A 53711-nucleotide genomic window follows, 5' to 3' on the forward strand; every position below is an offset into this window, starting at 1 on the left:
ACCGCCGCCGCCCTGGTGCTGATCGCCAATCCGCTGGCAGCCTGGGTGCTTGGGCCCGAGACGAGGCCACTCGCGGTTGCCCTGCGCCAGGACCTGGCCGCCGACTGGGCGCTGCTGACCTGCGCCATCGGCCTGATGCTCGCCATCGCCCAGGTGGTTCAGCTGCTCGGCAGGTCACGGCCGCTTGCGGAGACGGCGTGGCTGACCAGCGTGATCGTCCCCCTGCGTGGCCGCCAGTCGCGGCTGGCCGTCGGCGAGATCGACTGGATTGAGACACAGGGCAACTACCTGGCCCTGCATGTCGGCGCGGCAATCCACCTGATCCGCGAGACCTCCGGGAGCTTCGAGGCGCGGCTCGAGCCAGCCCGCTTCATCCGCATTCACCGCCGGACCATCGTCGCGGCCGACCGTATGCGCAGCCTGACCCTGCTCGATGGCGGCGACGCCGAACTCGAGCTCGAAGGCGGCGCGGTCCTGCGGGTGAGCCGCAGCTATCGCCGCCAGGTTCAGGACCGGTTGAAGGCCGGCTGACGCCCTAGCTTCCCTGCTGGATGAAGGGGACCTTTTCGAACAGCTTCCGCTCCTCGCCGCGCGGGTCATCGGCCAGCTTCGGCTCGACGTTCCAGACCATCGTCTGGCGGCGTTCCAGGGCGTAGGGCTCCCATTTCGGCAGGTCGCCACCGTTCGGATCGCCGCTACGAGCGAAGCGGATGAAGGCGTCCATCATCAGTCTGCTGACCTGTTTGGCATCGTCGCCTGTGCCCGTGATGACCCCCGGCGCGTCGAGCGTGCCGAACACCAGGGGGATATCCAGGGTGTGGGGCGCGCCCCACATGCCGCCGTCCTTGGGCGACCTCCAGTCGAGCTGATAGGCGAAGACCGGCGATCCCTGTCTGGCCCGCAGCTCGGCTTCGATAATCGCCGCCCGCCAGGAGCGCGAGGCGGTGGTGGCGGCGAAGAAGACATCGCTCGGCGAATAGGCCGGGTAGAGCTCGCGGTAGCGGCGGATGACCAGGGCCGGATCGATGTCGACCCGCATGTTGGGGACCAGCTTCCCGGGCAGCTCCTCCCAGGTCAGGGCGTACATGGCCGGGTCGCTGAAAAAGCCGCGCGTCTCGTCGCGGGTGTTGCCGATCATCATCGGGATGCCGGCGCTCTGCGGCGGGGCGTCCGGGTAGAAGGGATGGCGGGTCAGGCTGCGCTCGTCGAGAACCGGGCCGAAGTAGAGGCCGCCGGAGCCGATCACCGGGTCGGTGGCGCCGAGCGCCTCGACGATCTGCGCGAACGGCGCCGCCGCCAGCGCCTCGGGACCGACCTTCAGGGCGTCGAGCAGGGCCTGGGTCCGGCGGGTGGCGTTGCCGGGACCCGATGCGGTCAGCTGCTGGCCGCTCATGGTGGCGGCGCGATGGAACAGCCCCTTCGCCGCCGGCATGGCCATCAGGGTGGCGATCTTGGCCCCGCCGCCGGACTGGCCGAACAGCATCACCTTCCCCGGGTCGCCTCCGAAGGCGGCGATGTTGTCCCGCACCCACTGCAGGGCCAGGACTAGGTCGAGCATGCCGGCGTTGCCGCCGTCCTCGAAGCCGGGGACCAGGCGGTTCAGGTAGGCGTAGCCGAACGGGCCGAGGCGGTGGTTGACGGTCACGACCACGACGTCGCCCCGGGTTGCGAGGCGGGTCCCGTCGGTCCACGGGCTGGAGCCCGAACCGGTCATGTAGGCGCCGCCGTGGATGTAGAGCATCACCGGCCGGCGGGCCGCGTCGGCGCCGGGGGTCCAGACATTGAGGAACAGGCAGTCTTCCGACTGGTCCTCCTCCTTGCCGCGCTGGGGCGAGGCGTGGCCGTAGGACGTGCAGGGCAGGGGCGTCTTCCAGGGCGTCGGGGCGACGGGCGACTGGAAGCGGCGCGGGGCGGTGTCGGCGCCGTAGCGGACACCCTTGAAGACCAGCAGGCCGTTCTCGCGAAGACCGCTCACCGGCCCGGGCCGCGTCGCCACGACCGGATCGCCCCGCCGGGCGACCGCGGGCCCTGCGACTCCGAGCGCTACGGAGCCCGCCAGCACGGACCGACGACTGGGAAAAGCGGTCTTCATTGCCAAATGATACCGGTTACCTGCCTGCCGACAATGCCGCCTGAATTTCCTCCGGGTAAAATTCAAAGCGCCCGTTTGGCGGTTGGCGGGGCCTGTCGCAGGGCGTAGCCCGCCGCTCCCTCTTTCCGACCTACATCCCCCGCGCGCTGGCCACGCGCCGACCTACGCTCCGGCCCACATCCGCAAACCCCCGACCCACAGGAAAGGCACATGAATTCAATCGATTGTCCTCATCGCGCCGTCTCGCTCGCCGACGCCTCTGTTATAATGGTGGTCGCTTCGATAACCGCGCCTTCCCCGCGCCGCCCCGCCTGGTGTATCCCCGCCCCATGAGCACGCCCCCCAGCACGCAAGACACCTGGACCGTCGCCGGCCGCACCTTCAGCTCCCGCCTGATCGTCGGCACCGGCAAGTACAAGGACTACCAGACCAACGCCGACGCCGCCCGCGCGGCGGGGGCCGAGATCGTCACCGTGGCCGTGCGCCGGGTGAACCTCACGGACCGCTCGCAGCCGCTGCTGATGGATTTCGTCAAGCCGGACGAGTTCACCTACCTGCCCAACACAGCCGGCTGTTTCACCGGCGAAGAGGCGGTGCGCACCCTGCGCCTGGCCCGCGAGGCGGGCGACTGGAGCCTGGTCAAGCTGGAGGTGCTGTCGGACCCGAAGACCCTTTATCCGGACATGGAAGAGACCCTGCGGGCGCTGAAGCTGCTCGTTGCCGAGGGCTTTGACGTCATGGTCTACTGCACCGACGACCTCGTCTATTGCCGCAAGCTGGAGGAGGCCGGGGCGGCCGCCATCATGCCGCTGGGCGCGCCGATCGGTTCGGGGCTGGGCATCCAGAACAAGGTCAACCTGCGGCTCATCGTCGAGCAGGCAAAGGTGCCGGTGCTGGTCGACGCCGGCGTGGGGACGGCCAGCGACGCGACCATCGGCATGGAACTGGGCTGCGACGGCATCCTGATGAACACCGCCATCGCCGAGGCGAAGGATCCGATCCTGATGGCCAGCGCCATGAAACATGCGGTCATCGCCGGCCGCGAAGCCTATCTGGCCGGCCGCATGCCGCGCCGGATGTACGCCGATCCCTCGTCGCCGCTTGCCGGGCTCATCTAGGCTCGCCAAACCGCCGTAATGGTCTAGCGTGAGGGAGTCTGGGAGGACCATCATGAAGACCGCGTGGCTGCTGGGTGTGAGCCTGGCCATCCTGATTCCGACCAGCCAGGCGGCGGTGTCGGCCCAGGCCTATCGGCCGATGGCCGTCTCGCCCATGTGCATCACGGCCGAGACCGAGGCGACCGGCGGGGCGGCGGCCAAGCCGCCCAAACCGCCGCCGATGTCCGACGCCTTCGGGAACGGTTCCTTCAGGACCGGCGGCAATGCCGAGGGCCAGCGCTGGTTCGACTACGGCCTGCAGCTGGCCTGGGCCTTCAACCATGAGGAAGGCACGGCCGCCTTTGCCGAGGCCGTGCGGCTGGATCCGCAGTGCGGCCTGTGCGCCTGGGGCTATGCCTGGTCGTTGGGGCCGACGATCAACTACCCGCTGGAGCCCGATCAGCTGGTCAAGGCGCGGGAAGCGGCGTTGAAGGCCCAGACCCTGCTGGCCAACGGGTCGGAGCGCGACCGCGAGATGGCCGCGGCGCTGGTCGCCCGCTACGCCGGAAAGGGCGACGACAAGGCCTTCGCAAAGGCCATGGACGCCCTGGCCAGCAAGTATCCCAACGACGATACGATCTGGACCTGGGCCGGCGACGCCTGGATGATCGCAGGGCAGCCGGCCCGGTCGATGCCGATCCTGGAGACGGTGCTGGCCCGCAGCCCAAGCAGCGCCGGGGCCATTCACTTCTACATCCACGCCAGTGAATGGGTCGGTTCGCCCGGCAAGGCCGAGGTCTATGCCGACAGGCTGCAGGGGGTGGCGCCGGGGGCCAGCCACCTGATCCACATGCCGTCGCACACCTACTACCAGATCGGCCGATACAAGGACGCGGCGCGGGCCAACCTCGAGGCCATGGAGGTCGATGCGGCCTGGGTGAAGCGCACGGAGGGGCCCGAGGACATCTTCAAGCTCTGGTACTACGGGCACAACGTCAGCTTTGCGATGGGCGGGGCGATGATGGCCGGCGACGCCAGGGCGGCGTTGAAGATCGGTGGGGTGTTCCGGGCGCGGACGCTGGAAAAGGACGATGCCTGGGCGCAGTACAGCGCCGGGCGGGGCTGGTTCGCCTATGGGCGGTTCGGCGACATCGGAGAACTGATGGCGACGGCCCGGCCGGCCGATCCGATGAACCGGGCCCTGTGGCGCTATGCGCGCGGCGAGGCGCTGAGCCGCAAGGGCGATGCGGCCGGGGTGCGGGCCGAGGCGGCGCTGCTGCTGGCCGCGCGGCCGTCGATCATGGCCGGGGATTCCAGGGATTTCGTGGTCATGGCCGACATCGCCCATGAGGTGCTGCTCGGCCGGGCCGCCATGCTGGAGAACAATCCGCGTGAGGCGGCGCGGCACTACTACAAGGCCGCTCTGATGCAGGAGCGGGAACTGGGCGAGTCCCGCGATCCGCCGGCCTGGTGGTATCCGGTGCGGCGGTCCTATGCGGCGGCGTTGCTGGCCTCGGGCCAGACCGACAAGGCGCTGAAGGAGACCGGCAAGGTGCTGGAGCGCTGGCCGCACGACCCGCTGACCCTGCTGGTCGCCAGCCGGGCCGAAGCCGGCAAGGGCAGGGCGGACGCCGCCGGCGAACGGATGAAGCAGGCGGGCCGTGAGTGGGTGGGGCCGAGGCTCGATACGGTCGCGGCGGGGCAGATCTAGGCTATTTGCCGCGCTTGGCCTTGGCGATGGCGGCTTTCAGGACTTCGGTCTGGGCGCCGCTGATGTAGTCGTCCTCGACGAAGAAGGCGGGGGTGCCGTTGAAGCCCATGTCCTTGGCCAGCTGGCGCTGGTCAGCCAGATACTGTTGCTGGGCCGGGGTCTGGTCCAGCGCGCGGACCGAGGCCGGGGTGACGCCGTTGCGGGTCAGCAGGTCGTCGACCTGCTCGTCGGTCAGCGGCCGGTGCTCCATCATCTCGAAGTGGGCGTCGGCGAACAGGCCCTTCTCGTTCAGCTTCCTGGCGGCGGCGGCGGCGTACTCCGACGTCGGGCCGAAATTGCCCAGGGTGTAGTCCTTGAAGACGAACCGCACGTCGGGGTTCTCGCGGGCCAGCTTGGCCACCTCCGGCGCAATGACTTTGCAGAAGGTGCAGTTGTAGTCGAAGAACTGCACCACCGTGACCTTGCCGTTCGGGTTGATCACGAAGTCCCGCTTGTCGCGCTGCAGCTGCAGCCTGTGGCTGCCGAAGTTCTTTTCGACCTTGGCCTCTTCCTCGGCGATGGCCTTCATCTGCAGGGCCTGCTGGGCCTCGATCAGGATTTCCGGGTGCTGCAGGATGTAGGCCCGCACCTTGTCGCCGAATTCCTTGTCGACCTTGACGTCCTGGGCCGCCTCGATGGAGGCCGGATCGACGTCGGTGATCGACTTGTCCTTCTTCTCGCAGGCGGTCAGCCCGACCGTGGCGGCCAGGGTGATGACAAGCGGGATCGTCGAGCGGCGCATGATGGTCTCGTGGTCTTTCAGGGAGCGGAGCCGACCTTACGGGCGGCTGATGGCGCCTTCCTTGGCGAGGTCCTGCAGGTCCTCGCGGCTGGGATTGGCGGTCAGGACGATGTCGGTGGCCCGGCGCCAGCCGACGCTGTTCTTGTCGAGCAGGTCGCGGGCCCGCATGGCAAAGCCGCGCGCCTCGTTCATGCCGCCGAGAGCGTAGTAGTATTCGGCCGTCGACAGCCTCGCGAGGCCCTCCTCGCCCTTGGCGTCGTAGGCCTGGGCCAGCAGGCGCCAGGCGTCCGGGATGTCTTCGTGCAGCAGCGAGCGCTTGAGCATTTCGATGCCCTCGTCGCGCTTCACCGGATCGTCGAGGTTGATCAGGGTCTGGCCGAGGTTGATGCGCAGCAGGGGGGCGTCGGGCTTGTACTTCACCGACTGGCGCTGCGGGTATTCCGCCTCCTTGGCGCGGGCGAACTCGAACAGCATCTGGCCCTTGAGTTCCCACAGGTAGGCGTTCTCGGGCTGTTCGGTCAGCAGGACATCGACCATGCCAATGGCGCGGTTGACGTCCTTCAGCCGGTAGTAGGCGATGGCCCGGGCGTAGCGGGCCGGATAGCTCTTGTCGGTCTCGCTGTACCGCATCAGCGCGACCTGGGGCTGGGTGAAGGCGACGATCTTGGCCTTCATGATCTCGTGCTGTTCCATGTCGGCGGGCGAGTCGACCACGTTGTAGTGCGACTGTTGCTCGACGCGCGAGCGCAGCATCTCGATCCGCTCCGACGACAGCGGGTGGCTGCGGAAATAGGGGAAGCGGCGGGCTTCCTGGAAGACTTCCTGGTAGCGGAACTTGTCGAAGAACTCGACGAGGCCGCGGCTGGACTGGCCGGTCTTCTCGAGGAAGCCGACGGCGGCCTGGTCAGCGCGGCCTTCCTGCTCGCGGCTGAAGCCCAGCGCGCCGAGGGCGCCGAAATACTGTGAGTTGCCGATCAGCATGGCGCCGGCGTCCGGCGCTCCGGCCAGCATGGCCAGCACGCCCAGACCCATGGTCAGCAGCATCGGACGCAGGCCGGCGTTCTGCATGTCGCCCGAGCGCAGCGGGTGAGCGCCGGCCAGGTGGCCGATCTCGTGGGCGATGACGCCCTTGAGCTGGTTGGGGTTTTCGGTCTCGAGGATCAGGCCGGCGTTGAAGCCCATTACCTGGCCCTGGGTGGCGAAGGCGTTGAGCGACTTGTCGCCGACCAGCAGGATGGTGACATCCTTGGGGACCAGGCCCGCCGCGGCGATCAGCGGATCGGCCTCGGCGTGCAGAATCGCCTCGATCTCGGTGTCGCGCAAAAGCGAGACCCGGTCCTCCTGGGCAACGGCCGGCAGGCCGGTGGACAGCAACAGGCTGGCCGCCGTCAGGCCGCAGATTGCCGCGCGAAGCGGCCGCCAGGAAGAGAAAGCGCGGGAGCTCATCGGTTCAGGTTACTCCGTTTGCGCCCCCGCGCAGACTCAAGACTAGTGCGGGTTGATCACCGGCGCCACCAACCCTTTTTGGGTTTTTCCGGCGGCGCGGTGATTTCGTTGGGATCGGGCTCGGCCGGCTTGGCCGGTTCCAGGGCCTTTTCAACAACGGGGGCAGGCTCCGGCGCGGCGGCGGCGACAGGCTCGGGCGCCGCTTCGGCGACCGGTTCCGGCGCCGTTTCCATGACCGGTTCGGGCGCGGCCTCGACGGCTTCCACCGCCTCTTCGGCCTTCTTCGGCTTGGCGCGGCTCTTGCGGGCCTTCTTCACCGGCTCATCGGCGGGCAGTTCGACCCAGACCTCGTCGGTGAAGGGCTCGCCGGCGGCCAGAACCGGGGCGTCGAGCGTCGAGATCGGCGGATCGATCATCGCTTCGACCGGCGCGGACTCTTCGGCCGGCAGGGCCGCTTCGACGACATCAGCGGCGACGTCGTCACGCGGCTCGCGCGGGCCCCGATCACGATCGCGGCCCCGGCGGCGGCTACGGCCACCCCGTTCACCGCGTTCACGTTCGCCACGCTCGCGGCCGCCGCGCTCTTCACGCACCGGACCTTCGTCGCCCTCGACCAGCACCGGGCGGGCCGGGGTGTTTTCGGGATCGCGGACGCTCAGCATGCCGCCGCCCTCGAGGGTGGCCGGGTCATGCCACTGGAAGGGATCGTCGCCGAACGGCACGCGCGGGCGGGCCCAGGCGAAGCCGTCCTTGGGACGATCTTCCTCGCGGCTGCGGCGACCGCCGCGACGGCCGCGACGCCGGCGGCGTCCGTCCTTGTCGTACTCGTCGTCGCCCCCGGCGTCGGCATCGCCTTCGCCATCGACGTCGTCGACTTCACCGGCGACGACGGCCGGGCGGTCTTCGCCCTCCTCGTCGCGGCGACCGCCACGGCGGCGGCGACGGCGGCGGCCATCGCGGCTGTCATCATCGCGACGCGGGTCGCGTTCGGCGCCTTCGCGGCGAGCCGGACGGGCATCCGCCTCGTCCTCGTCGCCGTCGATGATTTCCTCGTCGTCCTCGTCGTCCTCGGGCGGCACGAAATCGTCGTCGTCATCGATCAGCGAGGGGATCGAGGCCAGGGCGGTGACGTCCAGGGCGTGCAGGCTGTGCTCGCCAAGGGCGGTGCGCTCCAGCTCGTGTTCGGCGTGGGCCAGGCCCTCGTCGATCTGGATGGTGACGTACAGGTGGTGGACGGCGTGGATGCGGGCCAGGTGGGCGCGCTTCTCATTGAGGATGTAGAGGCCGACGGCCCCCGGCACCTTCAGGGTCAGCTCGCCGCCGCCGCGCAGGGCTTCCATCTCCACGGCGCGCAGGGCCGACAGGGCGCTCGACTCGACCGAGCGCACGCGGCCGACGCCTTCACAGTGGGGGCAGACGTGGGTGGTGCCTTCCAGCACGCCGGTGCGGCGGCGCTGGCGGCTGATTTCCATCAGGCCGAAGGAAGAAATGCGGCCCATCTGAACGCGGGCGCGGTCGTCTTTCAGATTGTCCTTGAGGACCTTCTCGACGGCGCGGTTGTTCTTCGACTCCTCCATATCGATGAAGTCGATGACGATCAGGCCGGCCAGGTCGCGCAGACGCAGCTGGCGGCAGGCCTCCTCGGCCGCCTCCATGTTGGTCTTCAGCGCGGTCGCCTCGATGTTGCGCTCGCGCGTCGCCTTGCCGGAGTTGACGTCGATGGCGACGAGCGCCTCGGTCTGGTTGATCACCAGATAGCCGCCCGAACGCAGCGGCACGACCGGCGTGTAGATCTGGCTGAGCTGGTTCTCGATGCGGTGGGCGACGAACAGCGGCGTCGGCTCACGGTAGGCCACGACCTTCTTGGCCTGGGCCGGCATGATCATCCGCATGAAGTCGCGGGCTTCCTTGTAGCCGGCTTCACCCTCGACCTGGACGCTGTCGATGTCCTTGTCGAAAAGGTCGCGGATGGCCCGCTTCACCAGGTCCTCTTCCTCGTAGATGAGGGCGGGGGCCACGGAGTTCAGGGTGGTGTCGCGGATGTTTTCCCACAGCCGCATCAGGTACTCGTAGTCGCGCTTGATCTCGGCCTTGGTGCGCTTGGCGCCGGCCGTGCGGACGATGAGGCCGAGGCCCTTGGGAACGCCCAGGCCCTGGACGACGGTCTTCAGGCGCTTGCGGTCGGTCGCCGAGACGATCTTGCGGCTGATGCCGCCGCCCCGGTCGGTGTTGGGCATCAGCACGCCATAGCGGCCGGCCAGCGACAGGTAGGTGGTCAGGGCCGCGCCCTTGTTGCCGCGCTCTTCCTTGACGACCTGCACCAGCATGATCTGCCGGCGGCGGATGACGTCCTGGATTTTGTACTTGCGCATCAGGCGGCGGCGACGGCGCTCAACCTCTTCTTCCATGTCGTCGTCATCGTCGTCCGAGGCGGACGAGGAACTGACGGTCTCGGCGTGATCGTGATCGTCGCCGTTGCCATCGTCCTGCCCGTCGTCATGCGACTCGGCGCCGTTGTCTTCCGAAGCTTCCGCCTCTTCGCCGTCCTCGGAGGCCTCGATCGACGGGTCAGCCTCGCGGGCGGCCGGCTTGGCGCGGCCACGACCGCGGCCGCGGTCGCGCTTCGGCGGCGGCGGCTCGTCATCGTCTTCGGCCAGCTCGCGGGTCAACGCTTCACGGTCGGCCAGCGGGATCTGGTAGTAGTCGGGGTGGATTTCGTTGAATGCCAGGAACCCGTGCCGGTTGCCGCCGTACTCGATGAAGGCGGCCTGCAGGCTGGGTTCGACCCGGGTCACCTTGGCGAGATAGATGTTCCCGCGCAGTTGCTTCCGGCTCTGGCTTTCGAAGTCGAATTCCTCAATCCGGCTTCCATCCATGACGACGACACGCGTTTCTTCGGCGTGTGCGGCGTCGATGAGCATCTTTTTTGTCATCGAAGGTCTCTTTTCGGTCGGGGGCGCGCTCTTGGCGCAGCCGCCCTGTTGTTACGGCGCGCAGCACGTCGCCAAGCCCGGCCCCGAGGGGGGCGGCTCTAAGCGGACAATGTTGGGGAGCGTGCGCGCGGCCCATGAAAGTCTCTGTTGTTCCTGGGTGCGCCAGTGCGGCGCTCAGGATGCGGATCGGTTCGGCGTCCTCTTATCGGAGCTTGCTCCAACCAGGCCGGACGCCAGCCTGTGCGTTGCGCGGAGCGAACCCGTCGGTTGCGGGGTGCGGCGCGCAGACGCGACATTAGCCTGATGTGGGTCGGAAAGGAAAGGCGGCAATGACCGCTGCCTTCTGAAGGCTATCCTAGGGCCAGTCGTCCGCGCCGGCCTCGTCGTCCGGCGGCGGGTCGTCCATCGGTCGTAGATCGCCCTCCTGGGGCTCGCCCCGGCGGTCGTAGAATCGAGGCTCATTATCGCGACCATAGTCGGGTTCAGCCCGGTCCTCCGGGCCCCGCGAGGGTTCCCGATAGCCGGGCGGAGGCGGGCCCATGGGCTCGTCGTCCATCGGCGGGCCGTCGGGCGGGACGATGGGCAGGCCGTTTTCGTCGACGCCGTAAAGCACCTCGTCCGGCAGGGCGCTGTCGTCCAGCTGCGCCACATCGAAGTCGACCAGCGGCTGGTCGATGACCTCCGTGGCGCGCGGGAAGTCGGGGCGGCGCATGGCGTAGCCCATGAAGTCCCGCCATATCTGGGCCGGGATATTGCCGCCGGTGACGCCCTTCATCGGGGTGTTGTCGTCGTTGCCGACCCAGACTCCGACCACCAGGTCGCCGGCGAAGCCGACGAACCAGGCGTCGCGATAGTCCTGGCTGGTGCCAGTCTTGCCGTAGACGCCGGGGTTGATGTTGGCCGCCGTGCCGGTACCGTGCTCGATGACGCCGCGCATCAGCTGCAGCATGGCCGTGCGGTCGCCGCGCGACAGCCGCCGTTCAGGCGGGCTCGCCGCCTGCGCAAGCAGGCCGTGGGGCTTCACCGGCGATTGGCCGGCGGCGATGGAAGCATAGGCGCTGGTCAGCTCAATCAGGGTCATCTCGCCGGTGCCCAGCGCGATGGAGGCGTCGTTGGGGAGTTTGGATGTCACCCCCATGTCGCGGGCGGCGCGGATCACCCGCGAAGGCCCGACCTCCTGCACCAGCCGGGCCGAGGCGACGTTGGAGGACTTGGCGAAGGCCTCCGCCAGGCTGATCTCGCCGCCCGCGTAGCTGCCCTCATAGTTCTGCGGGCTCCAGTTGCCGATCTTGACGGGGGCGTCGAGGATGGCGCTGCCGGGGGTTCGTCCCGACCGGATCGCCGCCAGATAGACGAACGGTTTGAACGCCGAGCCGGGCTGGCGCATGGCCTGGGTGGCGCGGTCGAACTGGCTCTTGTCGTAGTCGGCGCCTCCGACCAGGGCCACGACCCGGCCGTCGGTGCGCATGGCGACCAGAGCCGCCTGGCTGACCCGCCGGCCCTTGCCGCCCTTGAGGCCATTGCGCACGGCGCGCTGGGCCTGGATCTGCATCTGGCTGTCCAGCGTGGTCCAGACGGTGACCTCGCCGAAGCCGCGCCGGAACGTCTGGCGCACCTGCGGTCCGATCCAGTCGGCGAAGTAGGAGCCGTCCGGCAGCTTGGACCGCGCGCCCTTCAGCTTGACTGTTTTCAGGGATTTGGCCGCCTCATCCTCGCTGATCAGCCGTGTGTCGACCATCTCGGCCAGCACCACGGCGGCCCGGGCCCTGGCGGCCTTGAAGTCCTCGGTGGGGGCCAGGCGGGTGGGGGCCTTGACGACGCCGGCCAGCATGGCGGCCTCGGCGGGGGTCAGGTCCTCCGGCTTCTTGTCGAAGTAGTTCCGGGCGGCGGCCCGCAGGCCATAGACGCCGTCGCCGAAGTAGACGCTCGACATGTAGCGCGAGAGGATCTCGTTCTTGGACAGCCTGGCTTCCAGATAGATGGCGATGATCGCCTCCTGGCCCTTGCGGCGCAGGCTGCGCTCGTTGCTGAGGAAGGCGTTCTTGGCCAACTGCTGGGTGATCGTCGAGCCGCCCTGGCGCACGCGGCCGCCCTTGGCGTTGGCCATGACCGCCCGACCGACGGCGATGGGGTCGACGCCCCAGTGGGAATAGAAGCGGCGATCCTCGATGGCCACGAAGGCGCCCGACACATGGCGGGGCAGGGCCTTCGCGTCGACCGGCGCCTCCTTGTAGAAGCCGCGCCGGGCGAACGGCTTGCCGTCGGCGGTGACCAACACCAGGGTCGGGGTCTCGAACGGCTCCAGCGCCCGGCCCAGCGGCAGCGACCAGCTGAGGTAGGCGACAAACAGGATGCCCAGGCACAGCGCGATGACCGCATAGGGCGCCCAACGACTGCGCGCCGCCTGGCCGAGGCCAGCGCGCAGTTCGGTCTGAATGGCCTGCCATCGGTCGCGCGGCGGCGTGGGTGGGACAGGCATTCCGGCGGGGTGGTCAGTCATGCGTCAGCAGCTCTCGGAAGTGTCCCGGGGCTGGTAACGCGGGGGAGTCTGGTTGGTTCGGCCGCCGCTATTTCAGGATGCGGAAGGAGTTCAGGACCCGGTCGACCTCGTCCTGCTTCACCTGGCCGAACTGCACGGTCATGACGGTGTAGACCATGCCTGGGGTGCTGACGACGATGAACCAGGTGGTCACCTCGGTCGAACCGCTCTTGCCCATGTATTTGACCTTGCGGGCCGGGTAGCCCTGGACGGTGATCGCCGTGTCGGAGGTGACGGTTCCATTGTTGGCCGCCACCGCTCCCGCCACGCCCTTGTCGAGGTTGTAGACCATGCCCTCCTTCAGAGGGATGACCGAGCCGCCGTAAGAGCGCCAGTCATTGCTGACGGCGAAGTTCAGGACGGAGACCGTTTCAGTCGGAATTTCGCTCTCTACCGGCGTGCCCGGCAGGCTCATCGAGAAGCCGTATTCGGCGTTGGTGTAGGTGGACCACTGGTCGGCCGCCGCGGCCGGCGTGACCAGCAGCAGGAAACCAAAGGCGGCGGCAAACAGCGCTCTCATGGTGAAACTCCCCCTCTGAACAGACTCAAATCCTAACTCGCTTTAACCCCTTCTCCACCTCCGTGCGCCCATAACGTGTCTGATCGCCGGAAGGGCGGGCGAGTGGGGCGTTAGAATGCGCTGGGTTGCGGGTAGCGTCGGCAAGCGTTGGACGGCGGCGATGATCGCCGGCGGCCTGCTCGTCGTCGGCCTTGGCGCGGGCGCCTTCGCCCAGGCCTCCGGCATGGCGGCCGGCATTCTCAAGGTGCGGCTGGGCGGCGATACGTCCGAGACCCGCCTGGTCATCGATCTCGACCGATCGGTCTCCGGCAAGCTGATTTCCGACGGCGCGACCGACAACACCGTCATCGTCGCCTTTCCGAAGGTCGGGGTGAACGGCGACCTGCGCGGCGGCGGCCAGGGCGTTGTGCGCCGCTGGACCGTCAACTCGACCACTGGCTCGGCCCGGCTCAACATCGAATTGGCTCAGAAGGCCCAGGTCGCCCGTCGCTTCCTGCTGCCGCCGGGCGATGGCGTCGATCACTACCGCTATGTCATCGACCTGCGCGCCACCGGGCCGGCGAACCCGCGTGACGCCCGGGCCCTCGGCCCCGCCCAGTCGTTGCCCGTCGATCAAGGCGCGCGCCGGCCGCTGACCGTGATCAAGGCGGACCGTCCCTCGGGCCGCAAGGTGATCGTCATCGACGCCGGCCATGGCGGCCATGATCCGGGCGCCATCGGGGCCAATGTCCACGAAAAGCAGGTGACGCTGGCTGCCGCCAAGGCCCTGAAGGCCCGGCTGGAAAAGTCCGGCCGGTACACGGTCATCCTGACCCGCGACACCGACCGCTATGTGACGCTGGAGGGCCGGGTGGCGATCGCCCGCCGCGCCGACGCCGACCTGTTCATCTCGCTGCATGCCGACGCCGGTCCCGAATCGACCAGCGGGGCCAGCGTCTACACGCTCTCTGAGAAGGGCGAGGGCAGGGTTGGCAAGGTTCTGGGCAAGGACGACTGGCTGATGAACACCAGCCTGACCGGCGGTGATCGCGGTGTCAGCCAGATCCTGCTCGACCTGTCGCAACGGGCGACCAAGAACCGCTCGGCGGTCTTCGCCGAGATGCTGGTCAGCGAGATCTCCGACGTTACCCCGATGCTGCGCCGCAGCCATCGGGACGGCAATCTGGTGGTCCTGCTGGCCCCGGACGTGCCGGCCGTGCTGCTGGAAATGGGCTTCATCACCAGCCCCAGCGACGAGGCCCGGCTCACCACCTCCGCCAGCCGCAACCGCCTGGTGAACAGCATCGCCGACGCCATCGACCGGTGGTTTTCGCGCGATATGAAGATCGCGTCCCGTTAGAACGAGGGCCGCCGCAAGTCCGACGGCCCCCGATCCTCTTCCTCTACTCTTGCTTGGCCGCTGCGTCAGCGGCGGCGTCGGCCTTGCGCTCGACCTTCGCGGCGCCTTCGGCCGTGGCGTCGGCGGCTTTGTCCACCGCGACAGCGGTGCTGTCCGCGGCCGCTTCGGTGTTGGCGGCGGCGTCGGCGCCGGCGGACGCAGCGGCCTCTCCGGTCGCCTCAGCCGCGGTGGCGGCCTTGTCTTCGGTCTTTTGCGAGCAGGCGGTCAGCGCCAGGGCGCCGACGGCCAGCGCGGCCAAAACAGTCATTCTCATGGACGTTCCCTTCGATGTTTATCGTTCGTGGTCATCGTCCGCCGTGGATTGAGCGCCGACGACGGGTGAGCCTTGCACGCCTCGCCCCCACAGGGAAGGCGCGCGTCAGCGAACGGCCGCATTGGCGCCGTCCCTCTGGCGCGCTAGAGGGAATCCCATGTCGGACAAGAAATCCCGGGGCGTGTGGCCGGTGTTCAACCCACCGGAGCGGTGGGTCGCCGTTTTGGGCATTGGCGTGCTCAGCGTCATCGCCGTGGCCGGCTTCGCCATCGCCATCTATGCGGCCGTCCTGTTCCACGACATGCCGGACGCCGGCGACCTGGTGGATTACCGTCCGCCGACGGCGACGCGGGTCTACGGCTGGGACGGCACCCTGATCGGCGAGTTCTCGAAGGAACGCCGCATCTTCGTGCCTTATGACCAGATGCCGCCGCGCCTCGTCCAGGCCTTCATGGCGGCCGAGGACCGCAACTTCTTCCACCACAGCGGCGTCGACGTGCAGGGGCTTGGCCGCGCCATGCTGCGCAACGTCGTCAACGTGGTCCGAGGGCGAAGGCTGGAAGGCGGCTCGACGATCACCCAGCAGGTCGCCAAGAACGTCCTGCTGACCAGCGACGCCACTCTGGGCCGCAAGCTGAAGGAAGCCATCCTGGCCCGGCGTCTGGAGCAGACGCTGACCAAGGACCACATCCTCGAGCTCTATCTGAACGAAATCTGGCTGGGTTATCGCAGCTACGGCGTCGCCGCCGCCGCCTACAATTATTTCGGCAAGTCGCTGGACAACCTGACTCTTGCCGAGATGGCCTATCTGGCCGCGGTGCCTAAGGGGCCGGACAACTACCATCCGATCCGCAACAAGGCGAACGCCATCGCCCGCCGCAACTGGATCCTCAGCCAGATGGCCGAACTCAAATGGGTCAGCCAGGCCGAGGCCGACGCGGCGATGAAGGAAGACCTGATCGTCCAGGCCGCCCCGACCCGCGCCAAGTACAAGGACGCCGACTACTTCGTCGAGGAAGTTCGCCGCCGGGGCCTGGGCACCATGGGCGAGCGCCTGACCGAGGGCGGCTACTACATGCGTACGACGCTGGACTCCAATCTCCAGACGGCCGCACGGATCGCCCTGATGAACGGGCTGGAAGCCTATGACCGCCGGCACGGTTGGCGCGGGGCCTGGGGCACGACCAACGGCGCGGTCGGCTGGGAAGCGGCGGCCGTCAAGAAGTCGCCGCCATCGGAGCGCCGCGACTGGCGCGCCGCCGTCGTCGAAAGCGTTGAGGGCGGGGTGCGGGTGCGCCCGGCCAAGGACTATGGCCCTGGCAATCTGGCTGCCGAGGACGTCGCCTGGGCCCGGGCCGGCAAGGGTCTCAGCCCCGGCGACCTGGTTTTCGTGGAGCCGGACAAGGAGAAGGGCGGCTACCGCCTGAAGCAGGTGCCGCTGGTCAACGGGGCCCTCGTGGCCATCGAGCCGAACAGTGGCCGGGTGCTGGCCATGGTCGGCGGCTATTCCTTCTCGCTGTCGAACTTCAACCGGGCGACCCAAGCGATGCGCCAGCCGGGCTCGGCCATCAAGCCGTTCGTCTATGCGGCCGCCCTGGAGGGCGACTTTACCCCGGCCAGCATGGTCACCGACGCCCAGATCACCCTCAAAGGGGCGGTTAACGGCGAGGACTGGACGCCGGAGAACTACAACAAGAAGTACTATGGCTCGATGCCCCTGCGGCGCGGCCTCGAGCTGTCGCGCAACGCCATGACCGTGCGCCTGGCGCAGGGCGTCGGCATGCGCAAGGTCAGCGATCTCGCCGTCAAGATGGGCGTCGCCGACAACATGGCCCCGGTGCTGGCCATGGCCCTGGGGGCAGGGGAAACAACGCCGCTCAAGATCACCGGCGCCTATGCCGCCTTCGCCAACGGGGGGCGGCGGATCGATCCGCACCTGATCGAGATGATCGAGGACCGAGAGGGCAAGGTGCTGTTCCGGGCCGACAAGCGTGACTGCCCGCGCTGCAACAATGGCTTCAATGGCGACGAGAGCCCGCGCATCGCTCCCGGAGGCCAGCAGGTCATCGACCCGGTCACGGCCTATCAGATCACCTCGATGCTGGAAGGTGTCGTCCAGCGCGGCACGGCCACGCAGGCGCGGGTGCTGGGCCGGCCGGTGGCGGGCAAGACGGGTACGACCAATGAATACCGCTCGGCCTGGTTCGTCGGCTACACGCCGCAGATCGTGGTCGGGGTGTTCGTCGGCTTTGACGACAACCGCAGCCTCGGCGAGGGGGAAGTCGGCGGCTCGGCGTCCCTGCCGATCTTCATCGACTTCATGAAGACGGCGCTGAAGGACGTGCCGCCCACGGAGTTTAAACCGCCGAAGACGGCCAAGTTCGCCATGGTTGGTGGTGTGCGCGAGGCCTTCCGGCCGGGCACCGAGCCGCGCGGCAACGTCGGCCTGCCGACCGGTCCCAAGCCCGACGGCCCGATTCCCTACGACGGCGCCTTCACCCCGCCCGTGGCCGCCCCGCCGCCGGAACAGAAGGCCCCGCCCAAGCCCAAGGTGCCGGACGACCTAAGCGGATTGTATTGAGGCGCGAGCCCCCTTACATCGGCCCCTCCACGCGGTGACGCCGTGTGCACTGAACACTGGAGTTTTCCATGAGACCGGATGTCGAGGCCGCCAAGGCCGACATCGAGCAGGCGATCAGCCTGCTCAGGAGGCGACTTTGACTGGGATCCGGCTCTAAGACGCCTGGATGAACTGGACGCCCGTTCGGAGGATCCCACCCTCTGGGACAAGCCGTCCGAGGCCCAGGCCCTGATGCGCGAGCGCCAGGCGCTGGCGGCCAAGATCGCCACCGTCCGCGCGCTCGAGACCGAGCTGGCCGACGCCGTCGACTACGCCGAACTGGCCGACATGGAATCGGACGAGGGCGCCCTCGAAGAGGCCCGCGCCCAGCTGAAGGCCTTGCGCGAGCGGTCCGACCGCGCCCAGCTGGAGGCGCTGTTGTCCGGCGAGGCTGACGGCAACGACGCCTATGTCGAGATCAACTCCGGCGCCGGCGGCACCGAGTCCTGCGACTGGGCCAACATGCTGCTGCGCATGTACAGCCGCTGGGCGACCCAGCATGGCTACAAGGTCGATCTGATCGAAGAGACCTCCGGTGAAAGCGTCGGCATCAAGTCGGCCACCCTCCAGGTCACCGGCCCCAACGCTTACGGCTGGCTGAAGACCGAGGCAGGCGTCCACCGCCTGGTGCGGATTTCGCCTTATGACGCGGCCGCCAAGCGCCACACCTCGTTTGCCTCGGCCTGGGTCTATCCGGTGGTCGACGACACCATCGAGATCGAGATCAATCCGGCCGACGTGCGCACCGACACCTACCGCGCCAGCGGGGCCGGCGGTCAGCACATCAACAAGACCGACTCGGCCGTGCGCCTGACCCACATCCCCACGGGGATCGCAGTGGCCTGCCAGGCCGGACGATCGCAGCACCAGAACCGCGACGAGGCCTGGAAGATGCTGCGGGCCCGTCTGTACGAACTGGAACTGCAGAAGCGGGAAGCCGCCGCCCAGGCCCTGGAAGACCAGAAGACCGACATCGGCTGGGGCCACCAGATCCGCAGTTACGTCCTGCAGCCGTACCAGATGGTCAAGGACCTGCGCACGAACGTCGAAACCAGCGACACCGACGGCGTGCTGGATGGCGACCTCGACCAGTTCATGGCCGCGTCACTGGCTCAGCGGGTCGGGGCGACGCGGGACGCTTGAGGTGACTGTCCCGCGGCGCGGGACAGTCACCAGGCCTTACGGCTTCTTGCGGACGATCGTATCCACGCTCCACACCCCGCCGCCGACGCAGGCGAGATAGAGGAACAGGAAGCAGAACAGCAGGGCGGCCTCGCCCTTGTTGACCGGCGGGAAGAATTCCGGGGCCGGGGGCAGGGCAAACTTCCAGTGGGCGATGCAGTAGGCGACGGCCATCATGCCCGACAGGACGAAGGCCACCGGGCGGGTGAACAGTCCGAGGGCCAGGAGCCCGCCGCCGACGATTTCTAGCCAGCCTGCGACCAGCAGCATGGTCGGCAGTTCGCCCTCCATCTGGGCGACCGGAAAGTGGAAGATTTTCATAAGCCCGTGCGTCATGAACGACAGGGCGGCGACGATACGCAGGATGCTGAGCACCCGGCTCGACTGTGGCGCCAGAAAGTCCATTGGTTAGCCCCCTTTGGTCAGGCTGCTTTCGCCTGAGCATCCGCCATGCGCTGGATAGCGACATAGTCGGTCTTGCCGGTGCCAAGCACCGGAATCTCCGGAACCTTGAGGATCTTGCGCGGCACGGCCAGTTCGGGCGCGCCGATGGATTGGGCGTGGTGCAACAGAGCGTCGACGGCCGCGTCGCGGCGGTCGGTGACCAGGATCAGCCGCTCGCCCTTCTTGGGGTCGGGCATGGCGATCACCGCATGGCGCTCGTTGGGCCAGACGGCGGCGGCCAGATCCTCGGCGGCGGTCAGGCTGACCATTTCGCCGCCGATCTTGGCGAAGCGCTTCACCCGGCCCTTGATGGTGATCCAGACGCCGTTGTCGTCGATCTCCACCACGTCGCCGGTGTCGTGCCAGCCGCCGGGCGGGGCGTCGACGCCGCCGTCCTCGCGCAGGTAGCCGGCCATGATGTTCGGCCCCCGGATCAGCAGCTTGCCGCCGCCCGGAATGCCGTCGACCTTCTCGACCCGGTACTCCATGCCCGGCAGCAGGCCGCCGACGGTGCCCCGGCGATTGTCGTCCGGCTTGTTGACCGCCACCACGGGCGCCGCCTCGGTGGCGCCGTAGCCCTCCAGAACGGGCACCCCGCCGAAGCGCTCGGCGATCAGGTTGTGGGTCTCGTCGCGCACCTTCTCGGCGCCGCAGACGATGAACTCCAGGCCCGACAGTTCGCCCGGCTCGGCCGAGCGCGCGTACTGGTTCACGAAGGTGTCGGTGGCCAGCAGGATCGAGGCCCCGCAGTCCTTGATCAGCGGCGGGATCTGTTTGGTGTGCAAGGGCGAGGGGTACTGGAAGGCCTTCATGCCAGTGAGAATCGGCAGGATAACGCCGCCGGTCAGGCCGAAGCAGTGGAAGGTCGGCAGGGGGTTGAACATCACCCAGTGGGGCTGCAGATCGATGTGGGCCGCTACCTGCACAGCGTTGGCGATCAGGTTGGCCTGGGTCAGCACCACGCCGCGCGGGGCGCCGAAGCTGCCGGAGGTGAAGAGGATGACGCCCGGATCGCTGGGCTTGGTCTTGGCTGCGAACAGCTTGGGGGCCAGGCTGGCGGCCAGGGCGAACATCTTGTCCGGCAGGCCGATCTGTTGGCGGACATCTTCGAGGTAAACGATCTTGGCGTTTGTCTCGAGGGCGTCGATCAGGTCGTGCAGCTTGCCCTGTTCGATAAAGGCATGGGCCGTCAGCACCGTCTTCACGCCCGCCAGCTTGCAGGCGGCCCGCAGGTTCCGCAGGCCCGAGGTGAAGTTCAGCATGGTCGGGATGCGGCCGAAGGCGTGCAGCCCGAAGAAGGTCACGACGACTCCAGCGCTCGACGGCAGCAGCAGGCCGACCTTTTCGCCCGGCTCGGTGATCTGCGCGATCTTGCGGCCAAGCGCAAAGCTCGCCCGGATCAGCTCGGTATAGCTGAGGGGCGTGCGGTTCTGGTCTTCCAGAATGGCTTTCTTGGCGCCGTGGGCGTCCCGGGCGTCGACAAGGGCCTCAAAAAGCGACCGTTCGACTTCCCGCGCATCAAAGGCACGCGGCATAGGGGCTCCGAGCTGTTTCCCACCGTTATTGGGCCTGAGCGTATAGAGCGCATCACGCCTTGAAAAGGTCCGTTACAGCCCGTGACCTGGGGCAAGGCCTTGCGCGGCAAGGCGCGCGCTGCGCTCACGCGCGACAATTCCGTCCACGGAGGTCATCCAGGCGGTGCGCACCGAATCGCTTTCGAGGTGCAGGTATGGACCCTTGGCGCCGGGCGGCGCGGGCTGCGCCACGCAGGTCTTCGAACAGGCGGCGGTGAGCGGGGCCGGGGCGCCTATCATCAGAACCGGCGAGGTCAGAGCGGGCAGGGCGGCCCTGGCCTCGTCCCAGCCCTTGGCCAGCGCCAGCCGGCCCCCAAGGCTGGGCGCGCCCATCCGCAGGTCCGGGTTCACCTTCTGCCAGAGCTGCTCGACGCCGGCCCGGTTAGGGTCGCTGCTGGGAATCCGGGAATCGCGGATCCATCCGGCCGCCCAGGGCTCGCGCAGGCCGCCCAGGCCGACCTGGCTGAACAGGGCGTCGTGCGGACCGGCCCCGGCCGGCTTCCAGGGGGCCAGCAGGACCTGGGCGTCGCCGCCGTAGCCTTCGCGTGCGGCGAGGACGGCGACCACCGCGCCCGAACGCTCGCCGATCAGGATGACGGGCTTGCCGTCCTCGGGGATGACCATCCGCAGCAGGGCCTTCACGCCCATCAGGTCGGGCTGCATGTCCGGAATGTGGCCGATATCGCGCCCGCCGGTGAACCGGCCGGAGCCGCCCTGGCCGGCCCCTTCCAGCACCCAGACGGTGTAGCTTTTCGCGTTGAAGTTGGCCGCCGTCTCGAACCAGGCTTCGGCGCTTTCTCCATAGCCCGGCAGGATGACGATGTGGGCGAGGGGGCCGGTGGAGGGCGACGACACCCCGTAACGCTGGGCCGGATAGCTACCCGCCTGCACCAGGCCCCAAGCCCAGCCCTCCGGCGGCAGGAACCGCGCGGAGATCACCGGCGGGGTGCGGCTTTCGGTGAACGGCTCGCGCCCGCCGTCCTGGCCGCAGGCCGACAGCAGCAACGCCAGGCAAAGGTACAGGCCGCGGTTCATCGGCGCGACTGTGGGGGGTGAAAGCGGGCGCCCGCAAGGGTCTGCGCGCCACAGGCTAAGGCAGTCCTTGATGTCACCCTTGATCATGGGCCCCAGAAAGCCGATTTAGGCCCCATGGTCACCGTGATCGACACCTTGAAGGCCCGCCCTCGCCACCCCGAGAAGCAGGCCCGCCCGGACTCGCCCGTGCTGCGCAAGCCCGAATGGCTGCGCGTCCGCGCCCCCGGCAGCGCCGGCTACAACGAAACCCGCGACATCGTCCGCCAGCACGGCCTGACCACCGTCTGCGAAGAGGCGGCCTGCCCGAACATCGGCGAGTGCTGGACCCAGAAGCACGCCACCATGATGATCATGGGCGAGATCTGCACCCGCGCCTGCGCCTTCTGCAATGTCGCGACCGGCAAGCCCGCGCCCCTCGACCCGACCGAGCCGGCCCGCGTCGCCGAGGCCGTGGCCAAAATGGGCCTCAACCACGTCGTCATCACCTCGGTCGACCGCGACGACCTCGCCGACGGCGGGGCCCAGCATTTCGCCGATGTGATCCATGCCATCCGCGCCGCCGCGCCCAAGACGACCATCGAAATTCTCACGCCCGACTTCCTGCGCAAGGATCGGGCCGAGGACGTCGTCATCGACGCCGCGCCGGACGTCTTCAATCACAACCTCGAAACCGTGCCGCGCCTCTACCTCTCGATCCGGCCCGGCGCTCGCTACTACAACTCCCTGCGCCTGCTGGAGCGGGTCAAGGAGCGTGACCCGACCCGATTCACCAAGTCCGGCCTGATGGTCGGCCTCGGCGAAACCAAGGAAGAGGTCATGCAGGTGATGGACGATATGCGCTCGGCCGGCATCGACTTCCTGACCATCGGCCAGTACCTGCAGCCGACCCGCAAGCACGCTCCCGTCGACCGTTTCGTGACGCCGGACGAGTTCGCCTCCTATGAACAGATCGCCCGCGCCAAGGGCTTCCTGATGGTCTCGGCCAGCCCGCTGACCCGTTCGTCGCACCATGCGGGCGAGGACTTCGAACGCCTCAAGGCCGCCCGGTTGGCCAAAGAAGCGGCCGCCTGAGTTGCGTCACGCGCTGACGCGCATCCTCCCATACGAGCCCGACCTGCTGTTCCAGCTGGTCGGCGATGTCGAGCAGTATCCGAAGTTCGTGCCCTGGGTGACCGGCATGCGGGTCTGGAACCGGCGCGAGCCGGAACCCGGCCTGGTGACGCTTGACGCCGAGGCCGCCGTCGCCTTCACCTTCCTGCGCGAGAAGTTCGCCACCCGCGTCCGTCAGGACGCCAGTGGGCGGGTCATCGAGGTCAACCTGCTCTACGGACCGTTCCGCCGGCTGTGGAACCGCTGGCGATTCGTCCCGCATGCCGACGGCTGCGAGGTCAGCTTCGAGATCGAGTTCGAGTTCAAGGTGCCGATGCTCGACCGCATCCTGGCGGCGAACTTCGACCAGGCAGTCGCGAAATTGATGAAATGTTTCGAGGACAGGGCGGCGGCGCTGAGCCGCGCGCCCTGATCGCCCCTACTGCCGGTCGCCCGGGCGGCTGCCCGGCAGGCCTTCGCCGTCGTCGCGCGGCAGCATGCCGCCGTTGCCGACGTTGCCCAGAAGCTGTTCGAGAATAGTGATCTCGCGGCCGCGGGTCGGGGTCTTGCGACCGTTGAACGACACCACCTTGCCGTCTTCCAGCTTGTAGGTGTTGACCGCCAGCACCGCCTCGCTGGCCGGGTCGAAGGACACGGCGACGACGTCGCGCTTGGCGACTCGGGGCTTGTAGAAGGCCACCCGGTCGCTGACCTGGGTCATGTAGAACCACAGATTGGAATCGCGGGCCGAGACGATCTTGATTTCCTGCCCCGGCTGCGCGCCGTTGCTTTCGGTCAGCGAGGTGGCCGAGGGCGAGCCCAGCTTGGTCATCACCGTCGACTTGGTGTCTTCGCCGACCTTGACGTCGGCCGGGTTCGACTCGACGACCTGGAAGCCGTTGTAGCTGGTCATCGGCGTACAGGCGCCGGTAGCGAGAACGGCGGCGCCGACGAACAGCGCGATAGCGGACTTGCGGATCAAAGCATCGAACTCCGGAGTGTTACCTTTGACCTATCGCCCGCGCGGGCTTAGTTCAATGCCCCGCTTTAGCCAGAAGGCGGGGCGAAATCGAGGCGGATATGTTCTTCAAGCGGTTCAGGAAGGTGAGACCGGCGGTCGTCGCCGGGGAAGCCCTCTATGCGTCCGCCGTCGCCCAGGCCCGCCGGCCGGGCCTCTACACCACCCTTGGCGCGCCTGACACGCGGGAAGGGCGGTTCGAGCTCTACAGCCTGCACATCATCCTGCTGCTCGACCGCCTCAAGGGCGGCGACGAATTCAGCGGTGAAACAAAGCAGGCCCTGATCGACCGGTTCACCAAGGGGCTGGACGACGCCTTCCGTGAGCTGGGCGTCGGCGACACGGCCGTTCCCAAGCGGATCAAGAAGCTGGGCGAGGCGTTCTACGGCCGCGCCCGTTCGGCCGACCAGGCCTTCGCCACCCTGCCGGACGTGCGGCCGCTGCAGGCCCTGCTGGCCCGCACCCTCTATGAGGGCGACGATGGCAAGGCCGCCGCGATGGCCGACTATGTCGTGCGGGCGCGGGACGAGCTGGCCGCCCAGCCGACCGAAGCGCTGTTGGCGGGCGAGGCCAAGTGGCTGGAGGTCTGATGGATACGCCATTGTGGAGCCACAGCGTCACCCTGGCCGACATCGGCCGGGGCCTGAAGCCCGTCGAGCTGACCGCCGACGCCGCCACGCGCGTGGCCATCGCCCGCGAACTGGGCCTGGAACGCCTCGATTCCCTGACCGCCCGCGTTGGCGCCAGGCCTTGGCTGGACGGGGCGGAGATTCGCGGGGTCCTGTCGGCCGACGTCACCCAGATCTGCAGCCTGACCGGCGAGCCCTTCGAGCAAACCCTGACCAGCGATTTCACGGTCCGCGCCGTGCCCGCGGGCAGCGACGCCGCCCCGAAGTCCGAATCGCTGGAGATCGACATCGACCCGGAGGGCGAGGATCCGCCGGATGTTCTGCCGGCCGAGAAGGTCGATCTGGCGGCCTACGTCGTGGAACATCTGGCCCTGGAGGTCGATCCCTTCCCCCGCAAGCCCGGCGCGGTTTATGAACCGCCTGTGGAAGACAACGTCCTCTCGCCCTTCGCGGCCCTGAGCAAGCTGAAGCCTCGCGCGGAATGAGCCTGCACTTGCATCCCGCCCGCCCGGCGCTATCGTCCGGCCGCTTCGCCCACCGGCCCTGTCTGGCCGGTCCCTCCAAGGCGTCTCCGGGAGCCATAGGCCCGTCTTGTCACAACCGCTGACCCTCTCCGTCGACGCCATGGGCGGCGACCACGGCCCGTCCGTGGTGATCCCCGCCATCGGCATCGCCTCGCGCCAGATGGGCCCGGGGGTGCGCTTCCTGATTCACGGCGACGAGGCGAGGATCGGTCCCGAACTGGCCAAACTCCCGGCCCTGGCGGCGCAGGTCGAGGTCCGCCACACCGACAAGTTCATCGCCATGGACGCCAAGCCGGCCCAGGCCATGCGCCGGGGCAAGGGCTCCAGCCTGTGGAACGCGGTCCAGGCGGTGAAGGACGGCGAGGCAATCGCCGCTGTTTCAGCCGGCAACACAGGCGCCCTGATGGCCGTGTCCATGCTGATCCTGCGGCTCGGCCCCGAGATCAACCGACCGGCCCTGACCGCCAGCTGGCCGACGGCCGGCGGAATCACCACGGTGCTGGACGTCGGCGCAAACGTCAGCGCCGATGCCGAACAGCTGGTCGAGTTCGCCATCATGGGCGCGGCATTTCACCACGCCATCCAGGGGGGTGGTAAGCCGACGGTCGGTCTGCTCAATGTCGGCTCGGAAGACCAGAAGGGCCACGAAGAGGTCCGCGAGGCCCACGCCCTGCTGCGCGCAACGCCCTTCGAGTTTGACTACCACGGCTTCGTCGAGGGCGATGACATCGCCAAGGGCACGGTCAATGTCGTGGTCACCGACGGCTTCACCGGCAACATCCTGCTGAAGACCGCCGAGGGCGTGGTCCGCTTCATCGCCAACGAGCTGCGCTCGGCCCTGAAGTCCAGCCCGATCAACATGCTGGGCGCGGCCATCGCCACCGGCGGCCTCAACAGCCTGAAGTTCAAGCTCGACCCGGGCGCCGTCAACGGCGCGCCGCTGCTGGGCCTGAACGGCATCGTCATCAAGAGCCACGGCTCGGCCGATCCCAAGTCCTACGCCGCCGCCGTCGTCGTCGCCGCCGACCTTGCCCGCAGCAATTTCGCGGCCGAGATCGAGCGGAGTGTGAAGAAGCTGTCGGCCGCCCTGGCCAAGCCGACCCCGGAGCCTGAAGTACAGTGACCCAAGTGCTGCGTAGCGCGATCACCGGCGTCGGCGCCTATCTGCCGCCCGACATCGTCACCAACGAGGCTCTGTCCAAGATCGTCGACACCACCGACGAATGGATTCGCGAGCGCACCGGCATTCGGCAGCGCCACCGGGCCAGCGACGACCAGGCCGTCTCCGACCTCGCCGTCGAGTCGGCGAAGAAGGCCCTGGCAGCGGCCGGCAAGACGCCCGCCGACATCGACCTGATCGTGGTGGCCACCACCACCGCCGACCTGACCTTCCCGGCCACCGCCGCCATCGTTCAGCGCAAGCTGGGTTGCCCGGTCGGCATTGCCTTCGACGTTCAGGCGGTGTGTTCGGGCTTCGTCTACGCCCTGACGGTCGCTGATGGTTTCGTGGCGCGGGGCAATTCCAAATGCTGCCTGGTCATCGGCGCGGAGACCATGACCCGCCTGATGGACTGGACCGACCGGGGCACCTGCGTGCTGTTCGGCGATGGGGCCGGCGCCGTGGTGCTGGAGCCCGTCGAAGGGCAGGGGACCAACACCGACAAGGGCCTGATCAGCTGGGCCCTGCGCTGCGACGGCACCAAGGAAGAATTGCTCTACGTTGACGGCGGGCCTTCGACGACAGGTACTGTTGGAAAGTTGCGCATGGCCGGCAACCAGGTCTTCAAGCACGCGGTCATCAACATCTCCGAATCGATCGAGGCGGCTCTGGAGAAGGCGGACCTGACCATCGCCGACGTCGACTGGTTCATCCCTCACCAGGCCAACGAGCGTATCCTGCACGGGGTGGCCAAGCGCCTGGGCCTCGACGAACACAAGGTCATCCAGACCGTCGGCGACCACGCCAACACCTCGGCCGCCTCCATCCCGCTGGCCCTGTCGACGGCCATCGACGACGGCCGCATCAAGCCCGGCGACCTGCTGCTGATGGAAGCCATGGGCGGTGGCCTGACCTGGGGCGCCTGCCTGGTTCGGCTGTAAGCCGACCCAACCTCTGCAAACCTGCGCGGAACCCTTTGACGCCATGACGTTTTCGCGTCATGACAGCCATTAACGTTTGTCTGGGAGGGGTCCCATGAAGGGCGCGACGCTTACGCGCGCGGAACTGTGCGAAGCGGTCCACGAGGAAGTGGGCCTGACTCGGCAGGACTGCTCCGAACTGGTCGAACGCACGCTCGACCTGATGGCAGAAGCGCTGGAGCGCGACGAGCAGGTCAAGCTCAGCGGCTTTGGCGTCTTCCAGGTCCGGGCCAAGCGGGCCCGCATGGGCCGCAATCCCAAGACCGGCGAGCCGGCCGAGATCGAACCCCGTCGGGTCATCGGTTTCCGCGCCAGCCAGGTGATGAAGGCGCGAATCGACCGCGCTCTGGAAGGGTAGGGACGTTTGGCGAAGGGCCCCAACGCCTTCCGCACCATCTCGGAAGCGGCCGACGAGCTCGGCGCGCCCCAGCACGTCCTGCGTTTCTGGGAAACCAAGTTCACCTTCATCAGCCCGATGAAGCGGGCCGGCGGCCGCCGGTTCTACCGCCCGCAGGACATCGAGGTCCTGCGCGCCGTCCAGACGCTGCTGCACAGCGAGGGCTACACCATCAAGGGCGTGCAGAAGCTGCACAAGGACGGCGGCGTCAAACGCATCCTGGCCGTCGCCCGCGGCGAAGAGGGCCCGTCCCAGACCGACTCCGGCGACCTCGACCCGCCCAGCGGAGAGATGAGCGACGAGTCGCGCCTGCGCCTGACCGACACCCTCAGCGAACTGGAGGCCATCAAGGCCCGGCTGGACGGGTTGTTGAAGCGCTAGATCGGGCGGTTTCGCGAGGTTCGCAAAATGAGAAACTTTGCCCGTTGCCCGCGCGGGACCTCATCCCTATAAGGGCGCTCCTCCCTGTTTCGGAGCGTGGCGCAGCTTGGTAGCGCACTTGACTGGGGGTCAAGGGGTCGCAGGTTCAAATCCTGTCGCTCCGACCAGGGAGGCTTCCTTACATTTGCATCCGCCGCCGGCCCGTCAGGGCTGGGCGGCCTTGGCCCTGGCGGTGTCGAAGTCTTCGGCCAGCAGGTCCTTGGGCAGTTCGATGCGGATCACCCGCCAGCTGAACAGGCCGCAGCGGGCCATGACCAGTTTCAGCGAGCCCTTTTCCGTCTCGCGCTCGGCGACGAACCGGTCCAGCTTGCGGTAGCCAAGACGAAATTCCGTCGGCGCCTTGTACGGCTTCTGGCCCGTCGGCTTGGCGGACCCGTCCTTGTCGCCCAGCCGGCCTTCCTCGATGATCTTGCCCAGGCCCTCCGGCGTCACCGCCTTGTCGACGCCGGCGTTGACGATGCCGGGGATCATCACCGCGCCCAGGGCGGCGAACGGGTTGCTCTTCATCTCGGGATCGGCGTTGAACTTGGCCAGCAGGATGGCGTTGAGGTCGGTCTTCAGCCCCTCCCGCACATCGGCGAAATCAACCAGCCGTTCGAGCCTGGCCGCGTCCCGTTCGACGACGCCTTCGCGAAGCGCGTTGAAGGCCATGTAGGGCGAGCCGAAGTACAGCCCGGCCAGCAGGGCGATCGCCAGTACGACAAGGCCAATCCAACGTCCGCGCTTCATGAGGCCCCCCGGCTGCGGTTGAAGGACCGAACAAAGCACGGCGCCCGGCGCCGCGCGAGGGCCAATCTCAGGTGCGGGGGCCGCCCGGCTCCTTGTTCATCCAGGCCAGCAGCGGGAACAGCGGCAGGCCCCAGGCCACGCCGGCGACCGCGAAGAACACCAGTTCCAGCAGGAAGTTCCTGGGCAACATGTTGTGCAGGCTGACCGCGCCCATTGCGTAGAGCGCCAGGAAGACCAGGATCAGGACGGTCCCGATCATCTTCTTCAGTTTCGGATTCAACGCAAAACTCCCGCCGCTGCGACCAGCGACGGGAGCCTTAGCCGTTTGTGAGGGCCCGCTCTAGCGCTTGCGGAAAATCAGGCCCCAGATGAACAGCACGATCACCGCGCCGACGATGGCGGCGATGATGCTGGGGATCCAGCCCCCGGCGCCGGTGCCGATATGCAGCAGATCGACGATCAGCCACTTGCCGACCAGGGCGCCGATAATGCCGGCGGCCAGGTTCATGAGAAGTCCGTCGTTGCGCCGCAGGATCTTCTCGGCCACCCAGCCGGCGAAAATCCCGATGATGATTGCGGCAATCCAGCCAACACCTTGCATAGTCGTAGCTCCCTCCAGATGAGTTCCTGGCTTTAACTCCAGGTTGGAAAGGAGGTTCCTCTCCGCGAAGGCTTTGGTCAACGGCGCGGCAGTAGAGACGCCAGACCTGTCAAAGCCAGAGCCGAGACGGCCGCCGCGGCCAGCACCATCCAGAAGCTGGTCACCGGCCAGCCGGCCTGGGCCCACAGCCAGGGCGCCGCGAGGCCGCCGACCAGCGCCGCCGCCGTTCCGGTCAGGGCCGACCGCCGACGGCCCGTCGCCAGCGCCGCCAGGGCGCCACAGACGAAGCTGATCAGGACGAGGCCGAAGAGGCCGGGCAGGGGCATGGGGGGATGATGGCTCAGGTGACGCTGTTCGTCATCCCAACGCGCGTCCAAAGGTTTCGCCTCTGGTCTCCCTTCTCCCCTCGCGGGAGAAGGTGGCCCCGAAGGGGTCGGATGAGGGGGCTCCGGAAAGAGCGAGCTGCGATGGGGCGGTTGCGACCGGCTGTATCGAAGGCCGGTGAGCCCCCTCATCCGGCGCTTCGCGCCACCTTCTCCCGCGAGGGGAGAAGGACGCCCAGAGGCGAACTCGCAATCCTTTGGAGGACGTTCTGGACCGCCAGCCCGCTCAGGCCTACATCCCGCTCATGACGTCGTTCCTGCGTTCCGATCGCTCGACCGCCGTGGCCGTCTGGCTCGGGGTCGTGGCGCTGTTCATCCTGGCCATGGTGGTGGTTGGCGGGGCTACCCGGCTGACCGGTTCGGGCCTGTCGATCACCGAGTGGCAGCCGATCATGGGGGCCCTGCCGCCTATGGGCGATGCGGCCTGGAACGAGGCCTTCCACAAGTACCAGCAAATTCCCCAATACAGGTTGGTCAACGCCGGCATGACCCTGACCGAGTTCAAAGGGATCTTCTGGTGGGAGTGGGGCCACCGGCTGCTCGGCCGGCTGATCGGCCTGATCTTCGCCATTCCTTTCGTCGTCTTCCTCATTCGCCGACAGATTCCCCGGCGCCTGATCTGGCGCTGCGTCGGCCTGCTGCTGCTGGGCGGCCTGCAGGGCCTGGCCGGCTGGTGGATGGTGGCCAGCGGCCTTTCCGAGCGGGTCTCGGTGGCCCCCGAGCGCCTGACGCTGCACCTGGGCCTTGCCCTCATTCTGTTCGTCGCCGTCGTCTGGACGGCCCTGGACGCCTATGCCGGCAAGCCGCGCCAGGCCAGTGTCACCCGTTGGCGGGGCGGAGCCCTGGTCTTCCTGGGCGCGGTCTTCCTGCAGTGCCTGCTGGGCGCCCTGGTGGCCGGCACGGACGCGGGCTTCGTCTACAACGACTGGCCGCTGATGAATGGCCATGTCTGGCCGCAGGACTACGCCGGCAGCAGCTTCTGGCAGACCCTGGCCCACAACCAGGCCTCGGTGCAGCTGCACCACCGACTTGGAGCCTACGCCATCGCCCTGGCGACGGTCTTCATCGTCGTTCTTGCCCGTCGCAGCCGCAGCCTCGGCCCGGAGTCGAAACAGGCCGCCTTCATCCTCGGCGGCGTCGTGCTGCTGCAGGTCCTGCTCGGCGTCGCCGCCCTGATGCTGGTCGTTCCCCTGTGGCTGGGCATCCTGCACCAGGCGGGCGCCGTCCTGTTGCTGGCCGCCGCCACGCTGTTGGCCTGGCGGGTGCGGCGGCTGTAAGCCGGTATCGAAGCGGCCATTATAGCAGGCTTCGGGCAACGGCGGAAAAAATAACTGTATAATTACAGATGGATAGCGCCTACCCGGAGCCTACTTTCAGGCGGCCTGGAGGGCCGATATCGCCCACCGGCAAGGTCCGAATGACCACCCGAAAACCTCCCCGGGAACGCGCGTGACGGCAGGCGTCGCGAAGCGGGCTTCGCAGGTCGAATAATTTCGCCCGGGTAGAATTCTAGAGACCGACCCCGCCAACCGGCTCGGTCTCGAAGTAGGGGCCCATGTCCTTGATCAACGGCCGGCCCCTGGCGATGGCGGCCTGGACAGACGGCAGTTTCAACGACCCCTGGTGATCGGCCTGGCTCTTCCAGACCTCGGTCACCCACAGGGCGTCCGGTTCCTTGGCGTCGCGGGCGACGATGTAGCTGAGGCAGCCGGGCATGCCGCCGGTCTCGGCCGTGAGGATGGCGATCAGGGCGTCGCGCTGGCCGGGGTGGGCGGTCATCTTGCCGATCAGGCCGTACATGCGGGTCTCCTCGGCCACGGCGCCGCCCGCCAGCGCAAGGGCGCTGGCCGATCCGGCGACGAAAGCGCGTCGATTGGGGCTCATGGGGCCAGACTAGGCGTCAAATGCCGGGCAGGGGAGGTGGAAATGTCGCGGTATTATAATACCGTATCGTGAAAAATGAATGTTTTCAGTATCTTCAGCCCGGTTGGGCGTCGCCACAGTGGTTGACATCGGCCCGTTCGACCCGTACTAGCGCGCCCTCACGTCGGGGGCGGTCGCGCTTCCGCCTACTATTGGATCGAAACCCATGATGAAGACCACGGCTTCGCTGAAGCCCGCCGAGGTCGAGAAGAAGTGGATCGTGATCGATGCCGAGAACGCCGTCGTTGGCCGTCTCGCCTCGTTCATCGCTATGCGTCTTCGCGGCAAGCATCGTCCCGACTACACCCCGCACGTCGATTGCGGCGACTTCGTTGTCGTCCTCAACGCCGACAAGGTGAAGTTCACCGGCCGCAAGCTGGACCAGAAGATCTACTACCGCCACACCGGTCACCCGGGCGGCATCAAGCAGATCACCGCCGGCAAGCAGCTGAACGGCCGCTTCCCCGAGCGCGTCCTGGAAAAGGCCGTCGAGCGCATGCTGCCCAAGGAAAGCCCCCTGGCCCGCGCCCAGATGACCCACCTGCGCATCTACAACGGCGGCGAACACCCGCACGAAGCGCAGAACCCCCAACCCATCGCGTTCGCTGAACTGAACGCCAAGAACGTGCGGAGCGCCTGATGGCCGAAGGTCTCGAAGCCCTGCAAGCCCTGTCGTCGTCGCCTGAAGCGGCCCCGGCTGAGCCCAAGATCGACAAGTTCGGCCGCGCCTATGCGACCGGCAAGCGCAAGAACGCCATCGCCCGCGTGTGGATCAAGCCCGGCAAGGGCTCGATCACCATCAACGGTCGCGACCAGGAGATCTACTTCGCTCGCCCGGTGCTGCGCATGATGCTGGCCCAGCCGTTCGAAGTCTGCGACCGCGTCGGCCAGTTCGACGTCGTCGTCACCGTTGAAGGCTCGGGCCTCAGCGGCCAGGCCGGCGCGGTGCGTCACGGCCTGTCCAAGGCCCTGACCTACTACGAGCCCGGTCTGCGCACCCTCCTGAAGCCGCACGGCTTCCTGACCCGCGACAGCCGCGTCGTCGAGCGCAAGAAGTACGGCAAGGCCAAGGCCCGCCGTAGCTTCCAGTTCTCGAAGCGCTAGCCGCGCGAGGGTTCATACCTTTGCGAAAGGGCGCTTCGGGCAACCGAGGCGCCCTTTTTCTTTGCCCGGACCATTTCCTTCGGAAAATGGTCCTACTCGAATGTTAGAGCCCGTCCGGGCGGCGGAACCGGAAGCCACTTCCGCCTGACGGGCTCTGTATGGAGGCGAGCATGACCGCTCCGAAGATCTTCATCGATGGCGAAGCCGGCACCACCGGCCTGCAGATCCGCGACCGGCTGGAAGGCCGCCGCGACATCCAGCTTGTCTCGATCGATCCGGCCCGCCGCAAGGACGCCGAGGCCCGCGCCGAGCTGCTCAACGGGGCCGACGTGGTCATCCTCTGCCTGCCGGACGACGCCGCCCGCGAGGCCGTCAGCTTGGTCACCAGCAACTCGGTGAAGATTATCGACGCCTCGACCGCCCACCGGGTCGCCGACGGCTGGACCTACGGCGTCGCCGAACTGCCCGGCCAGCGCCCGGCCATCGCCGCCTCCATGCGCGTCAGCAACCCCGGCTGCTATCCGACCGGGGCCATCGCCCTGATCCGGCCGCTGGTCGACGCCGGCCTCCTGCCCGCCGACTACCCGGTCACCGTCAACGCCGTCAGCGGCTACACCGGCGGCGGCAAGTCGATGATCGCCGAGTTCAAGGGCGAGAACCCCGAGGCCTTCCGCATCTACGGCCTGACCCAGCAACACAAGCACGTGCCCGAGCTGCAGAAGAATACCGGCCTGACCGTCCGGCCGTTCTTCGCGCCGAGCGTTGGCCGCTACGCCCAGGGCATGATCGTCGAGGTCCCGCTGTTCCTGGACCGGCTGAACGGTAGCCCGACCTTGGCCGACCTCGAGGCCTGCCTGAAGGCCGCCTACGCCGGTGAACCCTTCGTCACCGTCGAGGACACGGCCGGGATCACCGGCCTCGATCCCGAGGCCCTGAACAACACCAACCGCATGCAGCTGTTCGTCTTCGGTGGACAGGGCCAGGCTCGCCTGGTCGCCCGCCTCGACAACCTGGGCAAGGGCGCTTCGGGGGCGGCGGTGCAGAACATGAACCTGATGCTCGGCCTGCCCGAAGGCGCGGGACTGTGATGCTGCGCCGGGCCGTCATCGCCGACGCCCCGGCCATCGCGGCCGTCTACCGCCTGAGCGCCTGGCACCCCCATATCCACACGCCGGAGGAGGACGTCGCCTTCTTCTCCGGTCGCATGCTGCCCGAGCAGGCGGTCTGGGTGATCGAGGACGGGCAGGGCGGGGTCGTCGCCTATGGCGCGGGCGTGGACGGCTGGCTGAATCATCTGTTCGTCCATCCGGACGCTCAGGGACAGGGGCACGGGACCCGGCTGCTGGAGGTGTTCCGCGAGGGCGGGGCGCTGCAGCTGTGGACCTTCCAGGGCAACGTCAAGGCGCGGGCCTTCTACGAGCGCAAGGGGTTTGCGGCGGTGGAATTCACTGACGGCGCGTGCAACGACGAGAAGCTGCCGGACGTCCGCTACGCGTGGCGGCGTTGACAGGGCGCCGTCCCTCCCCGAATTGGGGAGGGCAGGCGGGCGAAGCCCGCCGGGTGGGGAAGTGGCAAGCGCCTTTGCGGCCGGACATTCCCAGGCGCAAATCCAGCCCACTCACTGCCGTTCAAACCGACTTCCCCACCCGACGCGCGCACCGCGCGTCTGCCCTCCCCAATTCGGGGAGGGACGGGGCTAGCGACCGGCCAGCCAAGCCTGTTCGGCGGACAACATGGCCGCGATCAGGTCCGGCCTGTCAATCCCCGCCAGGTCGGCGCGGGGCGTCTTGCCGCCTTCTTCCAGCAGGTAGGAGAGGAACCGCAGGCTTGGCCGGTAGCCGGCCAGGCGGGCGGGAGCCAGCGGGGGAGTCTCGCCGGGGATGCGGGCCCGGATTTCGTCTTCGAAGTACACCGCCCCCAGCCGCAGGATCTTCCACGCCCCGTCCCGCCGCTCGACCCGCGCATGCATCCGGGCGTGGCTGGTGACCATCACCTCGACACCGCCGATGCGGCCGCCCAGCAGGATCGCCGCGCCGCTCTCGGCCAGGGCCCGGTCGCCGTTCAGGGTGACCAGGGTCGGGGCCATCTGGTGCAGGTGGCGCATGCCGCCCGCGAAGGCTTTCTCGGAGGCGGCGACGAAGTCGGCGCCGCTGGTCTCGATCCAGCTGATGCTGACTACGCTGTCGGGGTGGAAGCAGGCCGCCATGCGCGCCCATTGGCCCTGGTCACGGGCCGCCCGTTCGGCCTGGACGACTTCGGCGACGGCGAGCTTGTCGAGGTCGTACATGACGGTCACCCTGTCTTCCTTCCTCCACCTTAGCCCAGATTCCCATGACCGACCTGCCCGACGAGCATGACACCGAGGACGCCGCCACCCTGGCCTTCTACGAGCGCGAGGCCGTCGCCTACGCGGCCCGGCGCGAGCCCGGCGGCCATCCCCATCTGGACCGCTTCATCGAGCGCCTGGGTCCCGGCGCCGTGGTGCTGGAGCTTGGCTGCGGCGGCGGTCACGAGGCCCAGGCAATGTTGGAGGCTGGCCTGCGGGTCATCGCCACCGACGGCTCGCCCGCCCTGGCGGCTCAGGCCAGCGCGCGCCTCGGCCGGCCGGTCAAGGTGATGACCTTCGTCCAGCTGAAGGACGAGCAACGCTACGATGGCGTCTGGGCCAACGCCTGCCTCCTGCACGCCCCCGCCGACGCCCTGCACGACATCTTCGGACGCATCTGGCGGGCGCTGAAACCGGGCGGTCTGTTCTTCGCGAGCTTCAAGGCCGGGGACGGCCCAGGCCGTGACTCGCTGGGCCGCTACTACAACTTCCCAAGCCGCGAGGGCCTTGAGGCGACACTTCGGTGGTCCGCGCCCTGGTCCGAGCTGACCATCGAGACGGGAACCGGCGGCGGCTACGACGGCGTCGAGCGCACCTGGCTGGCCGCCTGGGCCGTCGCCGGCCCGGCCGAGCCGCACAATCACGAACACCTATAGAAAAAGCCCGGCAGCGGACCACCGGGCTTCTTCAGGTCAGGTTGTCCGCGCGATCAGACGATCGGCTTGGGCATGTCGAGGCCAGCCGGCGCCGGGTTGGACACCGGCTGCGGGGCCGGAACCGGCGCGGGAGCGGCCGGGCGCTGGAACTTCAGGCTGCGGCCCTGGAAGAAGGCGCCGGTTTCCATGGCCAGCTGCTCATGGGTGATGTCGCCGTCGATGTAGCTGGTGCCGTAGAGGCGGACCTGCTTGGCGGTCACCGAGCCGACGATGCGGCCACGGACCTCGGCGGCCTCGGCATAGACGCTGCCCTCGATGTGACCGGTCTCGCCGACGGTCAGGCGGCCGACGCGGACGTCGCCGCGGACAACGCCGTCGATCTGCAGTTCGCCGTCACCGGTGACGCCGCCCTCGATGGTGATGCCGCTGGAGATCAGCGAGGCCACCTTGGGCTTGGGCTTGGGCGCATCCAGGGCCGAAGCGGCGGTGGCCGGGGCCGCGACGGGCTCCGGGGTCGCCGACTTCACGGGCGTGGCGGCAGGCTTGTTAGCGGGCTTGCTGAACATATTCACCGGCTTTCAGATAACGGTTGGGATTCTGGGGACGCCCCGCGACCCAGATTTCGTAGTGCAGATGCGGCCCCGTCGAACGACCGGTGGAGCCCATGGCCCCGATCCGCTGTCCGACGCCGACGCGCTGGCCCACCGACACCGCAATGCCTTGCAGGTGGGCGTAACGCGTCTTGAAGCCGCCGCCATGGTCTATCTCGATGGTGTTGCCATAGCCTGAACGAACGCCGGTAAACGAGACGACCCCCGGGGCCGTGGCGTAGATCGGCGTGAAGAAGCCGCCCGGGAAGTCGAGCCCCGAGTGGAAAGCCGGGCGACGGGTGAACGGATCAAGGCGCACGCCGTAGCTGGAAGACACCGAAGGGGCGCCCGTGGGGCGGAAGAACGGCAGCGATTGGGCGGCGGTGGTCAGGCCGCGCATGTCGCTCATGTTGGTGCTGGCCCGCTGGATGCGGCGGGCGAAGTCTTCATCGACATCCAGAACGGCGGCCAGGGCGCGCGGATCGCCGGAGTCGATCAGCGGCCCGCCGAGGTTGGCGCCGCGTCCGGTGTAGCCCTCGGGGCTGAGGCCGGCGAGACGGAAGGCGGCGCGCAGGCGCTCGGCCCGGGTCTTGGCGAAGTCTTCGGCGGCGTTGATCAGCCGCTCCTGGTCCATGCGGGTGTAGTTGACGCGCTCGACCGGGTCTTTCGACATCAGGCGGGGTTTGGCCGGGGCCAGGGCTTGGGCCGCGCCCGGCACACCCTTGAATTCCTGGAACAGCTGGGCCAGCGCCGCGTGGCGCTTTTCGACCGACACGGCCATCTCGGCGAAGCTGCCGTTGTTGTTGTTCAGCTGGGCCATGGCGCTGTTCAGACGCGCCTGACGGTCGGCGTTGACGCGCTCGTAGTAGGCCTTCTGGCGGACCAGTTCCTGATCCGAAGCGCCGGCCGACATGGCGTTGACCATCATGGCGGCGGTGGCGATGCCGAGCCAGAGCGAGACCAGGGCGACAACGCCGGCGGCGGCCATCTGTTTGGCGGTGGACAGGACGTAACCGCGCATCTCGCCGCCGGAGCGGACATAGAGATGCCGTTCAGGAAAAAGCTCTTCCAGAGCCCTACGAACTCGCCGCAAGCGTGTTGACGCCATAGCCCCCGACACCCGGATTTACGTCCGAGCGCGATATGCCGTTATGTCGAGAATTGACGCAAGGGCCTTCGCGTCTCGCGGGTGGGCCGCGCGCGCAGAAAGCCTTTGTCGCTCAACGGTTAACCAAAGGCCCAGAGACACGCCAGCGTCTTGGGCCGTTTTTGCTGAGTTCCTGACACTATTGGTTAACGCCCGCGACGAAATCGCCACAGTTACTCGCGGGTCATGGAAGTGTCGCAAAGCAGGGCGGCAGATGGTCGCAGCGTCCAGAATTCAGAGATCCTGGACCGCTTTCAGCACCTCGGCTGCGTGACCGGCGACCTTCACCTTGCGCCAGACCCGGCGGATGACGCCCTGGCCGTCGATCAGCCAGGTCGAGCGGTCGATGCCCATGTATTCGCGGCCGTAGAGCTTTTTCTCCACCCAGGCGCCGTAGCGCTCGATGACGTCGCTTTCGGTGTCAGAGCCGAGCTCGACCTTCAGGTCGTACTTGGCGCGGAACTTCCCGTGTTTGGCGGCGGTGTCCTTGGAGACGCCGATGACGGTGGCGCCGGCCTTGTCGAAATCTTCGGCCAGGGCGCTGAAGTCCTTGCCCTCTGTGGTGCAGCCGGGGGTGTCGTCCTTCGGGTAGAAGTAGAGGACCACCGTCCGCCCCTTGAGCGCGGCCAGGCTGACCCGCCCGTTGTCGGTGGGCAGGTCGAAGTCGGGGGCCTTGTCGCCGGCCTTGAGTTCCGTGGTCATCCTTGCTTCCTCATTCCGTCATCCCGGCCGGAGCGTAGCGGAGAGCCGGGACCCAGGTGTGCGTGAACTCGCTGTATCAACCGCCTTTGCGCCCCGCCCCTGGGTCCCGGGTCGGCCTGCGGCCGCCCGGGATGACGGGGAGGGAGGCGCGAACCCTCAGACCGGCCGGACCAGGACGATCTTCTTCTTGCCCTGGGACAGCTTGATGACCCCGTCGACCACATCGGCCGCCGTGATCAGCTTCATGCCGTCCATCTCCTGCACGTCGTTGACCCGCAGGCCGCCGCCCTGGGCCAGGCGGCGCGCTTCCCCGCGAGAGGTAGAGAGGCCGGCGTCGACGGCAAGGGCGGCCAGCATGATCCCTTCCGCCAGATCGGCGGCCGGAATCTCGATGGACGGCAGGTCGTCGCTGAGGGCGCCCTGTTCGAAGGCCTTGGTGGCGGCGTCGCGGGCGGCCTTGGCGGCCTCCTCACCGTGCAGCATCCGGGTCGCCTCGTCGGCCAGCACCTTCTTGGCGTCATTGATGCCGGCGCCGGGCAGGGCTTCGAGGCGGGCGATCTCGTCCAGCGGCAGGTCAGTGAACAGGCGCAGGAACTTGCCGACGTCGGCGTCCTCGGTGTTGCGCCAGAACTGCCAGTAGTCGTACGGCGACCGCATGTCGGCGTTGAGCCAGACCGCGCCCTGGGCCGTCTTCCCCATCTTGGCGCCCGAAGCGGTCGAGAGCAGGGGGGTGGTCAGGCCGAAGGCCGGCTTCTGATCGACGCGGCGGATCAACTCGACCCCGTTGAGGATGTTGCCCCACTGGTCCGAGCCGCCCATCTGCAGGGTCGCGCCGAGCCGGCGGTTCAGTTCCAGGAAGTCCACCGACTGCATCAGCATGTAGTTGAACTCGAGGAAGGTCATCGGCTGCTCGCGCTCGAGGCGCAGCTTCACCGAGTCGAACGCCAGCATGCGGTTGACCGTGAAGTGGACGCCGAATTCGCGCAGGAATTCGATGTAGCCGAGCTTGGAGAGCCACTCGTCGTTGTCGACCATGACCGCGTCGGTCGGCCCGTCGCCGAAGGTCAGGAACTTCTCGAAGACCGTCTTGATGCTGGCGATGTTGGCCTGGATGTCAGCCTCGCTGAGCAGCTTGCGCGACTCGTCCTTGCCGGTCGGATCGCCGACCTTGGTGGTGGCGCCGCCCATCAGGACGATGGGCTTGTGGCCGGCCTGCTGCAGCCGGCGCAGCAGCATGATCTGGATCAGGCTGCCGACGTGCAGGCTGGGCGCGGTGGCGTCGAAGCCGATGTAGCCGGTGACAATGCCGCCCGACGCGGACTCGTCGAGCTCGGCCGGGTGGGTGATCTGATGGATGAAGCCGCGGTCCCGCATGGTCTGCAGGAAGGCGGACTTGAACTCTGCGGTCTCGGTCATGGTGGCGGCCTGTATCATGGGCGGGCGGTCGTGCAAGGCGATAGACATCGATAGCTCCTGTTTGGAAGGGGCCGGCGACGCTGTCAGGTCTTTGGGATGGGACATGCCGCCGGGGTTGGGCGGCATGCGATCGCAACGCCGCTCGTCAGAACGAGCGGGCGCAATAGAGGGCGGCGAGGGCGGCCTTGGCGATCATGGGCCGCTGGTTAGCGTGAGGCATTGACCGGCGTCAACGGGCCGCTATCGAAGGGCGCATGAGGCTGACCCTGAAGCCACACCCCGATACGCCATGCGACGCGGTGCGTGAGATTGCTGTCGACGCAGCGCGCGAAGGCCGGTCGTTGACCCTGAAGTTCGCCTTGAGCGGCGATGTGGACGCCATCGCCTTTCCCGAATGGCGCAATGCCGCGCGGGCTGATGAGCTCTGGCGGCACACCTGCTTCGAGGCCTTTGTCGGCGACCAGGGCGCGGCCGGATACACCGAGATCAACCTGTCGCCCTCGAACCAGTGGGCGGTCTATGTCTTCGACGGCTGTCGCGAGGGCATGCGCTCACCGGAGGGCGTCGAACGCCGCGACGGCGTGGTGCGGGAAGAGGCCGGCGCCTATCGGCTGCAGGCCGTGTTTGATCTCGACCGGCTGGACGGCCTGTCCGGAGCGCCCTGGCGGCTGGGCCTGTCGGCGGTCATTGAATTGAAAGACGGATCGAAGTCCTACTGGGCCCTGGCCCACGCGCCGGGCCAGCCCGACTTCCACCACCCTGACGCCTTCGCCGCCATCCTGCCTCCGGAGTCCCCATGAAGTTCGGCCTCGACCGCCTCCTCGCCGATCCGGAACTGCGCAAGGAGCTCTCCGGCCGCCGCGTGGCGCTGCTGGCCCATCCGGCCTCGGTGACCGCCGACCTGACCCACAGTCTCGACGCCCTGGCCGCCTGTCCCGAGATCAAGCTGACCGCCGCCTTCGGGCCGCAGCACGGCATGCGCGGCGACAAGCAGGACAACATGATGGAGTCGCCGGACTTCACCGATCCGGTCCATGGCATCCCGGTCTTCAGCCTCTACGGCGAGGTGCGTCGCCCGACCGGCCAGTCGATGGGGACGTTTGACGTCATCCTGATCGACATGCAGGACCTCGGTTGCCGCATCTACACCTTCATCACGACGCTGCTCTATGTGCTGGAGGCCGCCGCCGAGCACGGCAAGTCGGTCTGGGTTCTGGACCGTCCCAACCCCGCCGGCCGGCCGATCGAGGGGCTGACCCTGCTGCCCGGCTGGGAGAGCTTCGTTGGGGCCGGGCCGATGCCGATGCGCCACGGGATGACGCTGGGCGAACTCGGCCACTGGTTCGTCGACCACTACAGGCTGGACGTCGACTATCGGGTCATCGCCATGGAGGGCTACGAGCCCGACGCCGCGCCGGGCTACGGCTGGCCCCTGGGGGAGCGGACCTGGATCAACCCAAGCCCCAATGCGCCGAACCTGTGGATGGCCCGCGCCTATGCCGGCACGGTGATGCTCGAAGGCGCGACCCTGTCGGAGGGGCGGGGCACGACCCGGCCGCTGGAGCTGTTCGGCGCGCCGGACATCGACGGGCGGGACGTGATCAGGACGATGCGCGAGTTCGCCCCGCAGTGGCTGCGGGGCTGCACCCTGCGCGACATCAGCTTCGAGCCGACCTTCCACAAGCACGTTCACAAGCTTTGCAGCGGCGTGCAGATCCACACCGAGGGGCCCGAGTACGACCACGCGACGTTCAAGCCCTGGAGGCTGCAGGCGCTGGGCTTCAAGGCGATCCGCAAGCTCTATCCGGACTACGACCTGTGGCGCGACTTCCCGTACGAGTACGTGCTCGACAAGCTGGCCATCGACGTCATCAACGGCGGCCCGGGCCTGCGGGAATGGGTGGATGACCCGGGCGCGCAGCCGGGCGACCTCGACGCTCTGACGACGCCCGACGAAACCGCCTGGGAAGAGGTGCGCCGGCCGCATCTGCTGTACTGACCGCCCCTCCGCCGCCTGCGGCCGCCAGTGCCGCGAGGTGGCCGTGGCGCTTCTGCGGGCTGGTCTTGATCTTGTCGGCGCCGTTCTGGCTGCTGGGCGCCTTTCTGAGCGGACCGGCGCCTCTCCTGCCCATTGCTCTCCCGGTCAGCGCTCTGATGGCGATGGCGCCAGGAGCGGCGGCGCTCCTGCTCACCTGGCGTGAAGGCGGAGCCGCCGGTGTGAAGGGCCTCCTCGGACGATTGTCCGACCCGCCGGCATGGCGAAGGCCGCTATGGTTGCTGGCGGCCGCAGGGATCATGCCGCTGGCGCTGACGGCCGTATGGCTTTGGCTCAAGGCCACGGGCGCCCCCTTGCCCGAGCCGCGGATCGCGGCCGGCGCGGCGCTGGCCTTCGTGCCCATGTTCCTGCTCGCGGCCGTCGCCGAGGAACTTGGATGGCAGGGTTACCTCTATCCGCGCCTGGCCCCCCGGCTCTCCGCGCTCGGCGCCGGTCTCGCCATCGGGACCTTCTGGGCCCTCTGGCACATCGTTCCGTTCCTGCAGGCGGGCCGCGAGGCGGAGTGGATCGTCTGGCAGTGCCTGGCGATGCTGCCGCTACGGATCATCACGGTCTGGCTCTTCGGCGTCGGCGGCCGCAGCCTGGGCCTGGCCGTCGTGTTCCACGCCTTTGGCAACCTGGCCCAGTTCCTGTTTCCGAACTACGGCTCGCACTACGACCCGCAGGCGACCTTCGTCATCCTGTCGGCCGTCGCGGCCGTCATCGCTCTGGCAACCGGGCCCCGCACCCTGGGCGAGCGCGCAGGACCTTAGGCCTTCGACGCCTTGTGGCGCTCGATGCCCTCGACGACCATCTGGCGGGCCTGGGCGGCGTCGCCCCAGCCCTTGACCTTGGTCCACTTGCCGGGCTCCAGGTCCTTGTAGTGGACGAAGAAGTGCTCGACCTGGTCGAGGGTGATCTGCGGCAGGTCGGTGTAGTTCTGGACGTTGTCGTAGCGCGCCGTCAGGTGCGACGAGGGCACGGCGATCAGCTTCTCGTCGATGCCGGCCTGGTCTTCCATGAACAGAACCCCGACCACGCGGCAGCTCATCACCGCGCCCGGCGCGATGGCGCGGGTGTTCATGCAGATAACGTCGACCGGGTCGCCGTCGCCAGACAGGGTGTGCGGGATGAAGCCGTAATTCCCCGGATAACGCATCGAGGTGTAGAGGAAGCGGTCGACGAACAGCACGCCGGCTTCCTTGTCCATCTCGTACTTGATCGGCTCGCCCCCCAGCGGCACCTCGATGATCACATTCACATCCTCGGGCGGATTCTTCCCGATGGAGAGGGCGTCGATATTCATTACGCGGGCTCGGCTTCCAGTCGTTTGTCGAGGTAGTCGCCGACGTGCTTTTCCACGTCCGGCAGGTTTTCGGCCCAGAAGTGGGTGGCGCCGTCGATCAGGTCGTAGTCGATGACGATGCCCTTCTGGCTGCGCAGCTTGGTGACCACGCGCTCCACTTCCACCGGCGGCGTCACCGTATCGTTGGTGCCGTGCAGGAACAGGCCCGAAGCGGGGCAGGGGGCCAGGAAGCTGAAGTCGTACATGTTGGCCGGCGGCGAGACGCTGATGAAGCCATCGGTCTCGGGGCGGCGCATCAGCAGCTGCATGGAGACCCAGGCGCCGAAGCTGTAGCCGGCGACCCAGCACTGGCTGGCCGTCGGGTTGGTGGACTGCAGCCAGTCGAGCGCCGTGGCAGCGTCGGCCAGCTCGCCGATGCCGCCGTCGAACTCGCCCTGCGAGCGGCCAACGCCGCGGAAGTTGAAGCGCAGGGTCGAGAAACCGCGCTTCATGAACAGGTGGTACATCTGCACCGCGACCGGGTGGTTCATGTGGCCGCCGGCGCGCGGGTGCGGGTGCAGGATCAGCGCGATGGGGGCGTTTTCACGCTTGCCCGGCGAATACCGGCCTTCGATCCGGCCGGCGGCGCCGGTGAGAACCACTTCAGGCATAAGCAACCTTCTCCTCGTTGTGCGGTGCAGAATACTTGACCGCTGCGCTTGGTCTTCCTAGATCAGGCGCATTCGCGACGGCCCGGCCGACGCGCGGCGCGGGCTTTAGCACAGGCCCGCCGCCGGATGCCAAGGAATCCGCCATGCGTCTGTCCACAAAAGGCCGCTACGCCGTTATGGCCATGACCGACCTGGCCGGCCGTCAGGACGCGGACGGTTCGCGCGCGGTGCCTCTGGCCGAGATCGCGGCGCGTCAGGAAATCTCGCTGAGCTATCTGGAACAGCTGTTCGCGCGCCTGCGCCGACGCGGGCTGGTCAAGAGCCTGCGCGGCCCTGGCGGCGGCTATCGCCTGGCCCGTTCGGCCACAGAAACGCACATCGCCGAGATCGTGCTGGCCGTCGACGAGCCCCTGAGGGCCACGCGCTGCGGCCATGCGACCGGCAAGGGCTGCATGAAGGCAGGCGTCCGCTGCTCTACCCACGACCTTTGGGAAGAGATGGGTCGCCAGCTGCACAGCTATCTGGCGTCGGTTTCGTTGGCCGATGTGCTGGAAGGGCGTCTGACGCCTGACTCCAAGGTCGCCGCATGACGAGCGTCTATCTCGACTTCAACGCCACCGCCCCGGTGCGGCCAGAGGCGAAAGCGGCCCTCAACGCCGTGCTCGACTGCGTGGGCAACCCCTCGTCGGTGCATGCGGCCGGTCGCGCCGCCCGCGCGACCCTGGAGAAGGCCCGCGAGGCCGTGGCCGCGCTGGTTGGCGTTGTGCCGGGTTCGGTGACCTTTACCAGCGGCGGCACCGAAGCCAGCGCCCTGGCTATCGAAAGCGCCGTCGCCGCCAAATTTGAACGCATCCTGCTGGGCGCCACGGAACATGACGCCGTCTGGGAGGCCGTCCAAGTCGCCGGCCTGCCGGTCGAGGTCTGGCCGGTCGATCCCAATGGCGTCGCCGATCTGGCCTGGCTCGACGACGCGCTGGCTCGGCCGGGCAGGGCGCTGGTCTGCCTGATGCTGGCCAACAACGAGACGGGCGTCATCCAGCCGATAGCCGAGGCCGGCGAGAAGGTGCGCGCCGCCGACGGCTGGCTGCACGTCGACGCGGTTCAGGCCGCCGGCAAGATAGCCATCGATTTCAGCGCCTTGCAGGCCGATACCCTCGCCCTGTCGGCCCACAAGATCGGCGGCCCGCAGGGCGTCGGCGCCCTTGTCGCCGGAACCCGCGCCGTGTTGGCTCGCCGCCAGCAGGGCGGTGGTCAGGAACGCGGCCGCCGCGCCGGCACCGAGAACCTGCCGGGTATCGCCGCCTTCGGCGCGGCTGCCCGCGAGGCCCTGGCTGGTCTGGACGCCATGGCGGCGCAGGCCGCATCGCGTGACGCGCTGCAGATGAAGCTCGAAGCCGCTGGCGCCACGGCGCTCGGCAAGGACGCGGCGCGCCTGCCCCAAACGCTGTGCGTCGCTTCTGCCGACTGGCCGGCCGAAACGCAGGTGATGATCATGGACCTGGGCGGGGTGATGATCAGCGCTGGGGCCGCCTGTTCCTCGGGCAAGGTCAAGCCGAGCCGCACGGTCGAGGCCATGGGCCGGCCCGACCTCGCCCCCTGTTCCATCCGAATCAGCGGCGGCTGGTCGAGCGTCGAAGCCGACTGGATCCGCGCCGGCGATGTCTGGCTGGAGGCGCAGACGCGTCGCCGGCCCAAGATCAAGGAAGTCGCGTAAGTCATGGCTGCCGTTAAAGAAACTGTCGATCAGGTTGGTGAGCTGGAGGCCTACAAGCATGGCTTCGTCACCGACATCGAGCAGGACTTCGCCCCCAAGGGCCTGAGCGCCGACACCGTCCGCTTCATCTCGGCCAAGAAGGGCGAGCCGGAGTGGATGCTGCAGTGGCGGCTTGAGGCCTATGAGCGCTGGCTGGCGCTGGAGGAGCCCGACTGGGCCAAGGTCAGCTTCCCCAAGATCGACTACCAGGACAGCTACTACTACGCCGCCCCCAAGGACCCGGCATCCGGCCCGCTGAGCCTCGACGAGGTCGATCCGGAGATCCTGGCCACCTACGCCAAGCTCGGCATCCCCTTGAAGGAACAGGAAGTTCTGGCCGGCGTCGTCGGCGCGCCGCGCTATGCCGTGGACGCGGTGTTCGACAGCGTCAGCGTGGTGACAACCTTCAAGAAGGAACTGGCCGCTGTCGGCGTCATCTTCTGCTCGATGAGCGAGGCGATCCGCGAGCACCCCGAACTGGTCCGCAAGTACCTGGGCTCCGTGGTGCCGGTCAGCGACAACTATTTCGCCTGCCTGAACAGCGCCGTCTTTTCGGATGGATCGTTCGTCTATGTGCCGCCGGGCGTGAAGTGCCCGATGGAGCTTTCCACCTATTTCCGCATCAACGCCGCCGAGTCCGGCCAGTTCGAGCGGACCCTGATCATCGTCGACAAGGGCGCCCAGGTCTCCTACCTCGAAGGCTGCACCGCTCCGATGCGGGACGAGAACCAGCTGCACGCCGCCGTCGTCGAGCTGGTGGCGCTGGAAGATGCGACGATCAAGTATTCCACCGTCCAGAACTGGTACCCGGGCGATCCCGTGACCGGCAAGGGCGGCATCTACAACTTCGTCACCAAGCGCGCCGACTGCCGCGGCGACCGCTCTAAGGTGTCGTGGACCCAGGTCGAGACCGGTTCGGCGATCACCTGGAAGTACCCTTCCTGCGTCCTGCGCGGCGAGGGCAGCGTGGGAGAATTCTACTCGATCGCCATCACCAACGGCCGCCAGCAGGCCGACACCGGCACCAAGATGATCCACCTGGGCGCCAACACCCGCTCGCGGATCATCTCCAAGGGCATCAGCGCCGGCAAATCCTCCAACACCTACCGCGGCCTGGTCTCGGCCCACCCGAAGGCCAAGGGCGCCCGCAACTTCACCCAGTGCGACAGCCTGCTGATCGGCAAGGAATGCGCCGCCCACACCGTGCCCTATATCGAGGCCCGCAACGGCCAGGCGGTGTTCGAGCACGAGGCCACCACCACCCGCCTGTCGGAGGACCAGCTGTTCTATGCCATGCAGCGCGGGCTCGGTCAGGAAGAGGCCGTCCAGCTGCTGGTCAACGGCTTCGTCAAGGACGTGCTGCAGGAACTCCCGATGGAGTTCGCCGTCGAAGCCCAGAAACTCGTTGCGATCAGCCTTGAAGGCTCGGTCGGGTAAAGTCTGAAAAGAAACAATGCTCTCGATCCAAAACCTCCACGCGACCGTCGCCGACAAGCCGATCATCAAGGGCCTGACCCTCGATGTGCCGGCGGGTGAAGTGCACGCCATCATGGGCCCCAATGGCGCCGGCAAGTCGACGCTGTCCTACGTACTCACGGGGCGCGAGGGCTACGAGGTCACCGACGGCACGGCGACGCTTGACGGCGAGGACCTGCTGGCCCTCGATCCCAACGAGCGGGCGGCCAAGGGTGTCTTCCTGTCGTTCCAGTATCCTCTGGAAATTCCGGGGGTTCCGGCCCTGACCTTCATCCGCGCCTCGATGAACGCCCAGCGCAAGGCGCGCGGCGAGGCCGAGATCGCGGCGCCGGCCTTCCTGAAGCTGGCGCGAGAGACCGCCGCCTCGCTGAAGATCGACTTCGACATGCTCAAGCGCAGCCTCAACGTCGGCTTCTCGGGCGGCGAGAAGAAGCGGATGGAGATCTTCCAGATGGCGATGCTGTCGCCCCGCTTCCTGATCCTCGACGAGACAGACAGCGGGCTGGACATCGACGCCCTGAAGATCGTCGCCGGCGGCGTCAACGCCATGCGCGGCCCTGATCGCGCCATGCTGGTCATCACCCACTACCAGCGCCTGCTCGACTACATCAAACCCGACCGCGTGCACGTCCTCTCGGCCGGCCGCATCGTCGCCTCGGGCGGGCCGGAACTGGCCCATGAGCTCGAGCGCGAAGGCTACGACAAGTACGGGAAGGCCGCGTGAGCCTTTCGACCGCCCTCCGAACCGGCGACCTCGCCGAACTGCCGTCGCGCCGTGACGAGGACTGGCGCTGGACCGACCTGCGCGGCCTGATCCGCAAGGTCCCTGCCGCCTCGCCGGAGGCCGTGGTCACGGCCGGTGGCCCGTTCGCCGGTCTCGGCGAGGAACTGGCCGTGGTGAACGGCCGCGTGGACGGCTTCCCGGGCCTGATCGCCGAGGGGGAGGGCGACCACCTCGCCGCCCTGCGCTTCGTCTCCACCGCCGACGGCACGGGCCACCACGCCCGCATTCAAGTCGAGGTGAAGGCCGGCGCGAAACTGACCCTGCTGGAAAGCTACGAGGGGCAGGCGGCCGGCTACATCGCCAGCGCCGAACTCGACATCGCGCTTGGCGAAGGCGCGCGGCTCGAACGCATCGTCCTGGCCGCCGACGACGCCGAGGCCATCAGCGTCTCGACTGCCACCGTCACCCTGACGGCCGGTTCGAACTACAGCCAGACCGTCCTGACCACCGGCGCCCGCCGCCAGCGGCTAGAGACCCGCGTCATGCACCCTGGTCACGAGGCCAGCGTCCGTCTCGACGGCGCCTACCTGCTCGATGGCCAGCGCCATGCCGACCTCACGACGTCCGTCACCCACGGCGGCGTCGATGGGACCACCGCCCAGCTGACCAAGGGCGTCGCCCGCGACCAGGCGCGCGGCGTCTTCCAGGGCCGCATCGTCGTCCAGCCCGGCGCCGACCGCACTGACGCCCGCATGCGCCACCAGGCGCTGATCCTTTCCGAACGGGCCGAGATCGACGCCAAGCCCGAATTGCTCATCTTCGCCGACGACGTCCAGTGCGCCCACGGCAACACGGTCGGCGCCCTCGACGAGGACGCCATCTTCTACGCCATGCAGCGGGGCCTGCCGGCCGACCGCGCCCGCGCCATGCTGACCGCCGCCTTTGTCGGCGAGGTCATCGACCGTATCGAGCATGAGGGCGCCCGCGAAGTCGCGCGCCAGTGGGCCGAGCAGCAGCTGGGTGAGCTCTGATGGCCTTCGACGCTGAAGCCGCCCGCGCCCAGTTCCCGATCCTGTCCCGGACCGTGAACGGCAAGCCGCTGGTCTACCTCGACAACGCCGCCAGCGCCCAGAAGCCGCGCGCGGTGGTCGACAGCATGGTCCGGGTGATGGAAGGCGGCTACGCCAACGTCCACCGCGGCCTGCACACCCTCTCCAACGAAGCCACCGATGCCTATGAAAAAGCTCGCAAATCGGTCGCCCGCTTCCTGAACGCCGCCGAGACCGAGATCGTCTTCACCAAGGGCGGCACCGAGGCCATCAATCTTGTGGCCAACACCCTGGGCCAGTCGCTGGGGGAGGGGGACGAAATCCTCGTCACCCAGATGGAGCACCACTCCAACATCGTCCCCTGGCACCTGCTGCGCGAGCGCAAGGGCGTGGTTCTGCGCTTCGCCCCGGTGACCGAGAGCGGCGAGTTGGACCTGGCCGCGACCCTGAAGCTGATCGGACCGCGCACCCGGCTGGTCGCCGTCACCCACATGTCCAACGTCCTGGGCACGATCAATCCGATCAAGGGCATCACCGATGCGGCCCACGCCGCCGGCGCCCTGGTGCTGATCGACGGCTGTCAGGGCGCGGTCCACACCATCGTCGATGTGAAGGCGCTCGATTGCGACTTCTACGTCGCCACCGGCCACAAACTCTACGGCCCGACCGGCATCGGTATCCTCTACGGCAAGGCCGAGCGCCTGGCCGCCCTGCCGCCTTACCAGGGTGGCGGCGAGATGATCGGCACGGTCACCGAAGACGCCATCACCTATGCCGAGCCGCCCATGCGGTTTGAGGCCGGCACGCCGCCGATCATCGAGGCCATCGGCCTGGGCGCCGCCGTCGACTGGCTCATGCAGTTCGACCGGGAAGCTGTCGCCCGTCACGAGCGCGCCCTTTACGACCGGGTCATCGAGCGGCTCGACGGGGCCAACTGGCTGCGCATCCTCGGCACGGCGCCGGACAAGGGCGCCATCCTGTCGTTCACCGTCGAGGGCGCGCACGCCCACGACATCGCCCAGATACTGGACAAGCAGGGGGTGGCGGTGCGCGCCGGCACCCACTGCGCCGAGCCTCTGATGGCCCGATTTGGAGTCACCGCGAGCGCGCGGGCCTCCTTCGCCCTATATAACACCCTGGACGAGGCCGACGCGTTCGCCGACGCGCTGGTCAAGGCCCGCAGCTTCTTTGCCTGAGACATCATGACCGACGCCCCCCCACCCAGCAATGTGGCCCCTTTGACCCAGGCCGAACTGGACGTGCTGACCGACAAGCTGGTCGAGCAGCTCAAGACCGTGTTCGACCCGGAAATCCCGGTCGACATCTATGAGCTGGGCCTGATCTACAAGGTCGACGTCTCGGACGACAAACACGTGGCCATCGACATGACCCTGACCGCCCCAGGCTGCCCTGTGGCCGGCGAAATGCCGGGTTGGGTCGAGGACGCGGTCATGGAACTGCCGGACATCAAGTCTTGCGTCGTCGAGCTGGTCTTCGATCCGCCGTGGGACCCGTCCCGCATGTCGGACGAGGCCAAGCTCCAGCTGAACATGTTCTGACCATGGAAATCGCCGCCCCACCCCGCGCCCGCCGCCCCCGCCCCAAGGTCGTCACCCTGAGTGACAGCGCCGCCGAGCGGGTGAAGGAAATCATGGCCAAGGCCGAGAAGCCTTACGCCGGCCTGCGGGTTGGCGTGAAGAACGGCGGCTGCGCGGGCCAGGAGTACATCCTCGAATACGCCGAAACCGCCGGTCCGCTGGACGAGGTGGTCGAGGACAAGGATGTGACGATCCTGATCGACCCGAAAGCGGTGCTGTTCCTGATCGGCACCACGATCGACTACGAGGTCAGCCGCCTGTCGTCGAAGTTCGTCTTCCGCAATCCGAACGAGACCGACGCCTGCGGGTGTGGGGAAAGCGTGACGATTATTCCGGCGAGCGCGGAGTAGGGGACCGGTTGGCCGCAACGCGGCCTACCTGTCCCCGATTGGCGCCGGCTGCGAGGTTGCTCTCGCTCCAGCAGGTTCGCACGCGTCTGGATCGCGCTTGGCCCAACGGCCGGCGCTGATCGGGGACAGGTAGGCCGCGTTGCGCCGAACCAGTCCCCAAACTCAGGCGGCTTCCGTGGCGGTCTTGTCGGCTAGCTTGCGCACCTCGTCCGGCGTCGGCACCAGAACCGACGGTTCCAAGGGCATACCGGTCGCCTCGGCGATCAGTTCCTGGCTGCGGTTCTCGACGACATCGCGCAGGCATTTGAGGAAGGCGTTCTTGTCGTCGCCGGCTTCCATCGGCTCGAGGAACTCGACCGTGCATTGGCCGGGCGTCTTCTTGAAGTCCTGCTGCTGCCAGAACAGCCCCAAGTTTGTCGCCACGGGCACGACCGGCAGGTCGAAGTCGCGGGCCATGAAGTAGACGCCCGAGCGATAGCGGAAGTGCTCGCCCGGCTTGGCCAGGTTGCCTTCCGGGAAGATCAGGATGCGGCGGCCTTCCTTGTGGGCCAGGGCCGAGCTCTCGGTCAGGGCCTTGCGCGCTTCCGGCCCGCCGCAGTTGTCGACGATGATCGCGCCCAGCTTGCGCAGGATGCCGCCGACCAGGGGGAACTTCTCCATGTGGTCGCCGGTCACGAACGTCAGGTTCGGCACCGAGGAATAGAGGACGAAGCCATCGCCCCAGCTGTGGTGCTTGGCGGCGACGATGAAGGCGCCCTCGGGCAGCCGTTCCTGGCCCTTCACGGTGATGTCGATGCCGGCGATGGCCCGCATGCCCCACATCATCCGGTGGGTGTAGAGCTTGATCGCCCCTCGCATCGGCCGGCGGCCGGGCAGGATCGACAGGAGGACCGCGCTCAGGGCGTAGAACACCGTGGCGGCCCAGTAGTAGCAGGCGAAAAGGATCGAGCGCATGGGCGTCATCATTCCCTGAAAACGTTAGCGGGCGAACAACACAGCCTGAACGGCGGCGGTCATCAGCGGGGCGTGGGCCGACAGACTGTCGTCGCCCAGGCGCCCATAGGCCTTGTTCTGGGCGGTCTGGGTGATCACCCCGATGGCCATGGCGGCGAGCAGGCGCGGGTCGGCCGGCGGCAGCTCGGCGTTGATCATGGCTTGCTTGATGACGTTCTCGGTCACCGTCACCGGGTCGCGGCCATCCTCCTGGTAGAGGGGGATGAAGCGATGGATCTGGGTCAGGTGGAAGGCGAAGGTCAGCCAGTCCTCGTCGGCCACTTCGCAGTAGGCGCGTACGATGGCGGCGGCCTTGGCCTTGATGCCGGTCGCCTCGGCGGCGCTCTCCTCGATCAGTGAGGAGAGGCGGCGGTGGACGGTCATGAACAGGCTGGCGGCCAGTTCGTCCTTGCTGCGGTAGTGGCGGTAGAGGGCGCCTTCCGACACCCCAGCCTCGGTGGCGATGGCGCGGGTGGTGGCGGCGTCGACACCCTCCCGGACAAAGACTTCCAGCGCGGCGCGTTCGATGCGAGGCTTGGCGGACATGAGCAATTCCCCTTGATGTGAGCATTTGCTCACATGTTGATCGGGAATGCAAGTGAGCATTTACTCACACGGTGTGTTTTTCCATGGACGAGCATCTGACCGACCTGTTTGAACCGCTGGGCGCGGTGGTCGTGAAGCGGATGTTCGGGGGCAAGGGCGTCTGGCTGGACGGCATGATGTTCGCCCTGGTGTTCGGCGAGACCATCTATCTGAAGGTCGATGACCAGACGCGGCACACCTTTGTCGCGGCCGGGTCTGGGCCGTTCGTCTATCACCAGCGCAAGCGCGACCGGCAGGCGGCGCTCCCTTACTTCAGCCTGCCCGAAGAGGCGCAGGACGATCCCGTAGAAGCCTCGCGTTGGGCGCGGCTTGCGCTTGAAGCGGTGCTGCGGAGCAAGGCCCCGAAAAAAGGAAAGGCCCGGGCCGATATCGGACCCGGGCCTTGGGATGGCTGAGCTTATCGAAGCGGCGAACTATTGTACCGCTTCTGGGAGCCTCAAGCGCCTTTGAAGGCCGCCGGACGCTTTTGCAGGAAGGCGCTGACGCCTTCGACGAAGTCGTCGGTCTTGCCGGCCACCTTCTGGGCGCGGCGTTCGGCCTGCAGCTGTTCGCCCCAGGTATTGTCCTGGCTGTCCCAGATCAGCTGGCGGATCAGGCCCAGCGAAGCCGGGCCGTTGGCCAGTTCCTTGGCCACGGCGATGGCGGCGTCGCGCAGCTCGGCGTCGGCGACGACGCGGTTGCACAGGCCCCATTCCAGCGCCTTGGCGGCCCCGATCTTGTCGCCCATCAGGGCCATTTCCATGGCCCGGGCCCGGCCGATCATGCGCGGCAGCAGGTAGGTCGAGCCACCGTCCGGCACCAGGCCGATGCGGCGGAAGGCCTGCAGGAAGTAGCCGCTCTCGCCGACCAGGATGTAGTCGCCGAGCAGGCCGAAGGAGCAGCCGATGCCGGCGGCGGCGCCGTTGACGGCGGTGACTACGGGCACGGGGCAGTTTTTGATCAGGGTGACCAGCGGGTTGTAGATGCTGTCCAGCGCATTGCCGGCGTCCGGCTTGCCGTCGACGTCCAGCTCACGGCCGGCGGCGCCGCCGCCCGACAGGTTGGCGCCCGAACAGAAGCCGCGTCCTTCGCCGGTCAGCACCACGGCGCGGGCCTTGATCTGACCGCCGGCGATGCTGCGGAAGGCGTGGGCAAGCTCGCTGGCCAGGTCGAGGCCGGCGGCGTTCATCGAGCTTGGGTCGTTCATGATCACCACGGCGACGCCGTCGACCAGTTCAACCTTGATCTTGTTGTAGTCCATGGCGGACCTCCCTCTCATGCTTTGAGGGGAGGATGAGCGCTGTAACCCCGGGGAACGCCAGCGGAAATTTTCAGAAAACCGCCTCCCGCAAGCGGGAGTGCGGAGGTTAGGCGGCGACCGAGGTCACCTTCTCGCCGTTGGTCACGCGGTTGCGGCCGGCGCGCTTGGAGATGTAGAGGGCCGCATCGGCCCGCTCCATGGTGCAGACGCCGGTTTCGCCGGCCTTGCGCGTCGCCAGGCCCGCCGAGACGGTGACGGCGCCGAGGTCCTCGTTGGTCGAGCGGCGCTTGAGCATGCGCGAGGCGACTTCGTCGCGAATCTCTTCCAGGCAGGCCTCGACGATCGTCGCGTCCTCACCGGGGAAGATCATGGCGAATTCCTCGCCGCCGTAGCGGGCGGCGAAGCGCGGCGTGGCGCCGACGCGGCCGATTACGCTGGCCACGAAGCGGATGACCTGGTCGCCCGTCTGGTGGCCCCAGGTGTCGTTGAAG

General features: G+C 67.8%; 58 protein-coding genes, 1 tRNA gene and 1 pseudogene (2 of these 60 only partly in view). 33 read left to right on the forward strand and 27 right to left on the reverse strand.

What is annotated here, in order from left to right:
* A protein-coding gene (locus AC2YG9_RS11110) for a LytTR family DNA-binding domain-containing protein (RefSeq protein WP_487298040.1) crosses the window boundary here: on the forward strand, window positions 1-531 show its 3' portion. 297 nt of this gene lie to the left of the window's left edge; 531 of the gene's 828 nt are visible here — the last part of the coding sequence; its start codon lies beyond the left edge, outside the window; the stop codon is at window positions 529-531.
* Between the two features lie 4 nt (window positions 532-535).
* On the opposite strand, the gene AC2YG9_RS11115 is transcribed toward AC2YG9_RS11110, so the two are convergent.
* The gene (locus AC2YG9_RS11115) at window positions 536-2092 is read right to left on the reverse strand and encodes a carboxylesterase/lipase family protein (protein WP_487298041.1); all 1557 of its coding nucleotides are present in this window, start codon (window positions 2090-2092) and stop codon (window positions 536-538) included.
* Window positions 2093-2421: 329 nt separating this feature from the next.
* Here AC2YG9_RS11115 and AC2YG9_RS11120 point away from each other — a divergent pair, with 329 nt between their 5' ends.
* Both AC2YG9_RS11120 and AC2YG9_RS11125 read left to right on the forward strand, forming a co-directional pair.
* On the forward strand, window positions 2422-3210 hold the full coding sequence (locus AC2YG9_RS11120; RefSeq protein ID WP_487298042.1) for a thiazole synthase: 789 nt from the start codon (window positions 2422-2424) through the stop codon (window positions 3208-3210).
* A 52-nt stretch (window positions 3211-3262) separates the two neighbouring features.
* Window positions 3263-4900 carry a tetratricopeptide repeat protein gene (locus AC2YG9_RS11125; RefSeq protein WP_487298043.1) on the forward strand — a complete coding sequence of 546 codons (1638 nt, stop codon included), beginning with the start codon at window positions 3263-3265 and terminating at the stop codon, window positions 4898-4900.
* A gap of 1 nt (window position 4901) precedes the next feature.
* Here the strand turns inward: AC2YG9_RS11125 and AC2YG9_RS11130 are convergent, their stop codons facing one another.
* The 5 genes from AC2YG9_RS11130 to AC2YG9_RS11150 form a co-directional block, all read right to left on the reverse strand.
* Window positions 4902-5681 carry a DsbA family protein gene (locus AC2YG9_RS11130; protein ID WP_487298044.1) on the reverse strand — a complete coding sequence of 260 codons (780 nt, stop codon included), beginning with the start codon at window positions 5679-5681 and terminating at the stop codon, window positions 4902-4904.
* A 36-nt stretch (window positions 5682-5717) separates the two neighbouring features.
* Window positions 5718-7127, reverse strand: a complete 1410-nt coding sequence (locus AC2YG9_RS11135) for a M48 family metalloprotease (RefSeq protein ID WP_487298045.1) — start codon at window positions 7125-7127, stop codon at window positions 5718-5720.
* A gap of 56 nt (window positions 7128-7183) precedes the next feature.
* A complete protein-coding gene (locus AC2YG9_RS11140; RefSeq protein WP_487298046.1) occupies window positions 7184-10060 on the reverse strand; it encodes an Rne/Rng family ribonuclease in 2877 nt (958 codons plus the stop codon).
* A gap of 355 nt (window positions 10061-10415) precedes the next feature.
* The gene (locus AC2YG9_RS11145) at window positions 10416-12560 is read right to left on the reverse strand and encodes a transglycosylase domain-containing protein (RefSeq protein WP_487298047.1); all 2145 of its coding nucleotides are present in this window, start codon (window positions 12558-12560) and stop codon (window positions 10416-10418) included.
* Window positions 12561-12627: 67 nt separating this feature from the next.
* Window positions 12628-13119, reverse strand: coding sequence for a hypothetical protein (locus AC2YG9_RS11150; protein ID WP_487298048.1), 492 nt, complete (start codon window positions 13117-13119; stop codon window positions 12628-12630).
* Window positions 13120-13234: 115 nt separating this feature from the next.
* Here AC2YG9_RS11150 and AC2YG9_RS11155 point away from each other — a divergent pair, with 115 nt between their 5' ends.
* Entirely contained in the window at window positions 13235-14458 is a 1224-nt protein-coding gene (locus AC2YG9_RS11155; RefSeq protein WP_487298049.1) for an N-acetylmuramoyl-L-alanine amidase family protein, read from the forward strand.
* A 43-nt stretch (window positions 14459-14501) separates the two neighbouring features.
* On the opposite strand, the gene AC2YG9_RS11160 is transcribed toward AC2YG9_RS11155, so the two are convergent.
* Complete coding sequence (locus AC2YG9_RS11160; protein WP_487298050.1) at window positions 14502-14765, reverse strand: hypothetical protein; 264 nt, start codon at window positions 14763-14765, stop codon at window positions 14502-14504.
* A gap of 163 nt (window positions 14766-14928) precedes the next feature.
* On the opposite strand from AC2YG9_RS11160, the gene AC2YG9_RS11165 reads away from it, so the two are divergent.
* Together AC2YG9_RS11165 and prfB are read left to right on the forward strand one after the other, a co-directional pair.
* Window positions 14929-17352 (forward strand): penicillin-binding protein 1A, encoded by a 2424-nt coding sequence (locus tag AC2YG9_RS11165; RefSeq protein ID WP_487298051.1) that lies wholly within the window; start codon window positions 14929-14931, stop codon window positions 17350-17352.
* A gap of 68 nt (window positions 17353-17420) precedes the next feature.
* Window positions 17421-18534 (forward strand): peptide chain release factor 2 gene (gene prfB / locus AC2YG9_RS11170; RefSeq protein ID WP_487298052.1). Its coding sequence is split into 2 segments (ribosomal slippage): window positions 17421-17489 and window positions 17491-18534, totalling 1113 coding nucleotides; the frame shifts between segments, so codons are not numbered across the junction.
* Window positions 18535-18570: 36 nt separating this feature from the next.
* On the opposite strand, the gene AC2YG9_RS11175 is transcribed toward prfB, so the two are convergent.
* The 3 genes from AC2YG9_RS11175 to AC2YG9_RS11185 all read right to left on the reverse strand — a co-directional run bounded on the left by AC2YG9_RS11175 (window position 18571) and on the right by AC2YG9_RS11185 (window position 21626).
* Entirely contained in the window at window positions 18571-18978 is a 408-nt protein-coding gene (locus AC2YG9_RS11175) for a DoxX family protein (RefSeq protein WP_487298053.1), read from the reverse strand.
* Window positions 18979-18995: 17 nt separating this feature from the next.
* Entirely contained in the window at window positions 18996-20552 is a 1557-nt protein-coding gene (locus AC2YG9_RS11180) for an AMP-binding protein (RefSeq protein WP_487298054.1), read from the reverse strand.
* Window positions 20553-20624: 72 nt separating this feature from the next.
* Window positions 20625-21626 carry a serine aminopeptidase domain-containing protein gene (locus AC2YG9_RS11185; protein ID WP_487298055.1) on the reverse strand — a complete coding sequence of 334 codons (1002 nt, stop codon included), beginning with the start codon at window positions 21624-21626 and terminating at the stop codon, window positions 20625-20627.
* Between the two features lie 87 nt (window positions 21627-21713).
* Between AC2YG9_RS11185 and lipA the strand changes: the two are divergent.
* Together lipA and AC2YG9_RS11195 are read left to right on the forward strand one after the other, a co-directional pair.
* Window positions 21714-22697, forward strand: a pseudogene (gene lipA / locus AC2YG9_RS11190) (lipoyl synthase); the annotation flags it as partial.
* A gap of 1 nt (window position 22698) precedes the next feature.
* Window positions 22699-23148, forward strand: a complete 450-nt coding sequence (locus tag AC2YG9_RS11195) for a type II toxin-antitoxin system RatA family toxin (RefSeq protein ID WP_487298056.1) — start codon at window positions 22699-22701, stop codon at window positions 23146-23148.
* 6 nt (window positions 23149-23154) lie between these two features.
* Here AC2YG9_RS11195 and AC2YG9_RS11200 read toward each other — a convergent pair whose 3' ends face one another.
* Window positions 23155-23697: an outer membrane protein assembly factor BamE gene (locus AC2YG9_RS11200; protein ID WP_487298057.1), complete on the reverse strand. Its 543-nt coding sequence runs from the start codon at window positions 23695-23697 to the stop codon at window positions 23155-23157.
* A gap of 98 nt (window positions 23698-23795) precedes the next feature.
* Between AC2YG9_RS11200 and AC2YG9_RS11205 the strand changes: the two genes are divergently transcribed.
* The 7 genes from AC2YG9_RS11205 to AC2YG9_RS11235 all read left to right on the forward strand — a co-directional run bounded on the left by AC2YG9_RS11205 (window position 23796) and on the right by AC2YG9_RS11235 (window position 27970).
* Window positions 23796-24323: a ubiquinol-cytochrome C chaperone family protein gene (locus AC2YG9_RS11205; RefSeq protein WP_487298058.1), complete on the forward strand. Its 528-nt coding sequence runs from the start codon at window positions 23796-23798 to the stop codon at window positions 24321-24323.
* Complete coding sequence (locus AC2YG9_RS11210) at window positions 24323-24847, forward strand: YceD family protein (RefSeq protein ID WP_487298059.1); 525 nt, start codon at window positions 24323-24325, stop codon at window positions 24845-24847. Before AC2YG9_RS11205 ends, AC2YG9_RS11210 begins: the two co-directional genes overlap by 1 nt.
* 106 nt (window positions 24848-24953) lie before the next feature.
* Window positions 24954-26009 (forward strand): phosphate acyltransferase PlsX, encoded by a 1056-nt coding sequence (plsX, locus tag AC2YG9_RS11215; RefSeq protein ID WP_487298060.1) that lies wholly within the window; start codon window positions 24954-24956, stop codon window positions 26007-26009.
* 5 nt (window positions 26010-26014) lie between these two features.
* A complete protein-coding gene (locus AC2YG9_RS11220; RefSeq protein ID WP_487298333.1) occupies window positions 26015-26986 on the forward strand; it encodes a beta-ketoacyl-ACP synthase III in 972 nt (323 codons plus the stop codon).
* A 94-nt stretch (window positions 26987-27080) separates the two neighbouring features.
* Window positions 27081-27383, forward strand: coding sequence for an integration host factor subunit alpha (locus AC2YG9_RS11225; protein WP_166574719.1), 303 nt, complete (start codon window positions 27081-27083; stop codon window positions 27381-27383).
* 6 nt (window positions 27384-27389) lie between these two features.
* Window positions 27390-27803, forward strand: a complete 414-nt coding sequence (locus AC2YG9_RS11230; RefSeq protein WP_487298061.1) for a MerR family transcriptional regulator — start codon at window positions 27390-27392, stop codon at window positions 27801-27803.
* A gap of 90 nt (window positions 27804-27893) precedes the next feature.
* A tRNA-Pro gene (locus AC2YG9_RS11235) sits at window positions 27894-27970 on the forward strand.
* A 37-nt stretch (window positions 27971-28007) separates the two neighbouring features.
* Here the strand turns inward: AC2YG9_RS11235 and AC2YG9_RS11240 are convergent.
* The 4 genes from AC2YG9_RS11240 to AC2YG9_RS11255 all read right to left on the reverse strand — a co-directional run bounded on the left by AC2YG9_RS11240 (window position 28008) and on the right by AC2YG9_RS11255 (window position 29519).
* Window positions 28008-28592, reverse strand: a complete 585-nt coding sequence (locus tag AC2YG9_RS11240) for a DUF2939 domain-containing protein (RefSeq protein ID WP_487298062.1) — start codon at window positions 28590-28592, stop codon at window positions 28008-28010.
* A 67-nt stretch (window positions 28593-28659) separates the two neighbouring features.
* Complete coding sequence (locus AC2YG9_RS11245; RefSeq protein ID WP_487298063.1) at window positions 28660-28872, reverse strand: DUF2842 domain-containing protein; 213 nt, start codon at window positions 28870-28872, stop codon at window positions 28660-28662.
* A gap of 60 nt (window positions 28873-28932) precedes the next feature.
* Window positions 28933-29193 carry a GlsB/YeaQ/YmgE family stress response membrane protein gene (locus AC2YG9_RS11250; RefSeq protein WP_487298064.1) on the reverse strand — a complete coding sequence of 87 codons (261 nt, stop codon included), beginning with the start codon at window positions 29191-29193 and terminating at the stop codon, window positions 28933-28935.
* Between the two features lie 77 nt (window positions 29194-29270).
* Window positions 29271-29519, reverse strand: coding sequence for a hypothetical protein (locus AC2YG9_RS11255; RefSeq protein WP_487298065.1), 249 nt, complete (start codon window positions 29517-29519; stop codon window positions 29271-29273).
* 302 nt (window positions 29520-29821) lie between these two features.
* Here AC2YG9_RS11255 and AC2YG9_RS11260 point away from each other — a divergent pair, with 302 nt between their 5' ends.
* A complete protein-coding gene (locus AC2YG9_RS11260) occupies window positions 29822-30853 on the forward strand; it encodes a COX15/CtaA family protein (protein ID WP_487298066.1) in 1032 nt (343 codons plus the stop codon).
* A 232-nt stretch (window positions 30854-31085) separates the two neighbouring features.
* On the opposite strand, the gene AC2YG9_RS11265 is transcribed toward AC2YG9_RS11260, so the two are convergent.
* Complete coding sequence (locus tag AC2YG9_RS11265; protein WP_487298067.1) at window positions 31086-31460, reverse strand: putative quinol monooxygenase; 375 nt, start codon at window positions 31458-31460, stop codon at window positions 31086-31088.
* Window positions 31461-31665: 205 nt separating this feature from the next.
* On the opposite strand from AC2YG9_RS11265, the gene rplM reads away from it, so the two are divergent.
* The 4 genes from rplM to AC2YG9_RS11285 all read left to right on the forward strand — a co-directional run bounded on the left by rplM (window position 31666) and on the right by AC2YG9_RS11285 (window position 34110).
* Window positions 31666-32139: a 50S ribosomal protein L13 gene (gene rplM, locus AC2YG9_RS11270; protein ID WP_487298068.1), complete on the forward strand. Its 474-nt coding sequence runs from the start codon at window positions 31666-31668 to the stop codon at window positions 32137-32139.
* Window positions 32139-32603, forward strand: coding sequence for a 30S ribosomal protein S9 (gene rpsI / locus AC2YG9_RS11275; protein WP_487298069.1), 465 nt, complete (start codon window positions 32139-32141; stop codon window positions 32601-32603). The genes rplM and rpsI overlap by 1 nt, the downstream gene beginning before the upstream one ends.
* A 170-nt stretch (window positions 32604-32773) precedes the next feature.
* Window positions 32774-33691 carry an N-acetyl-gamma-glutamyl-phosphate reductase gene (gene argC / locus AC2YG9_RS11280; RefSeq protein WP_487298070.1) on the forward strand — a complete coding sequence of 306 codons (918 nt, stop codon included), beginning with the start codon at window positions 32774-32776 and terminating at the stop codon, window positions 33689-33691.
* On the forward strand, window positions 33691-34110 hold the full coding sequence (locus tag AC2YG9_RS11285; protein WP_487298071.1) for an N-acetyltransferase family protein: 420 nt from the start codon (window positions 33691-33693) through the stop codon (window positions 34108-34110). The genes argC and AC2YG9_RS11285 overlap by 1 nt, the downstream gene beginning before the upstream one ends.
* Window positions 34111-34299: 189 nt before the next feature.
* Here the strand turns inward: AC2YG9_RS11285 and AC2YG9_RS11290 are convergent, their stop codons facing one another.
* Window positions 34300-34890: a nuclear transport factor 2 family protein gene (locus tag AC2YG9_RS11290; protein ID WP_487298334.1), complete on the reverse strand. Its 591-nt coding sequence runs from the start codon at window positions 34888-34890 to the stop codon at window positions 34300-34302.
* A gap of 44 nt (window positions 34891-34934) precedes the next feature.
* On the opposite strand from AC2YG9_RS11290, the gene AC2YG9_RS11295 reads away from it, so the two are divergent.
* The gene (locus AC2YG9_RS11295) at window positions 34935-35585 is read left to right on the forward strand and encodes a class I SAM-dependent methyltransferase (RefSeq protein ID WP_487298072.1); all 651 of its coding nucleotides are present in this window, start codon (window positions 34935-34937) and stop codon (window positions 35583-35585) included.
* Between the two features lie 53 nt (window positions 35586-35638).
* Here the strand turns inward: AC2YG9_RS11295 and AC2YG9_RS11300 are convergent, their stop codons facing one another.
* The 4 genes from AC2YG9_RS11300 to tyrS all read right to left on the reverse strand — a co-directional run bounded on the left by AC2YG9_RS11300 (window position 35639) and on the right by tyrS (window position 39488).
* A complete protein-coding gene (locus tag AC2YG9_RS11300; protein WP_487298073.1) occupies window positions 35639-36151 on the reverse strand; it encodes a bactofilin family protein in 513 nt (170 codons plus the stop codon).
* On the reverse strand, window positions 36132-37283 hold the full coding sequence (locus AC2YG9_RS11305; protein ID WP_487298074.1) for a M23 family metallopeptidase: 1152 nt from the start codon (window positions 37281-37283) through the stop codon (window positions 36132-36134). The genes AC2YG9_RS11300 and AC2YG9_RS11305 overlap by 20 nt, the downstream gene beginning before the upstream one ends.
* 273 nt (window positions 37284-37556) lie before the next feature.
* Window positions 37557-38024: a peroxiredoxin gene (locus AC2YG9_RS11310; protein WP_487298075.1), complete on the reverse strand. Its 468-nt coding sequence runs from the start codon at window positions 38022-38024 to the stop codon at window positions 37557-37559.
* 156 nt (window positions 38025-38180) lie between these two features.
* Window positions 38181-39488: a tyrosine--tRNA ligase gene (gene tyrS, locus AC2YG9_RS11315; protein ID WP_487298076.1), complete on the reverse strand. Its 1308-nt coding sequence runs from the start codon at window positions 39486-39488 to the stop codon at window positions 38181-38183.
* A 206-nt stretch (window positions 39489-39694) separates the two neighbouring features.
* Between tyrS and AC2YG9_RS11320 the strand changes: the two genes are divergently transcribed.
* From AC2YG9_RS11320 to AC2YG9_RS11330, 3 genes are all read left to right on the forward strand, one after another.
* Window positions 39695-40240 (forward strand): DOMON-like domain-containing protein, encoded by a 546-nt coding sequence (locus AC2YG9_RS11320; RefSeq protein ID WP_487298077.1) that lies wholly within the window; start codon window positions 39695-39697, stop codon window positions 40238-40240.
* On the forward strand, window positions 40237-41439 hold the full coding sequence (locus tag AC2YG9_RS11325; protein WP_487298078.1) for an exo-beta-N-acetylmuramidase NamZ family protein: 1203 nt from the start codon (window positions 40237-40239) through the stop codon (window positions 41437-41439). The genes AC2YG9_RS11320 and AC2YG9_RS11325 overlap by 4 nt, the downstream gene beginning before the upstream one ends.
* Window positions 41440-41714: 275 nt before the next feature.
* Window positions 41715-42248, forward strand: a complete 534-nt coding sequence (locus AC2YG9_RS11330) for a CPBP family intramembrane glutamic endopeptidase (RefSeq protein WP_487298079.1) — start codon at window positions 41715-41717, stop codon at window positions 42246-42248.
* Here the strand turns inward: AC2YG9_RS11330 and ppa are convergent.
* Window positions 42245-42781 (reverse strand): inorganic diphosphatase, encoded by a 537-nt coding sequence (ppa, locus tag AC2YG9_RS11335; RefSeq protein ID WP_487298080.1) that lies wholly within the window; start codon window positions 42779-42781, stop codon window positions 42245-42247. The two genes, AC2YG9_RS11330 and ppa, sit on opposite strands and share 4 nt — an antisense overlap.
* Window positions 42781-43431 (reverse strand): alpha/beta hydrolase, encoded by a 651-nt coding sequence (locus AC2YG9_RS11340; RefSeq protein ID WP_487298081.1) that lies wholly within the window; start codon window positions 43429-43431, stop codon window positions 42781-42783. The genes ppa and AC2YG9_RS11340 overlap by 1 nt, the downstream gene beginning before the upstream one ends.
* 143 nt (window positions 43432-43574) lie before the next feature.
* On the opposite strand from AC2YG9_RS11340, the gene AC2YG9_RS11345 reads away from it, so the two are divergent.
* The 8 genes from AC2YG9_RS11345 to AC2YG9_RS11380 are packed head-to-tail and all read left to right on the forward strand — an operon-like array spanning window position 43575 to window position 50381.
* Window positions 43575-44021, forward strand: a complete 447-nt coding sequence (locus AC2YG9_RS11345) for an Rrf2 family transcriptional regulator (RefSeq protein WP_487298082.1) — start codon at window positions 43575-43577, stop codon at window positions 44019-44021.
* Window positions 44018-45145 (forward strand): cysteine desulfurase family protein, encoded by a 1128-nt coding sequence (locus tag AC2YG9_RS11350; RefSeq protein WP_487298083.1) that lies wholly within the window; start codon window positions 44018-44020, stop codon window positions 45143-45145. Before AC2YG9_RS11345 ends, AC2YG9_RS11350 begins: the two co-directional genes overlap by 4 nt.
* Before the next feature lie 3 nt (window positions 45146-45148).
* Window positions 45149-46621 (forward strand): Fe-S cluster assembly protein SufB, encoded by a 1473-nt coding sequence (gene sufB / locus AC2YG9_RS11355; protein WP_487298084.1) that lies wholly within the window; start codon window positions 45149-45151, stop codon window positions 46619-46621.
* 16 nt (window positions 46622-46637) lie between these two features.
* Complete coding sequence (gene sufC / locus AC2YG9_RS11360; RefSeq protein ID WP_487298085.1) at window positions 46638-47384, forward strand: Fe-S cluster assembly ATPase SufC; 747 nt, start codon at window positions 46638-46640, stop codon at window positions 47382-47384.
* Window positions 47381-48415 carry a Fe-S cluster assembly protein SufD gene (gene sufD, locus AC2YG9_RS11365; protein ID WP_487298086.1) on the forward strand — a complete coding sequence of 345 codons (1035 nt, stop codon included), beginning with the start codon at window positions 47381-47383 and terminating at the stop codon, window positions 48413-48415. Before sufC ends, sufD begins: the two co-directional genes overlap by 4 nt.
* On the forward strand, window positions 48415-49629 hold the full coding sequence (locus AC2YG9_RS11370) for a cysteine desulfurase (RefSeq protein WP_487298087.1): 1215 nt from the start codon (window positions 48415-48417) through the stop codon (window positions 49627-49629). Before sufD ends, AC2YG9_RS11370 begins: the two co-directional genes overlap by 1 nt.
* A gap of 6 nt (window positions 49630-49635) precedes the next feature.
* Entirely contained in the window at window positions 49636-49992 is a 357-nt protein-coding gene (locus tag AC2YG9_RS11375) for an SUF system Fe-S cluster assembly protein (protein ID WP_487298088.1), read from the forward strand.
* A 2-nt stretch (window positions 49993-49994) separates the two neighbouring features.
* Window positions 49995-50381: a HesB/IscA family protein gene (locus AC2YG9_RS11380; RefSeq protein ID WP_487298089.1), complete on the forward strand. Its 387-nt coding sequence runs from the start codon at window positions 49995-49997 to the stop codon at window positions 50379-50381.
* A 162-nt stretch (window positions 50382-50543) separates the two neighbouring features.
* Here AC2YG9_RS11380 and AC2YG9_RS11385 read toward each other — a convergent pair whose 3' ends face one another.
* Together AC2YG9_RS11385 and AC2YG9_RS11390 are read right to left on the reverse strand one after the other, a co-directional pair.
* A complete protein-coding gene (locus AC2YG9_RS11385) occupies window positions 50544-51335 on the reverse strand; it encodes a lysophospholipid acyltransferase family protein (protein WP_487298090.1) in 792 nt (263 codons plus the stop codon).
* 24 nt (window positions 51336-51359) lie between these two features.
* The gene (locus AC2YG9_RS11390; RefSeq protein WP_487298091.1) at window positions 51360-51920 is read right to left on the reverse strand and encodes a TetR/AcrR family transcriptional regulator; all 561 of its coding nucleotides are present in this window, start codon (window positions 51918-51920) and stop codon (window positions 51360-51362) included.
* Between the two features lie 83 nt (window positions 51921-52003).
* Between AC2YG9_RS11390 and AC2YG9_RS11395 the strand changes: the two genes are divergently transcribed.
* On the forward strand, window positions 52004-52375 hold the full coding sequence (locus AC2YG9_RS11395) for a TfoX/Sxy family protein (protein WP_487298092.1): 372 nt from the start codon (window positions 52004-52006) through the stop codon (window positions 52373-52375).
* Window positions 52376-52416: 41 nt separating this feature from the next.
* Here the strand turns inward: AC2YG9_RS11395 and AC2YG9_RS11400 are convergent, their stop codons facing one another.
* Window positions 52417-53220 carry an enoyl-CoA hydratase/isomerase gene (locus AC2YG9_RS11400; protein WP_487298093.1) on the reverse strand — a complete coding sequence of 268 codons (804 nt, stop codon included), beginning with the start codon at window positions 53218-53220 and terminating at the stop codon, window positions 52417-52419.
* A 106-nt stretch (window positions 53221-53326) separates the two neighbouring features.
* Window positions 53327-53711 carry the 3' end of a GGDEF domain-containing protein gene (locus AC2YG9_RS11405; protein WP_487298094.1) on the reverse strand. The gene runs 674 nt beyond the window's last position, so only the last 385 of its 1059 coding nucleotides appear in the window; the start codon falls outside the window, past its right edge — the gene reads right to left on this strand; it ends in the stop codon at window positions 53327-53329.

The sequence above is a fragment of the Caulobacter sp. SRI_014 genome, assembly GCF_057586315.1.

Excerpts from the sequence above, each read along its gene's own strand:
- AC2YG9_RS11115 (WP_487298041.1), bottom strand. The coding sequence starts at position 2,092 with ATGAAGACCGCTTTTCCCAGTCGTCGGTCCGTGCTGGCGGGCTCCGTA.
- AC2YG9_RS11120 (WP_487298042.1), top strand. The coding sequence starts at position 2,422 with ATGAGCACGCCCCCCAGCACGCAAGACACCTGGACCGTCGCCGGCCGC.
- AC2YG9_RS11125 (WP_487298043.1), top strand. The coding sequence starts at position 3,263 with ATGAAGACCGCGTGGCTGCTGGGTGTGAGCCTGGCCATCCTGATTCCG.
- AC2YG9_RS11130 (WP_487298044.1), bottom strand. The coding sequence starts at position 5,681 with ATGCGCCGCTCGACGATCCCGCTTGTCATCACCCTGGCCGCCACGGTC.
- AC2YG9_RS11135 (WP_487298045.1), bottom strand. The coding sequence starts at position 7,127 with ATGAGCTCCCGCGCTTTCTCTTCCTGGCGGCCGCTTCGCGCGGCAATC.
- AC2YG9_RS11140 (WP_487298046.1), bottom strand. The coding sequence starts at position 10,060 with ATGACAAAAAAGATGCTCATCGACGCCGCACACGCCGAAGAAACGCGT.
- AC2YG9_RS11145 (WP_487298047.1), bottom strand. The coding sequence starts at position 12,560 with ATGACTGACCACCCCGCCGGAATGCCTGTCCCACCCACGCCGCCGCGC.
- AC2YG9_RS11150 (WP_487298048.1), bottom strand. The coding sequence starts at position 13,119 with ATGAGAGCGCTGTTTGCCGCCGCCTTTGGTTTCCTGCTGCTGGTCACG.
- AC2YG9_RS11155 (WP_487298049.1), top strand. The coding sequence starts at position 13,235 with ATGCGCTGGGTTGCGGGTAGCGTCGGCAAGCGTTGGACGGCGGCGATG.
- AC2YG9_RS11160 (WP_487298050.1), bottom strand. The coding sequence starts at position 14,765 with ATGACTGTTTTGGCCGCGCTGGCCGTCGGCGCCCTGGCGCTGACCGCC.
- AC2YG9_RS11165 (WP_487298051.1), top strand. The coding sequence starts at position 14,929 with ATGTCGGACAAGAAATCCCGGGGCGTGTGGCCGGTGTTCAACCCACCG.
- AC2YG9_RS11175 (WP_487298053.1), bottom strand. The coding sequence starts at position 18,978 with ATGGACTTTCTGGCGCCACAGTCGAGCCGGGTGCTCAGCATCCTGCGT.
- AC2YG9_RS11180 (WP_487298054.1), bottom strand. The coding sequence starts at position 20,552 with ATGCCGCGTGCCTTTGATGCGCGGGAAGTCGAACGGTCGCTTTTTGAG.
- AC2YG9_RS11185 (WP_487298055.1), bottom strand. The coding sequence starts at position 21,626 with ATGAACCGCGGCCTGTACCTTTGCCTGGCGTTGCTGCTGTCGGCCTGC.
- AC2YG9_RS11205 (WP_487298058.1), top strand. The coding sequence starts at position 23,796 with ATGTTCTTCAAGCGGTTCAGGAAGGTGAGACCGGCGGTCGTCGCCGGG.
- AC2YG9_RS11210 (WP_487298059.1), top strand. The coding sequence starts at position 24,323 with ATGGATACGCCATTGTGGAGCCACAGCGTCACCCTGGCCGACATCGGC.
- AC2YG9_RS11225 (WP_166574719.1), top strand. The coding sequence starts at position 27,081 with ATGAAGGGCGCGACGCTTACGCGCGCGGAACTGTGCGAAGCGGTCCAC.
- AC2YG9_RS11240 (WP_487298062.1), bottom strand. The coding sequence starts at position 28,592 with ATGAAGCGCGGACGTTGGATTGGCCTTGTCGTACTGGCGATCGCCCTG.
- AC2YG9_RS11250 (WP_487298064.1), bottom strand. The coding sequence starts at position 29,193 with ATGCAAGGTGTTGGCTGGATTGCCGCAATCATCATCGGGATTTTCGCC.
- AC2YG9_RS11255 (WP_487298065.1), bottom strand. The coding sequence starts at position 29,519 with ATGCCCCTGCCCGGCCTCTTCGGCCTCGTCCTGATCAGCTTCGTCTGT.
- AC2YG9_RS11260 (WP_487298066.1), top strand. The coding sequence starts at position 29,822 with ATGACGTCGTTCCTGCGTTCCGATCGCTCGACCGCCGTGGCCGTCTGG.
- AC2YG9_RS11265 (WP_487298067.1), bottom strand. The coding sequence starts at position 31,460 with ATGAGCCCCAATCGACGCGCTTTCGTCGCCGGATCGGCCAGCGCCCTT.
- rplM (WP_487298068.1), top strand. The coding sequence starts at position 31,666 with ATGATGAAGACCACGGCTTCGCTGAAGCCCGCCGAGGTCGAGAAGAAG.
- rpsI (WP_487298069.1), top strand. The coding sequence starts at position 32,139 with ATGGCCGAAGGTCTCGAAGCCCTGCAAGCCCTGTCGTCGTCGCCTGAA.
- argC (WP_487298070.1), top strand. The coding sequence starts at position 32,774 with ATGACCGCTCCGAAGATCTTCATCGATGGCGAAGCCGGCACCACCGGC.
- AC2YG9_RS11285 (WP_487298071.1), top strand. The coding sequence starts at position 33,691 with ATGCTGCGCCGGGCCGTCATCGCCGACGCCCCGGCCATCGCGGCCGTC.
- AC2YG9_RS11290 (WP_487298334.1), bottom strand. The coding sequence starts at position 34,890 with ATGTACGACCTCGACAAGCTCGCCGTCGCCGAAGTCGTCCAGGCCGAA.
- AC2YG9_RS11295 (WP_487298072.1), top strand. The coding sequence starts at position 34,935 with ATGACCGACCTGCCCGACGAGCATGACACCGAGGACGCCGCCACCCTG.
- AC2YG9_RS11300 (WP_487298073.1), bottom strand. The coding sequence starts at position 36,151 with ATGTTCAGCAAGCCCGCTAACAAGCCTGCCGCCACGCCCGTGAAGTCG.
- AC2YG9_RS11305 (WP_487298074.1), bottom strand. The coding sequence starts at position 37,283 with ATGGCGTCAACACGCTTGCGGCGAGTTCGTAGGGCTCTGGAAGAGCTT.
- AC2YG9_RS11310 (WP_487298075.1), bottom strand. The coding sequence starts at position 38,024 with ATGACCACGGAACTCAAGGCCGGCGACAAGGCCCCCGACTTCGACCTG.
- tyrS (WP_487298076.1), bottom strand. The coding sequence starts at position 39,488 with ATGTCTATCGCCTTGCACGACCGCCCGCCCATGATACAGGCCGCCACC.
- AC2YG9_RS11320 (WP_487298077.1), top strand. The coding sequence starts at position 39,695 with ATGAGGCTGACCCTGAAGCCACACCCCGATACGCCATGCGACGCGGTG.
- AC2YG9_RS11325 (WP_487298078.1), top strand. The coding sequence starts at position 40,237 with ATGAAGTTCGGCCTCGACCGCCTCCTCGCCGATCCGGAACTGCGCAAG.
- ppa (WP_487298080.1), bottom strand. The coding sequence starts at position 42,781 with ATGAATATCGACGCCCTCTCCATCGGGAAGAATCCGCCCGAGGATGTG.
- AC2YG9_RS11340 (WP_487298081.1), bottom strand. The coding sequence starts at position 43,431 with ATGCCTGAAGTGGTTCTCACCGGCGCCGCCGGCCGGATCGAAGGCCGG.
- AC2YG9_RS11345 (WP_487298082.1), top strand. The coding sequence starts at position 43,575 with ATGCGTCTGTCCACAAAAGGCCGCTACGCCGTTATGGCCATGACCGAC.
- AC2YG9_RS11350 (WP_487298083.1), top strand. The coding sequence starts at position 44,018 with ATGACGAGCGTCTATCTCGACTTCAACGCCACCGCCCCGGTGCGGCCA.
- sufB (WP_487298084.1), top strand. The coding sequence starts at position 45,149 with ATGGCTGCCGTTAAAGAAACTGTCGATCAGGTTGGTGAGCTGGAGGCC.
- sufC (WP_487298085.1), top strand. The coding sequence starts at position 46,638 with ATGCTCTCGATCCAAAACCTCCACGCGACCGTCGCCGACAAGCCGATC.
- AC2YG9_RS11370 (WP_487298087.1), top strand. The coding sequence starts at position 48,415 with ATGGCCTTCGACGCTGAAGCCGCCCGCGCCCAGTTCCCGATCCTGTCC.
- AC2YG9_RS11375 (WP_487298088.1), top strand. The coding sequence starts at position 49,636 with ATGACCGACGCCCCCCCACCCAGCAATGTGGCCCCTTTGACCCAGGCC.
- AC2YG9_RS11380 (WP_487298089.1), top strand. The coding sequence starts at position 49,995 with ATGGAAATCGCCGCCCCACCCCGCGCCCGCCGCCCCCGCCCCAAGGTC.
- AC2YG9_RS11385 (WP_487298090.1), bottom strand. The coding sequence starts at position 51,335 with ATGCGCTCGATCCTTTTCGCCTGCTACTACTGGGCCGCCACGGTGTTC.
- AC2YG9_RS11390 (WP_487298091.1), bottom strand. The coding sequence starts at position 51,920 with ATGTCCGCCAAGCCTCGCATCGAACGCGCCGCGCTGGAAGTCTTTGTC.
- AC2YG9_RS11395 (WP_487298092.1), top strand. The coding sequence starts at position 52,004 with ATGGACGAGCATCTGACCGACCTGTTTGAACCGCTGGGCGCGGTGGTC.
- AC2YG9_RS11400 (WP_487298093.1), bottom strand. The coding sequence starts at position 53,220 with ATGGACTACAACAAGATCAAGGTTGAACTGGTCGACGGCGTCGCCGTG.